The organism is Sphingomonas sp. Leaf10, from assembly GCF_001421245.1.
In the GTDB taxonomy this organism is placed as follows: domain Bacteria; phylum Pseudomonadota; class Alphaproteobacteria; order Sphingomonadales; family Sphingomonadaceae; genus Sphingomonas.
On sequence record NZ_LMKE01000001.1, the window covers coordinates 40,612 to 97,725 of the forward strand.

Annotated in this window: 54 protein-coding genes (1 of these 54 only partly in view); 25 read left to right on the forward strand and 29 right to left on the reverse strand. The window is 65.1% G+C overall.

Annotation, left to right across the window (positions count from 1 at the left end):
- The 8 genes from ASE59_RS00190 to gltX all read right to left on the reverse strand — a co-directional run.
- The coding region (locus tag ASE59_RS00190) for a methyl-accepting chemotaxis protein (protein WP_235515585.1) at positions 1-1,458 on the reverse strand (1,458 nt) is incomplete at its 3' end.
- Between the two features lie 21 nt (positions 1,459-1,479).
- Positions 1,480-1,995: a chemotaxis protein CheW gene (locus ASE59_RS00195; RefSeq protein WP_056450617.1), complete on the reverse strand. Its 516-nt coding sequence runs from the start codon at positions 1,993-1,995 to the stop codon at positions 1,480-1,482.
- On the reverse strand, positions 1,982-3,970 hold the full coding sequence (locus ASE59_RS00200; protein WP_056450620.1) for a chemotaxis protein CheA: 1,989 nt from the start codon (positions 3,968-3,970) through the stop codon (positions 1,982-1,984). Before ASE59_RS00200 ends, ASE59_RS00195 begins: the two co-directional genes overlap by 14 nt.
- On the reverse strand, positions 3,967-4,335 hold the full coding sequence (locus tag ASE59_RS00205; RefSeq protein WP_056450622.1) for a response regulator: 369 nt from the start codon (positions 4,333-4,335) through the stop codon (positions 3,967-3,969). Before ASE59_RS00205 ends, ASE59_RS00200 begins: the two co-directional genes overlap by 4 nt.
- Positions 4,332-4,604, reverse strand: a complete 273-nt coding sequence (locus ASE59_RS00210; RefSeq protein ID WP_056450625.1) for an STAS domain-containing protein — start codon at positions 4,602-4,604, stop codon at positions 4,332-4,334. The genes ASE59_RS00205 and ASE59_RS00210 overlap by 4 nt, the downstream gene beginning before the upstream one ends.
- A 293-nt stretch (positions 4,605-4,897) precedes the next feature.
- Positions 4,898-5,104, reverse strand: coding sequence for a hypothetical protein (locus ASE59_RS00215; protein WP_056450627.1), 207 nt, complete (start codon positions 5,102-5,104; stop codon positions 4,898-4,900).
- Position 5,105: 1 nt separating this feature from the next.
- On the reverse strand, positions 5,106-6,389 hold the full coding sequence (locus tag ASE59_RS00220) for a citrate synthase (protein WP_056450629.1): 1,284 nt from the start codon (positions 6,387-6,389) through the stop codon (positions 5,106-5,108).
- An 18-nt stretch (positions 6,390-6,407) separates the two neighbouring features.
- Positions 6,408-7,838, reverse strand: coding sequence for a glutamate--tRNA ligase (gltX, locus tag ASE59_RS00225; RefSeq protein ID WP_056450631.1), 1,431 nt, complete (start codon positions 7,836-7,838; stop codon positions 6,408-6,410).
- Positions 7,839-7,902: 64 nt separating this feature from the next.
- Here gltX and ASE59_RS00230 point away from each other — a divergent pair, with 64 nt between their 5' ends.
- On the forward strand, positions 7,903-10,176 hold the full coding sequence (locus ASE59_RS00230; protein WP_082457982.1) for a ComEC/Rec2 family competence protein: 2,274 nt from the start codon (positions 7,903-7,905) through the stop codon (positions 10,174-10,176).
- Positions 10,177-10,345: 169 nt separating this feature from the next.
- On the opposite strand, the gene dcd is transcribed toward ASE59_RS00230, so the two are convergent.
- Genes dcd through ASE59_RS00255 form a run of 4 tightly spaced genes read right to left on the reverse strand, consistent with a single transcriptional unit; the run spans position 10,346 to position 12,487 of the window.
- Positions 10,346-10,900: a dCTP deaminase gene (dcd, locus tag ASE59_RS00240; protein WP_056450640.1), complete on the reverse strand. Its 555-nt coding sequence runs from the start codon at positions 10,898-10,900 to the stop codon at positions 10,346-10,348.
- Positions 10,897-11,340, reverse strand: coding sequence for a cytidine deaminase (locus tag ASE59_RS00245; protein ID WP_056450643.1), 444 nt, complete (start codon positions 11,338-11,340; stop codon positions 10,897-10,899). Before ASE59_RS00245 ends, dcd begins: the two co-directional genes overlap by 4 nt.
- On the reverse strand, positions 11,337-12,005 hold the full coding sequence (locus ASE59_RS00250) for a GH25 family lysozyme (protein WP_056450648.1): 669 nt from the start codon (positions 12,003-12,005) through the stop codon (positions 11,337-11,339). The genes ASE59_RS00245 and ASE59_RS00250 overlap by 4 nt, the downstream gene beginning before the upstream one ends.
- Entirely contained in the window at positions 12,005-12,487 is a 483-nt protein-coding gene (locus ASE59_RS00255) for a UPF0262 family protein (protein ID WP_056452556.1), read from the reverse strand. Before ASE59_RS00255 ends, ASE59_RS00250 begins: the two co-directional genes overlap by 1 nt.
- Positions 12,488-12,578: 91 nt before the next feature.
- On the opposite strand from ASE59_RS00255, the gene ASE59_RS00260 reads away from it, so the two are divergent.
- Positions 12,579-14,090, forward strand: a complete 1,512-nt coding sequence (locus ASE59_RS00260; RefSeq protein ID WP_056450650.1) for a replicative DNA helicase — start codon at positions 12,579-12,581, stop codon at positions 14,088-14,090.
- A gap of 76 nt (positions 14,091-14,166) precedes the next feature.
- Here the strand turns inward: ASE59_RS00260 and ASE59_RS00265 are convergent, their stop codons facing one another.
- Complete coding sequence (locus ASE59_RS00265; RefSeq protein ID WP_056450660.1) at positions 14,167-17,601, reverse strand: TonB-dependent receptor; 3,435 nt, start codon at positions 17,599-17,601, stop codon at positions 14,167-14,169.
- Between the two features lie 361 nt (positions 17,602-17,962).
- Here ASE59_RS00265 and ASE59_RS00270 point away from each other — a divergent pair, with 361 nt between their 5' ends.
- Genes ASE59_RS00270 through ASE59_RS00285 form a run of 4 tightly spaced genes read left to right on the forward strand, consistent with a single transcriptional unit; the run spans position 17,963 to position 23,939 of the window.
- On the forward strand, positions 17,963-19,483 hold the full coding sequence (locus ASE59_RS00270; protein ID WP_056450663.1) for a tryptophan halogenase family protein: 1,521 nt from the start codon (positions 17,963-17,965) through the stop codon (positions 19,481-19,483).
- Positions 19,484-19,492: 9 nt separating this feature from the next.
- A complete protein-coding gene (locus tag ASE59_RS00275; protein ID WP_056450666.1) occupies positions 19,493-20,920 on the forward strand; it encodes a tryptophan 7-halogenase in 1,428 nt (475 codons plus the stop codon).
- On the forward strand, positions 20,917-22,431 hold the full coding sequence (locus ASE59_RS00280; protein WP_056450669.1) for a tryptophan halogenase family protein: 1,515 nt from the start codon (positions 20,917-20,919) through the stop codon (positions 22,429-22,431). Before ASE59_RS00275 ends, ASE59_RS00280 begins: the two co-directional genes overlap by 4 nt.
- Positions 22,428-23,939 carry a tryptophan halogenase family protein gene (locus ASE59_RS00285; protein WP_056450672.1) on the forward strand — a complete coding sequence of 504 codons (1,512 nt, stop codon included), beginning with the start codon at positions 22,428-22,430 and terminating at the stop codon, positions 23,937-23,939. Before ASE59_RS00280 ends, ASE59_RS00285 begins: the two co-directional genes overlap by 4 nt.
- 133 nt (positions 23,940-24,072) lie before the next feature.
- Here the strand turns inward: ASE59_RS00285 and ASE59_RS00290 are convergent, their stop codons facing one another.
- On the reverse strand, positions 24,073-25,089 hold the full coding sequence (locus tag ASE59_RS00290; protein WP_056450675.1) for a cupin-like domain-containing protein: 1,017 nt from the start codon (positions 25,087-25,089) through the stop codon (positions 24,073-24,075).
- 187 nt (positions 25,090-25,276) lie between these two features.
- Here ASE59_RS00290 and ASE59_RS00295 point away from each other — a divergent pair, with 187 nt between their 5' ends.
- The 10 genes from ASE59_RS00295 to ASE59_RS00340 all read left to right on the forward strand — a co-directional run bounded on the left by ASE59_RS00295 (position 25,277) and on the right by ASE59_RS00340 (position 34,375).
- On the forward strand, positions 25,277-26,500 hold the full coding sequence (locus tag ASE59_RS00295) for an MFS transporter (RefSeq protein ID WP_235515586.1): 1,224 nt from the start codon (positions 25,277-25,279) through the stop codon (positions 26,498-26,500).
- Positions 26,497-27,555, forward strand: coding sequence for a sugar phosphate isomerase/epimerase family protein (locus ASE59_RS00300; protein WP_056450681.1), 1,059 nt, complete (start codon positions 26,497-26,499; stop codon positions 27,553-27,555). The genes ASE59_RS00295 and ASE59_RS00300 overlap by 4 nt, the downstream gene beginning before the upstream one ends.
- Positions 27,552-28,694 carry a Gfo/Idh/MocA family protein gene (locus tag ASE59_RS00305; protein WP_056450684.1) on the forward strand — a complete coding sequence of 381 codons (1,143 nt, stop codon included), beginning with the start codon at positions 27,552-27,554 and terminating at the stop codon, positions 28,692-28,694. Before ASE59_RS00300 ends, ASE59_RS00305 begins: the two co-directional genes overlap by 4 nt.
- A 2-nt stretch (positions 28,695-28,696) precedes the next feature.
- Positions 28,697-29,074: a c-type cytochrome gene (locus tag ASE59_RS00310; protein WP_235515587.1), complete on the forward strand. Its 378-nt coding sequence runs from the start codon at positions 28,697-28,699 to the stop codon at positions 29,072-29,074.
- Positions 29,071-29,994, forward strand: coding sequence for a hydroxypyruvate isomerase family protein (locus tag ASE59_RS00315; RefSeq protein WP_056450687.1), 924 nt, complete (start codon positions 29,071-29,073; stop codon positions 29,992-29,994). The genes ASE59_RS00310 and ASE59_RS00315 overlap by 4 nt, the downstream gene beginning before the upstream one ends.
- Positions 29,995-30,004: 10 nt before the next feature.
- Complete coding sequence (locus ASE59_RS00320; protein WP_156359807.1) at positions 30,005-30,838, forward strand: DUF1080 domain-containing protein; 834 nt, start codon at positions 30,005-30,007, stop codon at positions 30,836-30,838.
- Complete coding sequence (locus ASE59_RS00325) at positions 30,835-31,404, forward strand: gluconate 2-dehydrogenase subunit 3 family protein (protein ID WP_056450690.1); 570 nt, start codon at positions 30,835-30,837, stop codon at positions 31,402-31,404. Before ASE59_RS00320 ends, ASE59_RS00325 begins: the two co-directional genes overlap by 4 nt.
- The gene (locus tag ASE59_RS00330) at positions 31,401-32,234 is read left to right on the forward strand and encodes a sugar phosphate isomerase/epimerase family protein (RefSeq protein WP_056450693.1); all 834 of its coding nucleotides are present in this window, start codon (positions 31,401-31,403) and stop codon (positions 32,232-32,234) included. The genes ASE59_RS00325 and ASE59_RS00330 overlap by 4 nt, the downstream gene beginning before the upstream one ends.
- A gap of 24 nt (positions 32,235-32,258) precedes the next feature.
- Complete coding sequence (locus tag ASE59_RS00335) at positions 32,259-33,935, forward strand: GMC family oxidoreductase (RefSeq protein WP_056450696.1); 1,677 nt, start codon at positions 32,259-32,261, stop codon at positions 33,933-33,935.
- An 89-nt stretch (positions 33,936-34,024) separates the two neighbouring features.
- The gene (locus ASE59_RS00340) at positions 34,025-34,375 is read left to right on the forward strand and encodes a hypothetical protein (protein ID WP_156359808.1); all 351 of its coding nucleotides are present in this window, start codon (positions 34,025-34,027) and stop codon (positions 34,373-34,375) included.
- Positions 34,376-34,391: 16 nt separating this feature from the next.
- Here ASE59_RS00340 and ASE59_RS00345 read toward each other — a convergent pair whose 3' ends face one another.
- From ASE59_RS00345 to ASE59_RS00385, 9 genes are all read right to left on the reverse strand, one after another.
- A complete protein-coding gene (locus tag ASE59_RS00345) occupies positions 34,392-34,844 on the reverse strand; it encodes a hypothetical protein (protein WP_056450702.1) in 453 nt (150 codons plus the stop codon).
- A gap of 43 nt (positions 34,845-34,887) precedes the next feature.
- A complete protein-coding gene (locus ASE59_RS00350; protein WP_056450705.1) occupies positions 34,888-35,673 on the reverse strand; it encodes a phosphoadenylyl-sulfate reductase in 786 nt (261 codons plus the stop codon).
- On the reverse strand, positions 35,666-36,091 hold the full coding sequence (locus tag ASE59_RS00355) for a DUF934 domain-containing protein (RefSeq protein WP_056450708.1): 426 nt from the start codon (positions 36,089-36,091) through the stop codon (positions 35,666-35,668). Before ASE59_RS00355 ends, ASE59_RS00350 begins: the two co-directional genes overlap by 8 nt.
- On the reverse strand, positions 36,088-36,495 hold the full coding sequence (locus ASE59_RS00360) for a Rid family hydrolase (RefSeq protein WP_056450709.1): 408 nt from the start codon (positions 36,493-36,495) through the stop codon (positions 36,088-36,090). The genes ASE59_RS00355 and ASE59_RS00360 overlap by 4 nt, the downstream gene beginning before the upstream one ends.
- Positions 36,488-38,122, reverse strand: a complete 1,635-nt coding sequence (locus ASE59_RS00365) for a nitrite/sulfite reductase (RefSeq protein WP_056450712.1) — start codon at positions 38,120-38,122, stop codon at positions 36,488-36,490. Before ASE59_RS00365 ends, ASE59_RS00360 begins: the two co-directional genes overlap by 8 nt.
- 141 nt (positions 38,123-38,263) lie before the next feature.
- Positions 38,264-38,560 carry a DUF2849 domain-containing protein gene (locus tag ASE59_RS00370; protein WP_056450714.1) on the reverse strand — a complete coding sequence of 99 codons (297 nt, stop codon included), beginning with the start codon at positions 38,558-38,560 and terminating at the stop codon, positions 38,264-38,266.
- Positions 38,557-39,345, reverse strand: a complete 789-nt coding sequence (gene cobA, locus ASE59_RS00375) for a uroporphyrinogen-III C-methyltransferase (protein WP_056450719.1) — start codon at positions 39,343-39,345, stop codon at positions 38,557-38,559. The genes ASE59_RS00370 and cobA overlap by 4 nt, the downstream gene beginning before the upstream one ends.
- A 77-nt stretch (positions 39,346-39,422) precedes the next feature.
- Positions 39,423-40,832: a succinylglutamate-semialdehyde dehydrogenase gene (gene astD, locus ASE59_RS00380; RefSeq protein ID WP_056450721.1), complete on the reverse strand. Its 1,410-nt coding sequence runs from the start codon at positions 40,830-40,832 to the stop codon at positions 39,423-39,425.
- 86 nt (positions 40,833-40,918) lie between these two features.
- On the reverse strand, positions 40,919-42,322 hold the full coding sequence (locus ASE59_RS00385) for a protein adenylyltransferase SelO family protein (RefSeq protein ID WP_056450723.1): 1,404 nt from the start codon (positions 42,320-42,322) through the stop codon (positions 40,919-40,921).
- Positions 42,323-42,340: 18 nt separating this feature from the next.
- On the opposite strand from ASE59_RS00385, the gene ASE59_RS00390 reads away from it, so the two are divergent.
- Positions 42,341-43,219, forward strand: a complete 879-nt coding sequence (locus ASE59_RS00390; RefSeq protein WP_056450725.1) for an alpha/beta fold hydrolase — start codon at positions 42,341-42,343, stop codon at positions 43,217-43,219.
- A complete protein-coding gene (locus ASE59_RS00395; protein ID WP_056450731.1) occupies positions 43,216-44,361 on the forward strand; it encodes a glycosyltransferase in 1,146 nt (381 codons plus the stop codon). The genes ASE59_RS00390 and ASE59_RS00395 overlap by 4 nt, the downstream gene beginning before the upstream one ends.
- On the opposite strand, the gene ASE59_RS00400 is transcribed toward ASE59_RS00395, so the two are convergent.
- Positions 44,349-44,735, reverse strand: coding sequence for an STAS/SEC14 domain-containing protein (locus tag ASE59_RS00400; protein ID WP_056450734.1), 387 nt, complete (start codon positions 44,733-44,735; stop codon positions 44,349-44,351). The two genes, ASE59_RS00395 and ASE59_RS00400, sit on opposite strands and share 13 nt — an antisense overlap.
- A 187-nt stretch (positions 44,736-44,922) precedes the next feature.
- Between ASE59_RS00400 and ASE59_RS00405 the strand changes: the two genes are divergently transcribed.
- On the forward strand, positions 44,923-46,326 hold the full coding sequence (locus ASE59_RS00405; protein WP_056452564.1) for an NAD(P)H-dependent flavin oxidoreductase: 1,404 nt from the start codon (positions 44,923-44,925) through the stop codon (positions 46,324-46,326).
- A 100-nt stretch (positions 46,327-46,426) separates the two neighbouring features.
- Here ASE59_RS00405 and ASE59_RS00410 read toward each other — a convergent pair whose 3' ends face one another.
- Positions 46,427-46,615: a hypothetical protein gene (locus ASE59_RS00410; protein ID WP_056450737.1), complete on the reverse strand. Its 189-nt coding sequence runs from the start codon at positions 46,613-46,615 to the stop codon at positions 46,427-46,429.
- Positions 46,616-46,743: 128 nt separating this feature from the next.
- Here ASE59_RS00410 and ASE59_RS00415 point away from each other — a divergent pair, with 128 nt between their 5' ends.
- Entirely contained in the window at positions 46,744-47,424 is a 681-nt protein-coding gene (locus tag ASE59_RS00415; RefSeq protein ID WP_056450740.1) for a glutamine amidotransferase-related protein, read from the forward strand.
- Positions 47,425-47,570: 146 nt separating this feature from the next.
- Here the strand turns inward: ASE59_RS00415 and ASE59_RS00420 are convergent, their stop codons facing one another.
- Both ASE59_RS00420 and ASE59_RS00425 read right to left on the reverse strand, forming a co-directional pair.
- Positions 47,571-48,068 carry a hypothetical protein gene (locus ASE59_RS00420; protein WP_156359809.1) on the reverse strand — a complete coding sequence of 166 codons (498 nt, stop codon included), beginning with the start codon at positions 48,066-48,068 and terminating at the stop codon, positions 47,571-47,573.
- 136 nt (positions 48,069-48,204) lie between these two features.
- Positions 48,205-49,206 carry a 2-hydroxyacid dehydrogenase gene (locus tag ASE59_RS00425; protein ID WP_056450746.1) on the reverse strand — a complete coding sequence of 334 codons (1,002 nt, stop codon included), beginning with the start codon at positions 49,204-49,206 and terminating at the stop codon, positions 48,205-48,207.
- A gap of 97 nt (positions 49,207-49,303) precedes the next feature.
- On the opposite strand from ASE59_RS00425, the gene ASE59_RS00430 reads away from it, so the two are divergent.
- From ASE59_RS00430 to ASE59_RS20950, 5 genes are all read left to right on the forward strand, one after another.
- The gene (locus ASE59_RS00430; RefSeq protein WP_056450750.1) at positions 49,304-49,786 is read left to right on the forward strand and encodes an SH3 domain-containing protein; all 483 of its coding nucleotides are present in this window, start codon (positions 49,304-49,306) and stop codon (positions 49,784-49,786) included.
- A gap of 293 nt (positions 49,787-50,079) precedes the next feature.
- Positions 50,080-52,275 (forward strand): DPP IV N-terminal domain-containing protein, encoded by a 2,196-nt coding sequence (locus tag ASE59_RS00435; RefSeq protein ID WP_056452566.1) that lies wholly within the window; start codon positions 50,080-50,082, stop codon positions 52,273-52,275.
- A gap of 74 nt (positions 52,276-52,349) precedes the next feature.
- Positions 52,350-53,711 (forward strand): DUF418 domain-containing protein, encoded by a 1,362-nt coding sequence (locus tag ASE59_RS00440; RefSeq protein ID WP_056450753.1) that lies wholly within the window; start codon positions 52,350-52,352, stop codon positions 53,709-53,711.
- A gap of 59 nt (positions 53,712-53,770) precedes the next feature.
- A complete protein-coding gene (locus tag ASE59_RS00445) occupies positions 53,771-54,796 on the forward strand; it encodes an aspartate-semialdehyde dehydrogenase (RefSeq protein WP_056450755.1) in 1,026 nt (341 codons plus the stop codon).
- Positions 54,797-54,878: 82 nt separating this feature from the next.
- On the forward strand, positions 54,879-55,577 hold the full coding sequence (locus ASE59_RS20950; protein ID WP_056450758.1) for a methyl-accepting chemotaxis protein: 699 nt from the start codon (positions 54,879-54,881) through the stop codon (positions 55,575-55,577).
- Positions 55,578-55,580: 3 nt separating this feature from the next.
- On the opposite strand, the gene ASE59_RS00455 is transcribed toward ASE59_RS20950, so the two are convergent.
- Positions 55,581-56,120, reverse strand: a complete 540-nt coding sequence (locus ASE59_RS00455; RefSeq protein WP_082458070.1) for a YitT family protein — start codon at positions 56,118-56,120, stop codon at positions 55,581-55,583.
- A 167-nt stretch (positions 56,121-56,287) separates the two neighbouring features.
- Positions 56,288-57,114, reverse strand: partial view of a hypothetical protein gene (locus ASE59_RS00460; RefSeq protein WP_156359810.1) — the 3' portion only. It continues 37 nt past the right edge of the window; only the last 827 of its 864 coding nucleotides appear in the window; the start codon falls outside the window, past its right edge — the gene reads right to left on this strand; its stop codon occupies positions 56,288-56,290.

Here is a 57,114-nt window from a genome sequence, read left to right on the forward strand (position 1 = left end):
ACCGATATCCTGTTCGCGGCACGCGGCGCTGATTTCGGACACCAGTTCGGCGGTCCGACGGATGTCGGGCACCAGCTTCGTCAGCATCTCGCCGGCCTGCGCGGCGGCCTGCACCGTGTCGCCCGACACTGCGCTGATCTCGGCGGCTGCGGTCTGGCTGCGTTCGGCCAGCTTGCGCACTTCCGAAGCCACGACTGCGAAGCCGCGACCATGTTCGCCGGCGCGTGCTGCCTCCACCGCGGCGTTCAACGCCAGGAGATCGGTCTGCCGAGCAATTTCCTGAACGATTCCGATCTTCTCGGCGATCGTCCGCATCGCACCTACGGCGCGATCGACAGCGACACCGCTGGCTTCGGCTTCCTTCGCCGAATGGCGGGCGATCTTTTCGGTCTGGGCGGCATTGTCGGCGTTCTGCTTGATATTGGCGGCCATCTGTTCCATCGAAGCCGAGGCTTCCTCGGCTGCAGCGGCCTGCTCGGTAGCACCCTGGCTCACCTGTTCCGACGAGGCGGAGAGTTCCTGGCTGCCGGCAGCGACATTGTCCGCCGCGCCCGACGCATCGCCCACGACGCTGCGCAGCCGCTCGACCATCGACACCAAAGCGTGACCCAGCTTGTCCTTGTCCGACAACGGGGTGTGATCGACGGTCAGGTCGCCCTGCGCAATCTTGTCGGCCAGCGCCGCCGATTGGCGCAGCGCGAGCGTCATGCGGTTGACGGTATCGACGAGGTCCTTGATCTCGTCGTTGGTCGTGACCTTCACCTCCTGGTCCAGGTCGCCGACTGCGACTGCGTCGATCGCAACCGCGACGCGCTTGAGGCCACTGGAAACCAGACGCGAGATGTAGACGGCTCCTGCGATGGCGATCAGCAGTGCGCAGGCTGCCGCAATCAGCAACGTGTTTCGAGCGGACGCGTACAGTGCGGAAGTGTCGGCATCGGCCTCTCGCATCCGCAAGCGCTGCAGTTCGACGAGTTTGGTGATTTGTTCGGACATGCCCATGACGACGGTCCGAGCTTCGCCCATCGACAGTTTCATTGCCTCGTCGTTCCGGTTGGCGAGGGCCAGCAGGCGGATCCGTTCGTTGATCGCCTTGTACGCGGTCCAGCGCGGGAGGATTTCGGCCCAGATCGGCTTGCCCCGTTCGGTGGCCCTTGACACGCCCAGCGCGATCTTCTGATCGACGCTGTTGCGCATCTCGATCATGCGATCGTCGAATTTCTTCTTTTCGACGGGATCGGTGGTGGCTGCCATGTTCTTTTCGTTGCGGACGACGCGTCCGGAGTCGGCATCGATCGACAAAGCAAGGTCGAGTTGCGCAGCCTGAACGCCGATCACTGCGCGAGTCGCGTCGCTCAATGCGCTCGAGCGGCTGATGCCGACCCCTACGACAGCGATCAGCAGCCCGATGAGAAGGGCAAAGGTCACGCCCAGTTTCAGCTTGATAGTAGGACGCATTCGTAAACCTCCCAAAAGATTTTAATGGATAGCTGCGCCAGCTGTCTTGCCCTGCGCGATGAACAGGAAAACTGCTTCGAGATCGGGCAGCACCACGATGTCGTCGCCATGCCGGACGAGCGCGCGGACATGGTCGCGGCGCCAGCGCATGCCGACGACGGGCGCGGCTTCGCTGGAGGCCGCGTCGAAGGTCGCGACCTCGTGCACCTTGTCGGTACGCAGGCCGATCATGGTCGGCTGACCGTCCAGATCGATCTCGATCACGACGATGCGGCTGTCGGGCGTCATCGCGGCGACCTCCATGCCGAAGGCGAGGTGGAGATTGGCCAGCGGGATGATCCGCCCCCGGAAATTGACGACATGGCTGACCAGCGGCGGTGCGCCGGGCACGCGCGTTTCGGGCATCATGTCGAGGATTTCGCGGACCAGCACCGCTTCCAGCGCGAAGCTCTGTCCGCCCAGGTCGAAGACGAGGACTTCGAGCCGATCGTCCTGGTTCCATGCGACGGTGGTCGGTTGCACGTTATCCGGCTGCACGCAGCGTCTCCTCATGCGGTTGGCCCAGCGCGATCAACTGGGCGATGTCGAGGATCAGCGCGACCTCGCCATCGCCGAGGATCGTCGCACCGGCAAAGGTCGTGGCACCCTGATGCAGCGCCGACATCGGCTTGATGACGGTCTGATGGTTGCCGATGATCTGGTCGACGACCAGCCCGACGCGCCCCTGCGGCGTGGCGACGACCACGATCTTTTGGAACGGATCGGGCCGGGTGTCCGTCGCGAACAGTTCGCGCAGCCGGAGGAACGGGACCAGCTTTTCGCGCAGCGTGATGAGGCTGCGGCCGCGATGCCGCATATCGTCCTCGAGCGAGAGTTCGATACATTCCTCGACCGCGGTCAGCGGAATGACGTAGCGGCCGGTCCCGACGCGCACGAGCAGACCGTCGATGATCGCCAGCGTCAGCGGAATGCGCAGCGCGATCAGCGATCCCTCGCCCTCGGTAGACTGGACATCGATCGATCCGCGCAGGCCCTCGATCGTGCGCTTCACCACGTCCATGCCGACACCGCGGCCCGACAGGTTGGTGACAGTCGCGGCGGTCGAGAAACCGGGCGCGAAGATCATCTGGAGCAGTTCGGAATCGGTAAGCGCCTGGTCGGGCTGGATCAGGCCGTTCGCCTCCGCCTTCGCGCGGACCCTGGCACGGTTGATGCCGCGGCCGTCGTCGCGGATGGTGATGACGACCTCGCCCCCCGCCTGATGCGCGGCGAGCTTGACCGAACCGGCGGCGGGCTTGCCGGCGGCGATGCGGTCCTCGGGCGTTTCGAGGCCGTGGTCGCAGCTGTTGCGGATCAGGTGGACCATCGGGTCGAACAGGCGTTCGATGACGGTCTTGTCGACCTCGGTCGCTTCACCGGCGGTTTCGAACTCGATCGTCTTGCCGGTGTCGCGCGACAGGTCGTGGATCAGGCGGCGGAAGCGCGCGAACAGCGAGCCGACCGGGACCATGCGCATCACCATCATCGTGTCGCGCAGTTCGCCGGCCAGCCGCTCGATCTCTTCCGACACCGAACGCAGCACCAGATCGTTGCCGCGATGCGCGCATTGCGACAGGCGGCTTTGGGCGATGACCAGTTCGCCGACGCGGTCCATCAGCGCGTCGAGCCGCCCGGCGGGAACGCGCACGCTCTCCTCGGCCTTGGCGGTCGAGCGGGCGGCGGGGCTGTCGGCGGTCGATGCGGTCGCGACCGGGGCGGCGGCGACGGTCTCTTCGGCACTCGGGGCTTCGTCGGCCACGATGTCGTCGACGGCGGCGTCCGCATCGTCGAGGCCGAGTGGCTCGATCGACAATTCCATGTCGTCCATCACGAAGATGAAGACATCCTCGATATCGTCGCGCTTGATGTCGCCGACCAGCGTCACGTCCCAGCCGATATGGCATTCGGTCGGAACCAGATCGGCGAGCGGCGGCACCATGTCGGTCCGCGCGACGACGGTGCAGTCGCCCAGCTCGCGCAGCTCGTCGAGCAGCATCAGCGGGTTGGTGCCGTTGGCCATCGCATCGGCCGGCAGGCGGAAGGCGATCTGCCAGCCGCTGCGGGCTGGCGCCTTCGCGTTGGCGGCGGCGGGGGCGGGGCCCGATGCTTCGTCGATCGCCTGTTGCAGACGCGCGAGGATGGCGTCGCCATCGGCGGCCGGGGCATCCCCCTCGACCAGCGCGCGCATATGATCCTGCGCCGACAGAATGACCGAGACCAGGCCGGCGGTGGCCGGCACCTGACCCTTGCGCACGCGGTCGAACGCCGATTCGCAGTGATGGGTGAAGCCGGCCAGCGCGTCGAAGCCGAACATCGCGCCCGAGCCCTTCAGCGTGTGCAGGCCACGGAAGACCGCGTTGACGAGATCGGCATCGTCCAGCCGGTGTCCGAGGTCGAGCAGCGCCTGCTCGACCTGATCGAGTACCTCGCCCGCCTCCACGCGGAAGGCGGCGATCGGATCGTCGGCCATCACCGGCCGAGTACCTTGCGCGCGACCTTCACCAGCTGATCCGGGACGAACGGCTTGACCAGCCAGCCGGTGGCGCCGGCGGCCTTCGCCTGGTTCTTCATCTCCGGATCGGATTCGGTGGTCAGGAAGATGATCGGGACACCCGCCTGCGCCGGCTGCTTGCGCAGTTCGCGGATCATCGACAGCCCGTCCATGTTGGGCATGTTCAGGTCGGTGACGATCATGTCGAACTTGGTCGCGGTCGCCTTCGACAGCCCTTCGACGCCGTCACCGGCTTCGGTCACGGTATAGCCGGCACCGGTGAGCGCGATGCGGATCGCCATGCGCAGGCTGGCGGAATCGTCGACGGCGAGGATGGAAGCGGTCATTGCAGGGGTACTCCGTGGAACCAGAAATCATGGTCGTCGGCCGGCATCGCGTCGGCAAAGCCGGCACGGCGCAGCAGGGCGGCGAGGGTGTCGTTGGCGGGTGCGGCGAGGCGGACGGTGCCGCCATGCATCCGGGCCTGCGCGCGCAGGCTTTCGATCAGTTGCAGGACGCTAAGGTCCGGGGTGGCCAGATCGGCAACGTCGAGGACGAGGTCCCCGTCGGGCGGAACAACGCGCAATTCGTCGACGACGGCGCCAATATTGGCCATCGACAAGTTGGCAGGTACACAAAAAGCGGAATTCATTCGATCTTGCCCCCAATAGAGCTGCCGACTTCTCTGGCAGAGGGGGATTAAGATCGATTTAAGTACGGAGCCGTTCCGGATGTTTCGGCGTTAATCAATCGGTAACGTCCGGATCGATGCGAAAGCCGGAAAGATAGCGTTGCCCGTAACTTGCCGCATGGCGGCAATGCGGGTGCGTTCGCGGGAAAACGTCGTCCGCGCAAATTTTTATGCCGGCGATCGATCCGACAAAAAGGCGCTGTGGAGTCGCGGGCGACTCAGCGTCGCGGCAGGCGCCGTGCAATCAGGACCAGCAACAGGCCGAGCGCGGCGGTCACCGATCCGGTCACGACCCAGAGATACTGGTCGATCATGAACGAACTGGCGGGCCAGCGGATGATGCCCATCCCCTGACCCAGCCAGAATAGTCCGACGAACGCGAGGATCGCACCGACGATCGTCAGCACCCGCCGGACGACGCGCATCTCAGCGCTGACCCACCGGCACGTAATCGCGCTGGGCGGGGCCGGTATAGAGCTGGCGCGGACGGCCGATCTTCTGTTCGGGGTCCGAGATCATCTCGTTCCACTGCGCGACCCAGCCGACGGTGCGGGCGAGCGCGAACAGCGCGGTGAACATGGTGGTCGGGAAGCCGATCGCCGACAGGATGACGCCAGAATAGAAGTCGACGTTCGGGAACAGCTTCTTTTCGATGAAGTAATCGTCCGACAGCGCCAGTTCTTCCAGCCGCAGCGCGGTTTCGAAGACCGGATCGTTAACGCCGAGCGATTCGAACACTTCGCGCACCGTCTTCTGCATCACGGTCGCGCGCGGGTCGTAATTCTTGTACACGCGGTGGCCGAAGCCCATCAGGCGGAACGGATCGTCCTTGTTCTTGGCACGGGCGATATATTCCGGGATGCGCTCGGGCGTGCCGATTTCGCGCAGCATGTTGAGCGCGGCTTCGTTGGCGCCGCCATGCGCCGGACCCCACAGGCAGGCGATGCCGGCGGCCATGCACGCGAACGGGTTCGCGCCCGACGAACCGGCAAGACGCACGGTCGAGGTCGATGCGTTCTGTTCGTGGTCGGCATGGAGGATGAAGATACGGTCCAGCGCCTTTTCGACGACCGGGTTCACTTCATACTTCTCGGCCGGCACGCCGAACGTCATCTTCAGGAAGTTGCCGGTATAGCTGAGCGAATTGTCGGGATACTGGAACGGCTGCCCGACGCTGTACTTGTACGCCATCGCCGCGATCGTCGGCATCTTGGCAATCAGCCGGTGCGACGCGATCGTCCGCTGCGTCGGATCGGTAATGTCGGTCGAATCGTGGTAGAAGGCCGACAGCGCGCCGACGACGCCGCACATGATCGCCATCGGGTGCGCGTCGCGACGGAAGCCGCGATAGAAGGTCGCGAGCTGTTCGTGCAGCATCGTGTGGCGGGTGATGGTGTTGGTGAAGTTGCCGAGGTCGTCGCCCGACGGCAGTTCGCCGTTCAGCAGCAGATAGGCGACCTCCATGAACGACGACTGTTCGGCGAGCTGCCCGATCGGATAGCCGCGATGCAGCAGCACGCCTTCGTCACCGTCGATATAGGTCAGCGCCGAATCGCAGCTGGCGGTCGACGTGAAGCCGGGATCGTAGGTGAAGGCGCCGGTCTGCGCATACAGTTTGCGGATGTCGACGACGTCCGGGCCGATCGTGCCCGAACGAACCGGAAATTCGACGTCCTTGCCCGCGACCTGCAGTTTAGCGTTATCGGCCATCTGGCGTCTCCTGTTAGGTTATGCGGCCGGTTTGGCCATCTGATCTTCGATGCGGCCAAGGCTTTCGTCGCGACCCAGCAGGGCAAGCACGTCGAAAATCCCCGGTGAGGTGCGCGAACCCGTCAGCGCGGCGCGAAGCGGTTGCGCGGCGGCACCCAGCTTCAACGCCGCTGCCTCCGCCACTTCGCGTACCGCAGCTTCGATCGTCTCCGTATCCCATGCTGCGAGTGCGTCAAGCTTGGCGTGCAACTGCGACAAAATCGCACGAGCTTCGGGCGTCAGCAACGTGGTGGCGCCGTCGTCCATCGCCAAGGGGCGCGACTTGAAGAAGAAGGCGGCGTTGGCGGCCAGTTCGTTGATGTCGGCGGCGCGGACCTTCAGCACCGGCATGGCGCGCTGCAACAGATCGCGGTCGATCCCGTCCGGCAGCCGTTCGGCGACCAGTGCGGTCAGGCGCGTGTCGTCGGACTCGCGGATATAGTGGCCGTTGAGGTTCAGCAGCTTCTTCGTATCAAAACGGGACGGCGAACGGCCGACGCCGCCCAGGTCAAACACTTCGGTCGCCCGTTCGCGGCTGATGATTTCCTCATCGCCATGGCCCCAGCCGAGCCGCAACAGATAGTTGTTGAGCGCTTCGGGCAACACGCCCAGTTCGTCGCGATAGGCCTCTACGCCGAGTGCACCATGCCGCTTCGACAGCTTGGCACCGTCCGCGCCGTGGATCAGCGGGACATGGGCATAGACCGGATCGGGCCAGCCACCCTCGACCGTGTCCATTGCGCGGACCAGCGCCAATTGGCGGAAGGCGTTGTTCAAATGATCGTCGCCGCGAATGACGTGCGTCACGCCCATGTCGTGATCGTCGACGACGACCGCGAGCATATAGGTCGGCGTACCGTCCGAACGCAGCAGCACGAAATCGTCGAGTTCGGCATTGGCGACGGTGACGTCGCCCTGCACCTGATCGGGGATGGTGACCGACCCTTCCTTCGGTGCCTTCAGCCGGACGACGAACGGCGCGCCTTCCGGCGCGTCCCCGGGCGCGCGGTCGCGCCAGCGGCCGTCATAGCGGATCGGCTTTCCGGCGGCGCGTTGTTCCTCGCGCAGCGCGGTCAGTTCCTCCGGCGTCGCATAGCAGCGATAGGCATGGCCGGCGTCGAGCAATTGATTGGCAACCGCCGCATGGCGATCGGCGCGGGCGAACTGGAACACCGCATCGCCGTCCCAATCGAGGCCGAGCCAGCGCATGCCTTCGAGGATCGCATCGATCGCCGGCTGGGTCGAGCGCACGCGATCGGTATCCTCGATCCGCAACAGGAAACGACCGCCATGGCGACGGGCATAGAGCCAGTTGAACAACGCAGTGCGCGCACCGCCGATGTGGAGAAAGCCGGTCGGCGACGGCGCGAAACGGGTGACGACAGGCGTCGCGGAAGTAGTTGCGCCCAAGCGCGGATGCTCCCAGAAATCGGGTGGAACAGATATGGCCAGCTCAGCCGCGACCGCCCCTAGCATGGCACCCCGCACGCTTCAAACCACGCGCGCCCCGGCTCGGTTCCTTGCCGCGCTGGAACGTCGGGCGGAGGCGGAGCGGGGGCAATTGCCGCTGTGGATGCCCGTCGCGCTGGGGGCGGGGATCGCGGCATGGTTCATGTTGCCGGGGCCGGCGGCATGGGGCGCGGTGCTGTTCGCGGGGCTGGCAATGGCGCTGGGCGGGACGGTGCTGCCATGGGGTACCCGGACGGCGCGGGCGATCACGATCGCCGGACTGCTGGCGATGCTCGGCTGTGCGCTGATCTGGTGGCGGGCGGAGCGGATTGCGGCACCGGTGCTTGCCCGACCGGTGGTGGCGGCGTTCGCGGCGCGGGTGGAGCGGGTCGAGCCGTTGCCGGCACGGGAACTGGTACGGCTGACGTTAGCGCCGATCGCAACAACTCCCCTCCCTGACAGGAAGGGGTTGGGGGTGGGTCGGGTTCCGCTTGGCGCAGCGTCCCGGTCTCTCGCGGGTCAATCCACCCCCAACCCCTCCCTTCCAAGGAGGGGAGGATTGCCGCCGCGTATCCGCGTGAACGTCGCCCAAGGAGACTTTCCGACCGATCTCTCCCCCGGCGCGACCATCGCCCTGCGCGCGCGTCTGATGCCGCCGCCCTCCGCCGCGTTGCCGGGGGCGTATGACTTTGCGCGTACCGCATGGTTTCAGGGGATCGGCGCCACCGGGCGCGGCTTTGCGCCGGTGCGGGTGATCGCACCCGGCGATCCGGGCAATGCCGGACTGCGCGCGGCGCTGACCGCGCATATCGTCGGGCGGGTACGCGGCAGCGAAGGCGGGATCGCCGCCGCATTCGTGACCGGCGACCGGGGAGCGATCGCCGAAGCCGATGCCGAGGCGATGCGGCGATCGGGACTGGCGCATCTGTTGTCGATCAGCGGCTTGCACGTCACGGCGGTCGTCGTCGGGACGATGACGCTGGTGCTGAAGCTGCTCGCGCTGTTCCCGCCGCTCGCACTCAGGGTTCGGCTGCCGGTCGTGGCAGCGGGGGCAGGGGCGATGACGGCGGTCGCCTATACATGGCTGTCGGGGGCAGACGTACCGACGGTGCGGTCATGTATCGCCGCGCTGCTGGTGCTGGCGGCGCTGTCGCTGGGGCGCGAGGCGGTTACGCTGCGGCTGATCGCGACGGGCGCGCTGCTGGTCCTGCTGGTGCTGCCGGAGTCGCTGGCGGGGCCAAGCTTCCAGTTGAGTTTCGCCGCCGTTACCGCGATCGTCGCGCTGCACGAACATCCCCGCGTCCGGCGCTGGTTCCTGAAACGCGACGAGGCGCACTGGCAAAGGTTCGCGCGCGGGTTGGCGTCGCTGCTGCTGACCGGGGTGGTGGTCGAGGCGGCGTTGATGCCGATCGGCCTGTATCATTTTCACAAGGCCGGACTGTACGGCGCGCTCGCCAACATCGTCGCCATTCCGCTGACGACCTTCGTCACGATGCCGTTGGAGGCACTGGCACTGGCGCTCGATCCGGTCGGGCTGGGCGCGCCGGCATGGTGGGCGGTCGAGCGGTCGCTGGCATTGCTGTTATGGATCGCGCGGACGGTCGCGTCGGCGCCGGGATCGGTCGCGGCATTGCGGGCGATGCCCGACGGAGCGTTCGCGCTGATGGTCGTCGGCGGGCTGTGGATCGCGCTGTGGCGGACATCAATGCGGCGTTGGGGGATGGTGCCGCTGGCGATCGGCGCGCTGTGGGCATTGGCGACACCTGCGCCCGACCTGCTGGTGACGGGCGACGGGCGGCATATGGCGTTGGCGACGCCCGATGGCGGCATGGCGATCCTGCGCGACCGGGCGGGCGATTATGTCCGCTCGACCCTAGGCGAAGGCGGCGGGGTCGAGGACGACCTGCCGCCGCTGTCCGAACAGCCGGGGGTGAAATGCAGCGCCGACCTGTGCATCGCTACCCGACAGGCGGGCGATCGACGCTGGACGATCGTCGCGACGCGCAGCGGCTATGCGGTGCCGTGGGCCGAACTGGTCGCCGCGTGTCGTCGCGCCGACATCGTCGTCAGCGACCGCCGCCTGCCGCCCGCGTGCACACCGCGCTGGCTGAAACTGGACCGGACGACGCTCACCCGTACCGGCGGCATCGCGATATCGCTGGCAAGCGGGCGGGTGACGACGGTCCGACAGGGTGGACGCCATCCATGGGAGCAGCCGGAGAAGGTCGCTCCGCCGCGTCCGCCCTATCGCGACCGCCGCGCGGGGCGGAACGGAGCGATTTCCGACGCCGCCCGGTGATCGTTGATCGCAACCCGCGCGCAGACAAACGCCATCCAGAGGATCAGCGCGCCGCCGATACCGAAAGCGAATGGCAGCGGGAGCTTCGGGGCGAACAGCGCCAGAATCGGCAGGAGCGCCGACATGCGCACCACCGCGCTGCGCCGGGTCCAGTTGCGTCCGATCATCGTCACAGCCGCGGCAGGGTAACGCCGCGCTGGCCCATATATTTGCCGGCGCGGTCGGCATAGCTGGTGCCGCAGGGCTGATCGCCCTTCAGGAACAGGAACTGGCAGGCGCCTTCATTGGCGTAGATCTTGGCGGGCAGCGGCGTCGTGTTCGAAAATTCCAGCGTGACATGCCCCTCCCATTCGGGCTCCAGCGGCGTCACGTTGACGATGATGCCGCAGCGCGCATAGGTCGATTTGCCGAGGCAGATCACCAGCACGTCGCGCGGCACCCGGAAATATTCGACCGTGCGCGCCAGCGCGAAGCTGTTGGGCGGGATGATGCACACGTCGGTCTTGCGGTCGACGAAGCTGTTCTGCGCGAAATCCTTCGGATCGACGACGGCGGAGTCGACGTTGGTGAAGATCTTGAATTCGTCCGACACCCGCGCGTCATAGCCATAGGACGACAGGCCGTAGCTGATGCACCCCTCGCGCCGCTGCGATTCGACGAAGGGTTCGATCATCCCCGTCGCCAGCGCCTGTTCGCGAATCCAGTGGTCCGACAGGATCGTCATTGCTTTCCCCCAATGCCCAGATTGCCCGGGCCAAATGCATGCGGCAACAGGTCCGACAGCCGATGCGTCTCTATGTCGCCTCCGCCGAGGCCCGAACAATGGACCGCCAGATCCCGCCCGCCCATCTGCGCCGCTTCGTTCAGCACCTGCCGACACCGGCCGCACGGGCGGATCGGATCGGTGTCCGCTTCGCCCATCCGCCCGCCGACGATGCCGACCGCGACGATCTGTTCGAGCTTGCCTGCCCCGCTGGCGGTCGCGGTGGCGACGGTTTCGGCGCAGAGCGACAGACCATAGCTGGCGTTTTCGAAGTTGGTGCCGGTGACGATCGAACCGTCTTCCATCAACAGCGCCGCGCCGACCGCAAAGCGCGAATAGGGTGCGTGGGCATGGGCGGCGGCGGCGCGTGCGGCGTCGATCAGGGTGGCGGGATCGGTCATTGGGCGGCTACACTCCACGCGACGGGACGGGCGACGCCATCGATGCGCCGCGCCGGGTTCGCCTGCCACATCCGCCACGGCCGCGCCAGATAATCGGGTTCGAAGAAGCGCCGCTGTGCCCAGAGCGGCCGGACGATCGCGGCGCTGACCCGATATTCCTGCTCGAACGCGGGCGAGATGCGCAGTATCATCGGCCGGCCGTCATGATATTCGGCCGGTCCCAGGAACCCGCGGATGGCGCTCATCACCTGCGCGCGCGTCGGACGGGCGGTGCAGTCGGGCGAAAAATCGAGCGCCAGCGTGGCGGGCAGGGCATCGGTCGCGCGCGGTACGGTGGTCAGATAGGCCGTGACCTGATCGGCGGTCGGCTCGCACAGCGAAAAGGCGTGGAGCGCACCGTGTCGCAGCCCGATGACATGCGCTCCGTTCCAGTTCGTCTCGAACGCCGCATCGCGTCTGGTCCCCTGCGATGCCGTGACATAGGCGAAGTCGGCGCCGCGGGCGCGGATGGTCAGCCAGTCGATCGGACCGTCGTCGGCCGATACCGTCAGGCCCTGCACCGGAAACCGGGCGCGTTCAGGCGTCCAGCCGAACGACCATTGCCACACGAACAACGACGCGAGCGCCAGCACCGCCAGCGCGACGAGAATCAACTTGAACCGCATCACGCCTTGATATGCAGCACGCAGATCAGGGTGAAGAGGCGGCGTGCGGTGTCGAAGTCGATCTCGACCTTGCCGTCCAGCCGCTCGCGCAGCGCTTCGGCCGCTTCGTTGTGGATACCGCGTCGCGCCATGTCGATCGTCTCGATCTCGTGCGGGGTCGCCTGCCGGATGGCTTTGTAATAGCTGTCGCAGATCGCGAAATAGTCGCGGATCGGGCGGCGCAGGCGGGCCATGCCGAGCACCAGCGTTTCGATCAGGCTGCCGTCCTCGCGCGCGATGTCGATGGCGAGTCGCCCCTCGGGCACCGACAATGCGATGCGGTACGGACCGGCATAGTTGTCGGCGGTGACGCGAGCGGGGGCGAAGTGATTCGCCTCCAGCAAGTCGTAGATCGCGATCCGCCGTTCCTGCTCGATATCGGCGCTGCGCCACAAAATGGTGCGCTCGTCGAGGGTCACGTCGATGATCCGGGGATCGGCCATGGCCTCCTGTCGCCGCTTCATCTGCCGGCGTCCACCGCAAAATGCGCTGTCAAGCGGTTGAGCGTAAGGCCGAGGTCTGGGACAAGGGGCGATGGCTACTGTTCACAGCATCGGCGGGGGCACCCCCCCGCAACCACCGCGCGTGCCCCACAATGTCGATGCGGAGGCGGCGCTGTTGGGCGCGATGCTGATCGACAACGGGCTGGCCGACGACATGGTCGAACGGCTGGATATCGAACATTTCTACGATCCCGCCCATGCGCGCATCTTCGAACGGATTCGCGATGTCCGCCGCACAGGCATGATCGCCAGTCCGGTGACGCTGCGGCCGATGTTCGACAATGACGAATTGCTGGCGGCGCGGGGCGGCACGCAATATCTGGTCGAGATCACCGGCAGCAATGCCAGCCTGATCGGTGCGCGGCAGTTCGCGCAGCAGATCTACGACCTTGCCCAGTTGCGCGCGCTGATCACCGTGGGCCGCACGCTGGTCGAAAACGCTACCGATACCTCGACCGAAGTCGATCCCAAGAAGCAGATCGAGGCGGCCGAGGAAGCGCTGTTCAAGGTCGCGGCGGAAGGGAACACGACCAACGCGGTCAAGTCGTTCGCGCAGGCGACGACGATGGCGGTGCGCATGGCCGAACGCGCGATGAATTCGGGCGGCGGGCTGTCGGGCGTCACCACCGGCCTCGCGTCGGTCAACGGCCGGATCGGCGGCATGCATCACAGCGATCTCATCATCCTCGCCGGACGTCCGGGCATGGGGAAGACGTCGCTCGCCACCAACATCGCCTTCAACGCCGCGCAACGTTATATGGACGACCAGCGCGCGGGGATGGAAAAGGGCAAGTCGGTCGGCGCGAAGGTCGCGTTCTTCAGCCTTGAAATGTCCGCCGATCAGCTGGCGACGCGCATCATGGCCGAGCAGGCGGAAATCAGTTCCGAAGCGCTGCGCATGGGTAAGATCCGCAAGGAAGATTTCACCCGCCTCGCCAACGCCGCCGCCGATCTGGAGCAGTTGCCGCTCTATATCGACGACACCGCCGGCCTGACGATTTCCGGCCTGCACACCCGCGTCCGGCGTCTGCAACGCAAGCTGGACGGCGAACTGGGGCTGGTCGTGGTTGACTATCTCCAGCTCTTGCAAGGCTCGGGCAAGGGCAGCGACAACCGCGTGCAGGAAATCTCGGAGATTTCGCGCGGATTGAAGACGCTGGCCAAGGATATCGGTGTCCCGGTGATGGCGCTGTCGCAGCTGTCGCGTGCCGTCGAACAGCGCGAAGACAAGCGCCCGCAGCTGTCCGATCTTCGCGAATCGGGATCGATCGAGCAGGACGCCGACATGGTGTGGTTCGTGTACCGCGAAGACTATTATGTCGCGGCCAAGGAGCCGAAACGCCCGCGCGACGGCGACGATGCGAAGGTGTTCGAGGACCATGCGAAATGGGCGATGGATATGGAACGTGTCTATGGTCTGGCCGAGCTGATCATCGCCAAGCAGCGTCATGGTGCCACGGGCAAGGTGACGCTGAAGTTCGAGCCGCAGATCACCAAGTTCAGCGACTATGCCGGCGGTGGGTTCAGCGGGCTGGACGAATAACCGGTCGATCTTCGGAAGACAAAAAAGGGGGGAGGTGCCGGCGGCACCTCCCCCGATTTGTTTCCAACGTTTCGCGTCAGATGCGGAACAGTGCGCCGATCACGATGCGGCGATCGTTGAGGAAGCTGAACCGGTCGTACCGCTGGCCATCGGCGTCGATGATGCCGTACGCCTTGCTCTTCGTATCTAGAATGTTGGCGATCGATCCGCGCAGCTGCAGGTTGCCGATGTTGAACTTCAGCGACGCGTCGAGGAAGCCGGCGTCCTCGGCATAGATCGGATTGCCCGTCACATAGTCGCGATAGGTCAGCAGGTAGGACGAGCGCCAGTTATAGGCGAGTCGCGCTTCGACCACCTTGTCCTGATAGATCGCGACCGCGTTGGCGATATGCTTGGACTGGCCCAGCAGATCGCTGACGCCCCAACGGAACACGGCGGTCAGATCGTCCGGGTTGCCATCGCCATCGGCGTCGACCGCGTTGCCCGGCGGCGTTGTGGTCGCGTCGATGAAGGTATAGTTGGCCTGTATGCCGAAATGCTTGAGCGGTCCGGGCAGGAAGTCGAAGAATTGCTGATAGCCGACCTCGACACCCTTCACCGTGGCTTTGGCTTGGTTGACCGCGCCGTTGTAAATGATGTTGAGCGTCCGTCCGTCCAACGTCACCGTTCCCTGCAACTGATCGCCGGGGGCCAGTGTACCCAAGGGCTGATCGCCGTTGGTGATGATGTTCGACAGCTTCTTGTAGAACCCCGCGATCGACAGATAACCGCCCTTGAAATACCATTCATAGGACAGATCGAAGTTGTCGGCAGTGGTCGGCTTCAGGAACGGATTGCCGCGGCTGACCCGGACTTCGCTCGCCGAAATCTCCTGCGCACCGCGGTCTACGCCGAACAGCGGATCGTTCCGATCGGTAATTTGCTGGAACGAGGTGCGTTGGGTGGTGACGACGAATTCCTGCGAAGCGCGCAGATCCTGCACACTCGGCCGGGTCAGCCCCTTGCTGTAGCCGAAGCGGAACAGCATTTCCCGGTTCAGGTTGAACTTCATGTTGAACGACGGCAGCCACCGCTCGTCGACCAGACTGTAGGAGGTCGGGATCGGGGCTTGCGATGCATAGGCGGCGGCCTGCGGCGCAAAGTCGCGAATGTCGTCGCGGCTCTCGGCATCGTCGGTGCGAAGACGACGGCCGGTCGTCGGGTCGAACGTATATTGGCAGCCGGTCTGGTTCGGGCCGCCGGTCGGGCTACACGACGGCAGGTCGGGATTGAACGGGCGGAATGCCTGGAAACCGGACGATTGCAGTTCGGTCCGAACATAACGAACGCCGACGTTACCGTCTATCGACATGCCACCGTCGAAATCATGTTTGAAATCGACGCGGACATAGGCGTTCTTGGTCCGCTCGGTAATGTCCGACGTGTCTTCGGGACGATAGATTGCCTGCCCGAAGCGCGATCCGTCATTGGTGCCGCGCGGAACCCAGCTGCCCAATGTCGCCAACTGCGGTTCGCTCGAGATATAGTTACGGAATGCACCGTAGTTGTTGAGCAAGTTGCCATTGACGAACACGAAGTCGGTGTTGCTGCCCTGAACGACGCCGTCGCCGCGGAAGAAGTTCTTGAAGCTGACCGCTTCGAAGCCCTGATTGGGGTTCTGGAACGTGCCGGCAATGCCATAGCCGCCAGCCCATGCCGGTGCGATCGCGCCCCAGTTCAGCGCCATTTCCGAATTGACCTGGCTGCGCTCGGCAAAGCGGGCGCCGAACTTCACGCTGTCGAACCAGCCGGCCAGACCGTCACCACCCGACACGTCGTAGCTAAGGTCGCTGCGTAGCGCGTACAGGTCGCCGGTACCGTTCTGGAACTGATCCGCCGCGAACTGGAAGTTGGCGCCGTTGAAGTCGCCCGAACTGGTCGGCGTCGGAATGTACACGCCGGGCGAAGTCACAACACCGGCGGCGTTGGTGACCGGATCGCGGTCGCCGGTGAAACGGGTGTTGCTCGGGTTGAAGCGATGCGTGGGATCAATGAAGAATTCGACACGCGGATGGTCGAGATCCTGCTTGATCGAATAGTTGAAGTAGCTGTTCATGCCACCCCAAATCTGACGCTGGCGAGCGTCAGCCTTGGTGTATTGTCCATCGAGTACGATGAACAGCCGATCGGTGGCGTTCCACTTCACGTTGAGGCTGAAATCTTCGGTCGTCGCTTCTTCGATCTTGCCGATGCCGAGCATGCCGATGTCACGACCACGCGCACCGGTCCACGAATCCTGGTTGCTGGTGACGAGGCCCGATTCCATCAGACCGCCCCGCGTCGGATACAGGGTTTCGCAATCGCCGGGAGCGACCGGACGACCGCCGGGGCCGCTGCACATCGGCAGGCCATTAGAACCCCAGTTGTTGTTCCGCGCGATATTGCTGACGCCGATGTTCACGCCACCATTATGATCGGGGAACCATTCGAGCGTGCGCTCGGTGCTGTTGATCTTGTTTTCCGCGCGAATGTATTTGAACGTCGCCTGCAGGCTGTCGGTCCGCCACTGCAGCGCCCCGTAATAGCTGATGCGTTCGCGATCGACGTCGTTGGTGCGGAGCTGGAAACCCGGTGTGATGCCGATGATGCGCGACGGATCGACGCCGATGAATTCGTTCGGACGCGGATCGTCATTCAGGTTGCTGATTTCCGGGACGTTGCCGTTCGCATCCAGCACGCGAGGGATTGGCTGGCTCTGCTGCCAGCCATTGATCCGCGAGTCGAGGCGCGAGCGCGAATAGGACCCGAGAATGCCGAATTCGCCGATGCCGGTATTGAAGCGCTTGCCGGCCGTAATGCTGCCCTGTGGCGACCAGTTCTTGCGAAGATCGGAATAGGTCGTGTCGACCGAGATGACGAACAGATCTTTCTTGCTGTCGAACGGTTCGAGCGTGCGCAAGTTGATGAGGCCGCCGATGCCGCCTTCGATCAGGTCGGCGCTCTGGTTCTTGTAGACGTCGACGCCGCCGACGAGTTCGGGCGGGATGCTGGAAAAGTCGAGCGCGCGGCCGCCATTGGCCGAGAAGGCGTCGCGACCGTTGAATTCCGAACGGACGAAACCGAGGCCACGGACCAGGTTGCCGCGCCCTTCGGGTGAGGGGAAGTCGGGGCTGGCGCCGCCGGTCGGGAAGCGCGAGATGGTGACGCCCGGAATACGGCCGATCGCTTCGGCGACCGACAGATCGGGAAGCGTCGCGATGTCCGATGCCGTGATCGAGTCGACGAAGGTCGACGACCGGCGCTTGATTTCCTTGGCCGATTCGAGCGCGGCGCGAATGCCGGTAACGACGATTTCACCCTCCGGCGTCGCATCCTGCGCGTTGGCGAGCGGCGTCGGCACTTTCTCGTCCGGGGGAGTGATCGCGGTCTGAGCACTGGCGAGCGCGGGCGTCATTGCCAAGGTCAGTGCCGAAGTGGCCATGAGCAACCGCTTGGCCGAGCGCGACGGATACGCGAGTACCTGCATCTTCATCAATCTATCCCCTCCCTGTAGCGGCATGTCGTGCATGCCGCCCGGTGTCCCCTGTGCTCGATCCTTACTGCTCGTTTTTCGTTTATCGATACGATACGGCTAGCAATGGTGCGGCAACGAAGAGGGGCATAACTGATCCGATTTAGCCCGACAAGATAGCGGTAACATATTTAGCCGACATCGTTGACAATTGTCCGGGCGCGGCGCTTTGACTGGTAACGCAAGTAACATTACGTATGTAATTATTGCTGCATTGCAACGTGTTAGGAATATGGTCGTCGCTGTTCTTGTGCAGTGCGAACCAAATGGTCGGAGAGGGCGGTTCCGTGACGAAATGCGCTGGTAATGGGCCGGATATCGCATGACTGTTGCATCGGATATCGAACGGGTTTGCATCGTCGGCGGCGGTACCGCCGGATGGATGACCGCCGCTGCGCTTGCGAACAGGTTGCACGGTTTGGGCGTCCGGGTGCAGCTGATCGAATCGGACGAAATCGGGACGGTCGGGGTCGGCGAAGCGACGTTGCCGCATATCAGGGCGTTCAACGCGACGCTGGGAATCGCCGAATCGGACCTGATGCGGGCGACCGAGGCGACCTACAAGCTGGGCATCGAGTTTTGCGACTGGGGCCGAATCGGCGACCGTTATATCCACCCGTTCGGCAATTACGGCCCGACCGACGACGGCATCCCCTTTTATCACCAGTGGCTGCGGCTGCGTGAGCAGGGTGATACGACCCGGCTCGACGAATATTCCTTTCCGGTGATCGCCGCCGAGAACAACCGCTTCCGCCATCCGGGCAGCGACGTGCGGCAGGTCGAATCAAGCTTCGGCTATGCCTATCAGTTCGATGCCTCACTCTATGCCCGCTTCCTGCGCCGCTATGCCGAGGCGCGGGGCGTCGAGCGGGTCGAGGGCAAGGTGGTCGACGTCGCACTGGATGGCGAGCGCGGGCATGTCCGCGACGTGACGCTGGCGGACGGGCGGGTGCTGGACGCGGACCTGTTCGTCGACTGTTCGGGCTTTCGCGGGCTGTTGATCGAAGGGGCGCTACGGTCCGGCTATGACGACTGGAGCAACTGGCTGCCGTGCAACCGCGCAGTGGCCGTGCCGACCGACAGTCGTGGCCCGCTCGGCCCCTATACCCGCGCGACGGCGCGGACGGCGGGCTGGCAGTGGCGGATCCCGTTGCAGCACCGTGTCGGCAACGGTCATGTCTATTGCAGCAGCTTCATCTCCGACGACGATGCGCAGGCGCAGTTGCTCGCCAATCTCGACGCGCCGATGCAGGCCGAGCCGCGACGGTTGCGCTTCACGACCGGGCGGCGGCGCGACTTCTGGAAACGCAACGTCGTCGCGATCGGGCTGGCCAGCGGATTCCTCGAACCGCTCGAATCGACGTCGATCCACCTGATCCAGGACGGCATTACCGAGTTGCTGGCGCTGTTTCCGACGCGAGCGTTCGACCCGGCCGATATCGATGAATATAACCGGCGGATGGCCCTGCATTTCGAACGGGTGCGCGACTTCCTGTTGCTGCACTATGTCGCGACCGAGCGCGAGGACAGCGAGATGTGGCGGCATTTCCGCGCGTTGACCCTGCCCGACAGTTTGCAGGCGAAGATCGATGCGTGGCTGACGCGTGGCTATGTCGTACCCTATCAGTTCGGATTGTTCCTGCCGCCCAGTTGGGTGGCGGTGATGCTGGGGCAGAGGCTGATGCCGAAGGGATATGACCCGCGCGTGCTGGCGCAGGACGATGCGACGATCGCCGCGCGCGCGGCGGCGTTGCGCGGGGCGGTGGCCCAAGCGGTGCAGGCGACGCCCGACCATGCCGACTATATCCGCCGATCGCCGGCCGCGGCCGGTCTGGCGGCCTGAAGGACGGTGATGCAGGGTTTGGAATCGGCCGGACGGGTCGGACGCATATTGGTGTGCGGCAGCGGGCTGGCCGCCGAGATGACGGTCGCGGCGCTGGCGGCGCAATTGCCGGCGCACGTCGCGATCGTGCGTGTCAATGCCGGCAACCAGCGTGCCAGCGACCTGTTCTATGGCAGCGTTACCGCGCCATCGGCCTATGCCTTCAACCTGTCCGCCGGGGTCGATGAGCGACGGCTGATCCTCGACAGCGATACGAGCTTCTCGTGGGGGACGCGCTATGCCGATTGGGGCGGGCGCGGCTGGATGCAGGGGTTCGCGCTGCCGTTTCCGGTGGTCGATGGCGTGCAGATGCACCAGTATCTGACGCTGGTCGGCGCGGACGGCATCACGCCCTATGTCGCGGGGGTACAGGCGGCGCGGCGGGGTGTTTTCGTCCATCCGCCGCGTGAGGGCGATGGGCAGCATCCGTTGGCGCGCGCGGAATATGGCTATCAGTTCGATCCGGCCGACTATGCCGCCCTGTTCGCGGCGGCGGTTCCGGCGGGCCGGGTCGAGCGGCTTGCCGGGTCGGTCGTCGGCGTCGAGGTCGTGGATGGCGCGATCGTCAGCGTAGGGCTGGATGATGGCCGGGCGGTAGGGGCCGACTGGTATGTCGATTGCAGCGGCCCGGCGGCGATGCTGCTGTCGGCGCTCGTACCCGATTGGGAGGGCGATCGCCGGATCGCCATCGAGGTCGAGGAGCGCGCAAGTGCCGACGAAGCGCCGCTGCGAACGGTGCGCGTGTCGCCCGAGGGGTGGCAAAGCGAGACGCCGCTAAAAGGGCGCGTCCGCCGGATGCGGGTGTCTGCGTCGGGAGGCGCCGGGGTCGTGCTCGGCCGACGGTCGCGAGGCTGGGTCGGCAATTGCGTCGGGATCGGACAGGCGGCGGCGGTGGTCGAACCACTGACGCCGACACCGATGATGCTGCTGGAACGCGATATCGAACGGTTGCTGGCGCTGATCCCGACGGGGTCGGACATGGGCGTAGAGGCGCGCGAATATGACCGGCGCTTCGCCGACGATCACGACCATGCCGAGCTGTTCCAGCGCGCGTTCTTTACGGCGGACGAACTGCCGGACGGTTCCTATTGGCAGGCGGCGAAGGCACAGGCGGTGCCGGAGAAGCTGGCGCGCAAGCTGACCATGTTCGCCGATCGCGGGGTGCTGGTCGCCTATGACCTCGAACCCTTCCATCCGGAGGACTGGACGATCCTGCATCTGGGTATGGGGTTGCAGCCGACGCGCCATGATCGGCTGGCCGATCGCGCCGATCCGGCGCGGGTGCGGCAGTTCCTGTCGAAGATGGCAGGCGATATCGAAGCGGCGGTGACGAAGCTGCCGCCGGCGCGTGTGTATCGGGCGCAGCTCGAACAATATCTGAAGCGGGGAATGATATGAGCGCGCCGCTGTTGCGCCGGATCGTGATCGTCGGCGGCGGGTCGGCGGGGTGGATGACCGCCGCCGCGCTGTCGAGCCTGCTGGATCCCAAGGATGTTGCGATCAGGCTGGTCGAATCGGATGCGATCGGCACGGTCGGGGTGGGCGAGGCGACGATCCCCGACATCCTCGCCTTCAACCAGATGCTGGGCGTGAACGAGGCCGAGTTCATGGCCGCGACGCAGGCGACGTTCAAACTGGGTATCGAGTTCGTCGATTGGGGCGCGAAGGGCGACCGCTATGTCCACCCGTTCGGCCAGCATGGCGTCGACATGCAGGGGATCGATTTCCACCAATATTGGCTGCGCGCCCGCGAGCATGGCGCGCCGCAACCGATCGAGGAGTACAGCCTGTGTGCAGTGGCGGCACGGGCTGGCAGGTTTGCGCTGCCCGATCCCAATCCGCGAGCGGTGTTGTCGCACATCCGCTATGCCTATCATTTCGACGCGACACTCTACGCCCGCTTCCTGCGCCGCTATGCCGAGAAGCGCGGTGTGGTGCGCGTGGAGGGGATCGTCGGCGCGGTCGGGCAGGGTGCGGACGGCGCGATTACCGGACTGACGCTGAGCGATGGACGGGTGGTCGAAGGCGATTTCTTCTTCGATTGCACCGGGTTCCGTGCGTTGCTGGCGGGGGAGACGCTGGGCAGCGGTTTCGTCGACTGGAGTCACTGGCTGCCGTGCGACACCGCGCTGGCGGTGCCGAGCGAACATGCCGGGCCGCCGACCCCCTATACCCGCGCGACCGCGCGCGATGCCGGCTGGCAATGGCGCATCCCGACCCAGCGGCGGGTCGGCAACGGCCATATCTTTTCGAGCGCGTTCACGACCGAGGAAGCGGCGAGCGCGACGTTGCTCGCCAATCTCGACGCGCCCGCGCTCGCCGATCCGCGCCGCATCCGGTTCAGGGCGGGGTGCCGTGAAACCTTCTGGTCGGGCAACTGCATCGCGATCGGGTTGGCGGCGGGGTTTCTCGAACCGCTCGAATCGACGTCGATCTATCTGATTCAGGAGGGGATCAGCCGGTTCATCTCGCTATTCCCGCGCGGCGACATTCCGGACATCCTGCGCACCGAATATAACCGCCATATGCGCACCGAATTCGAACAGGTGCGCGACTTCATCATCCTGCATTACGCCGCGACCACGCGCGACGACACGCCGTTCTGGAACCATTGCCGGACCATGACCCTGCCCGATACGCTGCTCCACAAGATCGACCTGTTCCGCGAGACGGGGCGGGTGTTCCGCTACAATGACGAACTGTTCACCCGGCCGAGCTGGGTCGCGGTGATGCTGGGGCAGGGGATCGTGCCGAATTCGTCCGATCCGATCGTCGCGACGCTCCCCGAGGCAGATGTTACGCGCAGCTTGGCGTCGATGCGTGATGCGATGGCGGCGGCGGTCGCGCGGATGCCGACCCATGGCGACTTCCTCGCCCGCTATTGCCCGGCACAGGCGATGGCGGCATGAGCGAGGCGAACATCCGCAGCATCGTCATCGTCGGCGGCGGCACGGCGGGATGGATGGCGGCGGCGGCGCTGTCGCACATGCTGGCCGGCAGCGGCATGACGATCCGCGTCGTCGAATCCGAAGCGATCGGCACGGTTGGCGTCGGCGAAGCGACGATCCCGCATATCCAGTATTTCAACCGGCTGCTCGGCATCGATGAGGACGACTTCGTCCGCCGGACCTGCGCGACGTTCAAGCTGGGCATCGAATTCGTCGATTGGGGGCAGGTCGGCGAGCGCTATATCCACCCCTTCGGCACCTATGGACAGGAGATGGAAGGCATCCATTTCCACCATTTCTGGTACCGCCATGCCCAGGCAGGGCGCGCGCTGCCGCTCGATCGCTACAGCATCGGCGTCGGCGCGGCGCGGGCGGGCAAGTTCATGCGGCCCGATCCGTCGCGGCGCGGATCGCCGCTGGCCGGTATCAGCTATGCGTTCCAGTTCGATGCTGCGCTCTATGCCAAATATCTGCGCGAGCGTGCCGAGGCGGCGGGCGTGGTCCGGACCGAGGGGCGGATCGTCGACGTCGCGCTGAACGGTGGCAACGGCCATGTCGACCATGTCGTGCTCGACGATGGCAGCAACGTCGCGGGCGACCTGTTCATCGACTGCTCGGGGTTTCGCGGGCTGTTGATCGAAGGCGCGTTGAAGGCGGGCTATGACGACTGGCGCGAATGGTTGCCCTGCGACCGGGCGGTGGCGCGGCCCTGCGCCCGCGTCGGCGATCCGACGCCCTATACGCGCGCGACCGCGACCAGTGTCGGGTGGCGCTGGCGCATTCCGCTCCAGTCGCGCACCGGCAACGGCCATGTCTATTGTTCGGACTATGTCGATGACGACACCGCGCTCGCCATGCTCGATGAAGGGCTGGACGGTGCGCCGCTGGCCGGACCGAACTTCCTGCGCTTTACGGCAGGGGTGCGGCGCAAGGCGTGGGACCGGAATGTCGTGGCGCTGGGACTCGCGGCGGGGTTTCTCGAACCGCTCGAATCGACCTCGATACACCTGATCCAGACCGGCATCGCCCGGCTGCTGACCAACTTCCCCGACCGTTCGTTCAACCAGCCCGATATCGATTATTACAACCGGCGGACGCGGCAGGAATATGAACAGGTCCGCGACTTTCTGATCCTGCATTACAAGACGACGGCGCGCGACGACAGCCCGTTCTGGCGCCGCTGTCGCGACATGGCGATCCCGGCGTCGCTGGAGGAACGCATCGCGATCTTCCGGGAGAATGCGCGGCTCTATCGCCACGACAATGAATTGTTCAGCGAGACGAGCTGGCTGGCGGTGCTGCACGGGCAGAATATCCACCCGAAGCGGCATCACCCGATCGCCGACATTCTGACGGAAGAGGAGCTCGACCGGCGCATGACCCATATCGCCGGGGCGATGGATGCAGGGGTGCGGGCGATGCCCGGCCATATGGCGTTCATCGACCGGTTTTGTCGCAGTCCGTCCTAGCGTCTGATTCAGCCAAGCGGAAACGTCGCCCCAGCGAAGGCTGGGGCCTCGTGCGGCTCTTGTCCCGCGCGATCACCGGAAGATCCTAGCCCGCGCTGGGATGACGCGCGTTGCAGTCCGGGCGTGCCGGCATTTACCGACGCAAGTCGTCGATCAGATAATGTTTCACCCGCTGCGCCATGTCGGGCGTCATCTCGCCCAGTGCCCCGCGACCGGCGCGGGGCAGGTGGGTGACGGCGTCATGGCCGGCGCCGAAGACATAATGGTCGAACCACGTCCGCCATACGTCGCGCTCGCGCTCGGGCAGGTCGCGGATGCTCATCACCGCATGCATCAGCGTGCGGAACGGGGAACCTTGCCAATGGCGCGGCGAAAGATCCCACCAATAGTTGGTGAGCACGTTGACCGGCGACAGTCCCTCGACCTGGTGCCACCACATATAGGGGATGTAGATCGCGTCGCCGGGTTCCAGTTCGGCCTCGAGCGCGGTTTCCAGCGCCTCGGCATAGCGGGGATAGCGGTCGAGATCGGGGTTGCGCAGGTCGACCATGCTGACCGGCGGCCCGGCAAAGGTGAAGTCGAATGGCCCGACATAGAGGTTGCGGACCTGTTCGGGCGGGAACAGCGTGAAGCGCCGCCGCCCGCCGACGACTACCGCGACATTCTCCGACATGTCGAAATGGGTCGACACGGTAACGCGGTTGCCGATCCACAGACGCGCGACCGCCCCCGGTCCGGCAATGCCGAGCACATTGTCGCGTCCGAAATCGGGACAATTCTCGGCAATCGGCACCGCGCCGGCATAGAAAGCGGGCGGCTGTTCCTCGTCACGGACGCTCATCAACACGCGCAGCAATTCGGCGATCGGCGCAATGCGTTGCTGATAGTTCAGCCCGCGCAGGTCGTTGCTGTACCAGAATCGCCCGTTGATCTGCGGCGGTCCCAGAAAGGCGGGGACCGGTTTGCCGAGGTCGGTCGCTTCGATATAGTCGCGCAGCGCCTCGTCCGACTGTCGCGCGGCTTGCACCGCCGGCCACGATGCGGCGATCCCGCGCAGGACCGCCGGCTGGCGTAGCGGCACGATATCCGCCTCGAACCGATCGCGATCGACGCCGTGCCATTCACGGATTGGCTGAAAACTGCGCGTCATATGGAAATGCCTGCCAAAACCCTCCGGCATCCACGCGCCGGATGTAACAACCTGTAAATGGCCAGTTTGCGGAAGTCGATGACATCACGTCTTTACACCGCGCGCGGACCTACCTAGCCTTGCAAACGAATTAGCAGACAATACTGCGGAGGGGTGGCTGATGGCCATAGCGGAGGGTGTCGGGCCCGTGACCGAAAATTCGGTCGGCGGAAGTCTGACCGCGCGGCTAAGCGCGTTGATGTTCATGCAGTTCTTCATCTGGGGGGCGTGGCAGGTCACGCTCGGCCTGGTGATGCAGACGGTCGGGATCGGCAACCTGATCGGCAACGCGTTTTCGATGGGGCCGATCGCGTCGATCGTCGGCTCGTTGCTGCTCGGCATGGTCGCGGTGCGCTATGTCGCGCCGCGCATGCTGATGGTGATCCTGCATCTGGTCGGCGGCGTGCTGCTGTACCTGCTGCCGACGCTGCTGACGCCCGAAAACGGCGGCACGTTCGTGTGGCTGCTACTCGGCTACATGATCCTGTATATGCCGACCGTGGGTCTTGCGAACACGATCGCGCTGAAGAGCTTCGGTGAGCGGACCGACAATTTCCCGTTCGTTCGCGCCTTTGGCACAATCGGATGGATCGCCGCCGGCCTCATCATCGGCTGGGCGGGACTGTCGGCCAGCCCGAAGATCTTCTGGGTCGCGGCGGTCGTCTCGGTCGCGCTCGGCATCTACAGCTTCACCCTGCCGGCGGTCGAGGCCGACAAGCCGCAGGGCGGCAGCGTGCTCGCGCAGGTGTTCTGCGTCGAGGCGTTCGGCTTGATGCGGCAGAAGTCGTTCCTGATCTTCATCGTCTGCGCGACGCTGATCTCGGTGCCGCTGGCGATGTATTATGCCTATGCCTCGCCCTATGTCGGCGCGGCGGGGATCGAGAATGTCAGCGGGACGCTGGCGATCGGCCAGATGTCCGAACTTGTCTTCATGTTCTCGATGCCGTGGCTTTACCGCCGCTTCGGCGTAAAACCCCTGCTGCTGGTCGGCATGGCCGCCTGGGCGTTGCGCTATGCGCTGTTCGCGATCGGTGACGGCGGATCGGGGCTGTGGGCGATCTATCTGGGCGTCGCGCTGCACGGCGTGTGCTACGACTTCTTCTTCGTCGCCGGGGCCATCTATGTCGGCACCATCGCCACGCCGAAGGGCGTCAATGCGCAGGCACAGGGCATGTTGACACTGTTCACCTATGGCGTCGGCATGTTGCTCGGCTCGCAGATCGGCGCGCTGATCTATGCACAGTTGCCGAGCGCGCCGACGATCGCCGACTGGCAGGGCATGTGGGTCTATCCGGCGGTCGCCGCCGCCGCGATCGCGCTGCTGTTTCAATTCACCTTCCGCGACGATCGTCGCAAGGAGACGCTGGCATGACGGGAATGAAGGGGCCGGGCATTTTCCTGGCACAGTTCATGGGCGACAAGGCGCCGTTCGACACGCTGGAGAATATGGCCGAATGGGCCGCGGGCCTCGGCTATGTCGGCGTGCAGATCCCGTGCGACACACGCCTGATCGACCTGAAGACCGCGTCGGAGAGCAAGGATTATTGCGACGACCTGCGCGGCAAGCTCGCGGTGCACGGTATCGAAGTAACCGAGCTGTCGACTCATTTGCAGGGGCAGCTGGTCGCGGTGCATCCTGCCTATGACACGCTGTTCGACGGCTTCGCGCCGCCGGAAGTGCATGGCAAGCCGGCCGAGCGGCAGGTCTGGGCGGTCGAGCAGGTCAAGATGGCGGCGAAGGCCAGCGCCCATCTGGGGCTGAAGGCGCATGCGACCTTTTCCGGCGCGCTGGCATGGCCCTATGTCTATCCATGGCCGCAGCGGCCGGCCGGGTTGGTCGAGGAGGCGTTCGCCGAACTGGCGCGGCGCTGGACCCCGATCCTCGACGTGTTCGAAGAAAACGGCGTGCACTGCGCGTTCGAGGTCCATGCCGGCGAAGACCTGCACGACGGCGCGACGTGGGAACGCTTCCTCGAAGCGGTAAAGGGGCATAATGCCGCGCGGCTGCTATTCGATCCGTCGCATTACGTGCTGCAACAGCTCGACTATCTCGACTTCATCGATCGCTATCACGACCGCATCTCGTGCTTCCACGTCAAGGATGCCGAATATAATCCGACCGGGCGCTCGGGCGTCTATGGCGGCTATCAGGACTGGGTCGATCGCCCGGGCCGGTTCCGCTCGCTGGGCGACGGACAGGTCGATTTCTCGGGCGTGTTCAGCCGCATGGCGCAATATGGCTATGACGGCTGGGCGGTGCTCGAATGGGAGTGTGCGCTCAAGAATTCGGATGATGGAGCGCGCGAAGGCGCTCCGTTCATCGAGGCACATATGATCAAGCTGACCGACCATGCTTTTGACGATTTCGCGAAAAGCGGCGTCGACCGCGCGGCGATCCGCCAGCTGATGGGATTGTCGGCGGAATGAGCGGGAAGGCGTTGAAGCTGGGCATGGCCGGCGGTGGCGAGGGCGCGTTCATCGGCGCGATCCACCGCAAGGCGGCGGCGCTGGATGGTGACTGGCAGCTGGTGGCCGGCGCGTTCAGCAGCGATGCTGCCCGCAACGAGCGCAGCGGGGCCGCGCTCGGGCTAGATACGCAGCGCGTCTATGGCGACCTGAACGCGCTGATCGCCGCCGAAACGGCCTTGCCGGCGGGCGAGCGGATCGACGCGCTGGCGATCGTCACGCCCAATCACCTGCACGCGCCGATGGCAATCGCGGCGCTGGACGCGGGCATCCACGTCTTCTGCGAAAAGCCGATGGCGATGAGCAGCGACGAAGCCCGCGCGATCGCGATGGCGGCGCGCAAGAGCGGCGCGAAGTTCGCACTGGCGTTCACCTATAGCGGCTATCCGCTGGTCGAAGAGGCGCGGACGCGTGTCGCGCGCGGCGATCTAGGCAAGATCCGGCTCGTTCAGGTTGAGTATCTGCAAGGTTGGCTAAGCCTCCCCATCGATGGCGAAGGAAACAAGCAGGCGGAGTGGCGCACCGATCCGACCAAGGCTGGCTTGGGCGGCTGTCTGGGCGATATCGGCACCCATGCCTTTCACCTTGCCGAGCATGTCTCGGGTGTACGGGTGAGCGAGGTGTCGGCCGATCTGACCGCGCATGTCGCCGGGCGGCGGCTCGACGACGATGTCAGCGCGCTGCTGCGCTTCGATGGTGGCGCGCGCGGTACGCTCAAGGCGACACAGGTTGCGGCGGGCGAGGAGAACGGGTTGAAACTGCGCGTGTCGGGCGAACATGGCACGCTCGAATGGGCGCAGATGGAACCGAACACGCTGACGCTGCGCTGGCTCGACCGGCCGGCGGAAGTGGTGCGCGCGGGCGGACCGGGACTGGCAGCTTCGACGCAGGCGCTGCTGCGTACGCCGTCGGGCCATCCCGAGGGCTATATCGAGGCATTCGCCAATCTGTATCAGGGATTTGCTGCAGCGATTTGCGGGTCGGAGGACCGCTTCGTTCCCGGGCTGACCGATGGTCTGCGGACGATGAACTTTATCGAGGCGGTGATCGCGAACGCGGCATCCGACCGGAAATGGACCCCAGTGGAAGCGGGAGAGTAAAGATGAAACTGCTGACGGGTATGGCAATCGTGGTCGCGGCCGGTGCGACCGCGTTGCTGGCGACCGCGACGCCGACCACCGCCCAGACCGCGGCACCGCCCGCATTCAATGCGTGCAAGGCGTGCCACACGGTCAACAAGGGCGGCCGCAACGGCATCGGCCCCAATCTGTTCGGCGTCGTCGGACGGCCGGCGGCATCGGTGCCGGGCTTCAACTATTCCCCGGCGATGAAGGCGTCGAAGCTGCGCTGGGATGCGAAGACGCTCGACGAATATCTGGCGGCACCGGCCAAGAAGGTGCCGGGAACGCGCATGCCGATCGCCACGCCCGATCCGGCCAAGCGCGCGGCGATCATCGCTTACCTGACGTCGGCGAAATGAGCGGGGTGTCGCGGCGCACGGTAATGGCGGGGGCCGCCGCCACGACACTGGCCGCCGGAGTAGGCGCGTCGCAACGTCGCGAGGGGGGCGGCAGCAATGCCGCGCGCTTCTCGCTGAAGTTCGCGCCGCACGAGGGCAGCTTCGCCAGCTGCGGTGGCCGGATCGAACAGATCGCCTATGCCGCCGATCAGGGCTTCACCGCGTGGGAAGATAATGAGGCGGCCGGTCGCAGCATCGCCGAACAGACGGCGATGGCGAAGGCGCTGCAACAGCGCGGCATGACGATGGGCGTGTTCGTCGCCAGCATGCCGAAATGGTCGCAGTCGCGACCGTTGCTGGGTGCGAATGACGGGGCGGAGCGCGAGGGCTTCCTGGACGACATCCGCGCCTCGATCGATGTCGCCAAGCGGCTGTCGGCGACGCGGATGACGGTGGTTACCGGGTTCATGGACCCGAAGGTGCCATTGGACATCCAGACCGCACGGGTGATCGACGTCATGCGGCGCGCGGGTGATATCGTTGCTCCGCACAACATAGCGATGGTGATGGAACCGCTGAACACGCGAACCAATCATCCCGGCGTCTATATGCAGACGGTGGCGCAGGGCTATACCGTCGCACGTGGCGCGAACAGCCCGGGGGTAAAGATCCTTGCCGATCTGTACCATGAGCAGATCCAGTCGGGAAATCTGATCCCGACGCTCGATACCTGTTGGGACGAGATCGGCTATATCCAGTTCGGCGATAATCCGGGCCGCAACGAGCCGGGAACCGGCGAAATCAATTATGCCAACATCGTCAAATGGCTGCGGGGCAAGCGCTATGCCGGTGTGATCGGCATGGAACATGGCAATTCGATCAAGGGTCGAGCCGGGGAGGACGCGCTGGTCGCGGCCTATCGCCGGATCGATCAGGCGTGAAGGGGAGGGGATGATGAGGCTCCGTGAGATAGCGGCGCTCGGTTCCGTGCTGACAGCGCTGGCGGGTTCCGCCGGTGCGCAGGACAAGCCGGGGTTCAAGGATACGCCGGTGCTGCCCGGCGGCCAGTGGCGGGTGCACGATGCCGACCGGCCGACGCCGAGCGTGGTGACGCCGACGGCACAGCCCGGTGGTGCGCCGTCCGATGCGATCGTGCTGTTCGACGGCCGGTCGGCCGATGCGTGGACGCCGAAGGGTACGCCATGGTCGGTCGAGGACGACGTGCTGACCGTGCCGACGCGCGGACCGGACGGAAAGGGCGGCGGCGATCTGGTGTCGAAGCAGAGTTTCGGCGACGTGCAGTTGCACCTCGAATTCCGCAGCCCCAATCCGCCGACCAAGACGTCGCAGGATCGCGGCAATAGCGGCATCTGGTTCATGCAGCGCTACGAGGTGCAGATTCTCGATGGCTATCAGAACCCGACCTATGCCGATGGCACGGTCGGTGCGGTCTATGGCTTCAAGCCGCCGCTGGTGAATGCATCGCGCAAACCCGGCGAATGGCAGACCTACGACATCGTGTTCGAACGGCCGCGCTTCGCCGCCGACGGGTCGCTGGTGCGTCCGGCCTATGTCACCGCGTTCCTGAACGGGGTGGTGGTGCAGAATCATCAGGCGATGCTGGGCACGACGATCTGGCGGCAGATCGCGAAATATGAGGCGCATGGCGATGCCGCGCCGATCCAGTTGCAGGATCATGATTCGCCGGTGTCGTTCCGCAACATCTGGGTACGGCCGTTGCCCGAAAGCGCGATCGCGCAGGATCTGAAGGAGAACAGCAAATGATCGATCGCAGGACGGCGCTTGCCGGTGTCGCGGCGATGTTCGGTACGGCCTTATATGCGCCGCTCGCGCGCGCTGTGGGTGCCGAAGGTCCGGTCGGCGTACCGACGATCAGCGATGGCCCGCCGAGCGCCGCCGTGTTCACTGCGCCGCAACGCGCGCTGATGACGGCGCTGAGCGAACGGGTGATCCCGACCACCGACACGCCCGGCGCGATCGCCGCGGGTGTGCCGGCTTATATCGAAAAGCTGCTGGCCGACTGGTCCTACCCTGCCGAGCGGGTGCCGATCGTCGCCGGGCTCGATGCGATCGAGAAGCGCAGCATGACCGATTACAAGGTTGCGGGTGCCAAGGCGACGCCGGCACAGCAGGACGCATTGCTGACGCTGGCGATGAACGACCAGATTCCGGGCGGCAAGACGTTCTTCGAAGCGTTTCGTCAGCTGGTCATCGCCGGCTATTACACGTCGGAAATCGGCATGACGCAGGAACGCGAATATCTGCCGGTGCCGGGCGAATATAACGGCGCCTTTCCCTATTCGCAGGTCAACAAGGTGTATAGCGCATGATCGTCAATCGCAGGCACGTCCTGGCCGGTGCAGGCGGCATCGCCGCGCTCGGCGTCACTGGCATCGCGCAGGCGGCGCAGATCAAGGCCGTCGGCATCCAGCTCTACACCGTGCGCCACCTGTTCCAGAAAGACCCGGTCAAGACGCTCGGCGACATCGCCCGCATCGGCTACAAGGAAGTCGAATATGGCGGTGGCGGCTATGATGCCATGGACCATAAGATGCTGCGGCGGACCACCGATCGGCTGGGCCTTCGCGCGCCGTCGATCCATGTGCCGTACGAGGCGTTGCTCGGCGCGTTCGACAAGCAGGTCGAAATGGCCAAGACGCTGGGCGCGGATACGATAGTTTTGCCGTACATGGTCGACAAATATCGCACCGAAGCCGGCTGGACTGAGGCGCTGCCGAATATCAACCGCTTCGCTACTGATCTGCGCAAGGCGGGGCTGGGCTTCGCCTATCATAACCATGATTTCGAATTCACGGTGAAGCCGGGTGGCGTCAGCCTGTACGAGCGGTTGCTGAAGGCGACCGATCCTGGCCTGGTGAAGGTCGAGCTCGATCTCTACTGGGTCGGCCATGCCGGCGAGGACGTCGGCGCGTGGATCGACCGGCTGGGGCCGCGCCTCTACGCCTATCACGTCAAGGACGCGCGCGCCGATGGCAGCATGACTGCGGTCGGTGCCGGCAAGACCGATTTCGCCGCGCTGTTCCGTCGCCGCGGCAGCGCCGGCGTCCGCCACTTCTACGTCGAAAACGATGAGGCGCCCGCGCCGTATCTTCCGGATATCACCACGAGTTTCCGGACGCTCAAGGCGCTGCGTTACTAAAACAGATACCCTTGGAGGGGAATTATGGCAGTCACCAACAGGTTTGACGCGATCGTCATCGGATCGGGCGTCAGCGGCGGCTTCGCCGCAAAGGAATTGACCGAAAAGGGCCTGCGCGTCCTGATGCTCGACCGTGGCCGCATGGTCGAGCATGTCGAGGGTTATCCGTATGACGGCAAGCCTGCGTACGAGGTCCCGGCGCGCAACCAGATGCCCAAGCCGCTGATGGACAGCGATTATTTCATCGCGAAATATGGCTATGTGTCGCCAAGCAACCGGTCCTTTTACAATGACGACCGGCTCAACCCCTATGCCTTTGACGAGGGGGAGAAATTCTACTGGATCCGCCCGGGCGCGGTCGGCGGCAAGTCGCTGATCTGGGGCCGCTGGTCGTTCCGGTGGAGCGCCGACGATTTCGAGGCGAACAAGCGCGAAGGCATCGATGGTGCGTGGCCGATCGGCTATGACGACGTCGCGCCGTGGTACAGCTATGTCGAGAAATATATCGGCGTATCGGGTTCGCGCGAGAACCTGCCCTATCTGCCCGACAGCGAATTCCAGCCGCCGATGCCGATGAACGTCGCGGAAAAGTGGCTGAAGCAGCAGTTGGAAACCAAGTTTCCGGGCCGCAAGCTGATCAACACCCGCCTGTCGAACATGACGGAGGACAAGCCGGACCAGAACCGCACCAAGTGCCAGTTCCGCAACCAGTGCGGCAATGGCTGTTCGTTCGGTGCCTATTTCTCGACGCAGGCGGTCACGTTGCCGGCGGCACGCGCGACCGGGCGGCTGACGCTCCGGTCGGACGCGGTCGTCACCAACCTCGAATATGATGCCAAGCGCAAGAAGGTGACCGGCGTCCGCTTCATCGATGCGAAGACGGGCCAGGCGGAAACGGTGCAGGCGAACCTCGTCTTCCTGTGCGCGTCGGCGATGGCATCTACGCAGATCCTGATGAATTCGCGGATGGGCGGCGGCGGTCGCAGCCATTTCGACACCAGCGGGACGCTGGGGCGTTATGTCATGGACCATATCTTCCGCGTCGGGGCCGAGGGCGATATCCCCGGCATGACCGACCTGATCGAATATGGTCGGCGGCCGGGCGGGGTCTATGTCCCGCGCTTCCGCAACCTGAAGGGTGAGGAAGGCGTCGGCTTCCGTCGCGGCTATGGCTATCAGGGCAGCGCGCGTCGCGAACCGATGGCGCCGGTCGGTTTCGGCAAGGACATGAAGCATGGCATGCGGCAATATGGGCCGTGGAAGTTCGGGATGGGCGCGTTCGGCGAATGCCTGCCCTATGCCGACAACCATGTGTCGCTGCATGCGAACAAGGTCGATCGGTTCGGCGTGCCGCTGATGAAGTTCGACGTGAAGTTCCGCGACAACGAACTGAAGATGATGGCCGACGCCCGGATCGAGGGCGAGAAGATGCTGAAGGCGGCGGGCCTGACCAATGTCCGCAGCTATGAAGGTGCACACGTCCCGGGCGACGCGATCCACGAAATGGGTGGCGCACGCATGGGTGCCGATCCGCGCAAGTCGGTTCTGAACGGCTGGAGCCAAGCGCACGACGCGTCGAACCTCTACGTCACCGACGGCGCGCAAATGGCGTCGGTGTCGTGCGTCAATCCGTCGCTAACCTTCATGGCACTGACCGCCCGCGCGGCGGACCATGCCGTGCGGACCAAGCCCTGGGCCTGATGTCAAGAGGCGCGGGCGGTTCGCCCGCGCCGCCACCATTCATTTACCACGTCGGGTTAAGCCGGTCCGGTGGTAACGGGAGGCGCGGCGTGACCGAACGGTGGATGGAGGAGCTGCGCAACAAAGTTCCCACGCCTCCATCTGACATGGACGCCGATGCGTTCGCCGATCACCTTCGGCAACGCGCGGAGGCCGCCAAGAAGTTGGAACATGGGCTGCTGACCGAGGTGCCCATGCTGTACGGCTCGCCGGGCAGGCATGAGCCGGAGGGCGATCCCGGTATCGTCATCGCTCGCCTTCACCGCGACGAGTTGCTGCGGCGGAGCGGCGCTTTGCCTTTCCAGCGTAGCGAGAAGACTCCGGCGCGGCTACCTTATGAGCGGTTTCTGATCGCGATCGGGCTGGTCTTGGAAGCGCTCTACTTCTTCGGCCGCGATTGAGTTTGATGGTAGCCCGTCAACCGGTCGTCGCGGGTCGCAGTCCAAGCAGCGTCAACAGCGTTCCCGCGACGGCATCCAGATCGTCGGTCGACAACGGAGCCGCTTCGCCGTCGCGCGCTTCGAAGCCGTTGTTCGCGCCGAGATTGTCGGAGGGCGTAAGCATGACTGTGTCGCCAGTCCGGTCGATATCGACCCGCCGAGCCTCGCGCATAAAGGCCTTGAAGTTCTTGACGGCTGCCGCGTCCTGGAAGGGGATGAACTGACGCTTCCATTGGTCGGGGGTCGGATCGGCTACGTCGCCGCGCGATGCTGCCAGTGCCGCACCGATCGCCTGCGCGACCACTGCCTTCTTGGCCGACTTGCCGAACCATTGGGGATCGGTCGCGATCGTGTCGGCGGATACGGTGCGCGACACCGGCGCGATAATGATCCGGCCGTTGGTGAAGTAGGCGACTGCCGATTGCTGCATCGCCGCCCTTTGCGCCCGAAACCCGGGCGGGGCAAGTATGGGGTCAGAAGCTCGGCAGGTTCGGGTCGCCGTCGAGCAGCGGCTTGTGGATGCCGCATTCGACCTTTTCCCAGCCGGTCCAGCGACCCGAGCGCGGGTCTTCGCCTGGCTTCACTCTGTTGGTGCAGGGTTGGCATCCAATCGATGGGAAACCCTGTTCGACCAGCGGGTGGCGGGGCAGGTCGTGTTCGGCGAAATAGGCGTCGATGTCGGCCGGGGTCCAGGTGATGAGCGGATTGACCTTCAACCGGCCGACCGCGTCCGACGTGTCGAGTTCGAAGCGCGGCAGGGCGGTGCGGGTCGCCGACTGGAACGCCTTGCGCCCGGTGAAGCTGGCGTCGAAGCCCAGCAGGCCGCGCGCGAGCGGTTCTACCTTGCGCAGGTCGCAGCAGCCATCGGGATCGTAGGACCAGCGCAAGCCAGTCGCGTCCTTTGCCGCCAGCAGATCGCCATCGGGCGTGAGGTTGCGGAAGTCGGTCAGGCCCAGCCGTTCGACAAGGAGATCGCGATAGGCGAGCGTTTCGGGGAAATGCTTGCCCGTTTCGAGAAACAGCACGGGGACCGAGCGGTCGACCGACGCGATCAGGTGCAGCAATACCGCTGACTCCGCGCCGAAGGACGATACGGCGGCTACATTACCGAGCAGCCCGTCGCGCAGGGCTATGGTCAGCATCTCTTGCGTCGAGGCGTCGCGGAAGCGATCGTTTAACGCCTGCGCATCGGCGGCGGTGAAACGCGGGCCGATGTCCAGCCGGTCGCGCGCGCGAATGTCGGGATCGGCATCAGCCATGACGCAGCTTCCACACCGGCACCTGCGCGTCGGCCGCCGCCTGATAGACGTGGTCGTAGCGTTCCAGCGCGCGTTCGAGCGCGGCGGGATCGACCGGGGCGGTTGGCGCAAAGCTGTCGAAGCCGCAGCGGCGCATCAGCGGGATCTGATCGATCAGCACGTCGCCTTCGGCGCGCAACTCGCCGGTATAACCCGCCTCGCGCAAGATACGCCCGGCGGAATAGCCGCGGCCGTCGCGGAATTTGGGAAAGCTGACTTCGATCAGTGCCAGCCGGTCGAGATGCGGGAGCAGCAGGCGGGCATCGTCACCCGCCTCGATCCGCACGGCGGTCGCGTTCGACTGGCCGAGAAAAGCGTCCAACGTGACAGCGGGTTCGTCATGCGCTACATCGTCGCGCAGGCGCAGCGGTTCGTTCATGCCGTCTCTCCATTGTCGGGCAGGCGCGCGACGACTTTCAGTTCGAAGCGGAAACCGGCGAGCCAGGTCACGCCGGTCGCGGTCAGCGCGGGCAGGGGCGCATCGCCCCAATAGGCCGGATGGTGCGCGAACAGCAGCGGCAGGACCGCTTCGGGATCGGTCGTGAAGATCTGCACGTCGACGACGTCGGCCGAGGTGCAACCTGCGCCGGCCAACACGTCGGTCAGGTTGGCGAAGGCGAGCGCAACTTCGTCGGCAAGGTCGGGTTCGGGCGTTCCGTCGCTGCGGGCGCCGACCTGCCCCGATACGAACAGCAACCCATTGGCACGGATCGCCGGCGAATAGCCATGTTCGGCATAGAGCGCGTGCGGTGCGGCCGGGAAAGCGGCGGATCGCTTACCCATAAATAGCCTCCTTGAACGGTTCCATGCCGATCCGGCGGTAGGTGTCGACGAAGCGTTCCCCGTCAGTGCGTTCGGCGAGATAGCGGTCGGTGACTCGCTCGATCGCGTCGACCACGCCGTCCTCGGAAAAGCCGGGACCGGTGATCTTGCCAAGCGATACGTCCTCCGCACCCGATCCGCCCAGCAGCAGCTGGAAATTCTCGGTCCCCTTCCGGTCGACGCCAAGGATGCCGATGTGGCCGGCATGGTGGTGGCCGCAGGCGTTGATGCAGCCGCTGATCTTCAGCTTCAGTTCGCCCAGATCACGTTGGCGCACCGGATCGGCGAAGCGGGTCGCGATCTTTTGTGCGAGCGGGATCGAGCGGGCGTTGGCAAGGCTGCAATAATCTAGGCCGGGGCAGGCGATGATATCGGTGATGAGGTCCAGATTTGCCTCGGCCAGCCCGATCGCGACCAGCCGGTCATAGACCGCGCGCAGATCGGACGAGCGGACGTGCGGCAGGACGATGTTCTGCGCATGGGTGACGCGCAGTTCGGCGAAGCTGTAGGCTTCGGCAAGATCGGCCATCGCGTCGATCTGATCGGCGGAGGCGTCGCCGGGAATGCCGCCAGCGGGCTTTAGGCTGATGGTAACGATCGTATAGCCGGCGCGCTTATGGGCATGGGTGTTCTGGTCGAGCCATGCCGCGAAGCCCGCATCGCTGCGATCGACCGGGGCATCGGTCAAGGTGTCGGCAAAGGCAGGGTCGGCGAAGAAGGCGGCGATACGGTCGAATTCAGCCTGGGGTGGGTCGATGCCCAGCGTCTTGATATGCGCGAATTCTTCGGCAACCTCGGCGCGGTATTTATCGACGCCAATCTCGTGGATCAGGATCTTGATCCGCGCCTTGTACATATTGTCGCGGCGGCCATAGCGATTGTAGACGCGCAGGCACGCCTCAAGATAGCTCATCAGGTCCGACAACGGCACGAAGTCGTTGACCAGCGGTGCGACCATCGGGGTGCGGCCCATGCCGCCGCCGACATAGACCTGCGCGCCGGCAACGCCGTCCTGCTCGACGATGCGCAGGCCGATATCGTGGAGGCGCATCGCGGCGCGGTCTTCATCGGCGGCGATGACGGCAATCTTGAACTTGCGCGGCAGGTAGCTGAATTCGGGGTGGAAGGTGCTCCACTGGCGCAGCAGCTCGGCCCACGGGCGAGGGTCGGTCAGCTCGTCAGCGGCGGCACCGGCGAACTGGTCCGAACTGATGTTGCGGATGCAGTTGCCGCTGGTCTGGATGGCGTGCATCTCGACCTTCGCCAGTTTTTCCAGAATGTCGGGCGTGTCGGCCAGCTTGATCCAGTTGAACTGGAGGTTCTGGCGCGTGGTGAAATGGCCATAGCCGCGATCATAGGTGCGGGCGATATCGGCCAGCAGGCGCATCTGCGTCGACGACAGCGTGCCATAGGGGATGGCGACGCGCAGCATGTACGCGTGGAGTTGGAGATAGAGGCCGTTCATCAGCCGCAGCGGCTTGAACTGATCCTCGGTCAAATGACCCGACAGGCGGCGTTCGACCTGATCGCGGAACTCCGCGACGCGGGCGTCGACGATCGACTGGTCGTAGGTGTCGTACTGGTACATTCAAAATCCTCCCCGGCACGGGGAGGGGGACCGTCGCGTCAGCGATGGTGGAGGGGGTTCTCTACCGGCGCTGCGCTTGGGGACATCCCCCTCCACCAGCCTGCGGCTGGTCCCCCTCCCCGCGAACGGGGAGGAGCTTGATTAGATGACCCACGCTCCGGCGTCCGGATCGGCGGGCTTTAGCGTCAGGTCGGTTCGCACCGTCGGGCCGAGGGCGCGGATGCGGTCCTTGATGTGCGCCGGGCGGGGGCCTTCGGGCGTTGCCACTGCGTCGATCACGTACGGCACATTGACGCGGCGAGCGGCTTCCTCGACCTGTGCGATGCCTTCGCCGTCCTCACCGACGTCGGTCGCATCCTCGACATGGCGCGACCAGTCGCTGCCGGTCCACCACGTCACGTCGCCGCTGGCGAGGTCGTTTCCGGTCAGCAGCTTCATGCCAGTGCCGCCGCCGCACGTGCCCAGTTGCCGAGCTTATCCTCGGCATCGGCCAGTTGCACCACTTCGCCGACGACGATCACCGCCGGGCTCTGCACATCCTCGCGTGCGACCATCGGGCCGAGGTCGGCGAGCAGGGTGCGGAGCGCACGGGCATCGGCATAGGTGCCGCGTTCCAGCACCGCGACCGGCATGTCGGGCGCGACGCCGTCGGCCATTAGCTTGTCGGCGATCGCCTCGGCGGTGGCGACGCCCATATAGATCACCAGCGTGCGACCCTGTCCGGCAAGGCCCGACCAGTCCTGTTCGGAGAGGCCCTTGCACTGGCCGGCGACGAAGCTGACCGCCGACGACCAGTCGCGGTGGGTGAGCGGCAGCATCGCGCCCGCCGCACAGCCAAGCGCCGCCGAGACGCCGGGGATCACCTCTACGGTCAGGCCGGCGGCGCGCACCGCTTCGACCTCTTCGCCGCCGCGACCGAAGATGAACGGGTCGCCGCCCTTCAGCCGGATGACGATCGCACCGGTCTTCACATGCGCGACGATCAGCGCGTTGATCGATTCCTGCGGCAGCGTGTGGCGCGCGCGCTGCTTGGCGACCGAGATGCGCTGTGCGGTCGCCGGTGCCAGATCGAGTACGCGCGGGTCGATCAACCCGTCATGGACGACGACGTCGGCAGATTTCAGCGCCTCGACGGCGCGCACGGTCAACAGGCCGGGATCGCCCGGACCTGCCCCGACGAGGATGACGCGCCCGCGCGCAGTCGGATCGAGTAACGTTGCCATGCTGGCGTAGATGCGGTCGCCCCGCCCCGCAGGCAACCGACGCTTGCTTGGGGGGCGGGAAGGGATTGTTTAGCGACCTATTGGTTGCGCAGGCCGATGCCGATCGAGGCGCGGGCCTGCTCCGCTTCGGCCGAGACGACCGGATAGGCGCAATAGTCGGCGGCGTAATAGGCGGAGGGGCGGTGATTGCCCGACCAGCCGATACCGCCAAAGGGGGCTGCCGACGATGCGCCGTTGGTCGGTCGGTTCCAGTTGACGATGCCGGCGCGGATATTGGCCCAGAAGCCGTCATACAGTTGCGGATCGGAAGAAATCAGCGATGCCGACAGCCCGTAGCGCGTGTTGTTCGCCTCTGCGATCGCGTCTTCGAAACTGTCGACGCGGAACACCTGCAGGAGCGGTCCGAACAGTTCGACATCGCTGCGCTCGGCGGTGTCGGACATGTCGATGATGCCGGGGGTCAGGAACGGACGCCCATCGATCATTCGTTGCATGAAGCGGAGCGGACGCCCGCCGCGCGAGGTCAGCGACAGGAAGCTTTCGGTCAGTTGGTCGGCGGCTTCGTTGTCGATGACGGGGCCCATGAAGGGCGCGGGATCGGCATGGGGTTCGGCAATAATCAGCCGCTCGCACAGCCGGTTGATTTCGGCCAGCAGCGGTTCGGCCAGCCGCCGTTCGACGATCAGCCGGCGCGCGGCGGTGCAGCGCTGTCCGGCGGAGGTGAAGGCCGACTGTACGACCAGCACCGCCGCCGCGTAGAGATCGGGGGCGCTCCACACGATGATCGGGTTGTTGCCGCCCATTTCGAGCGCGAGGATCTTTTCGGGCGTTTCGGCGAACTGGCGGTTGAGCGCGATGCCGGTACGGGCCGATCCGGTGAACAGCAAGCCGTCGATGTCGGGATGGCTGGCAAGTGCGCGGCCCTGTTCGGGACCGCCGATCAGCAGCCGCACGCAATCCTCGGGCACACCGCCGGCGCGGTAGCAGTCGACGAGGAACGCGCCGCTGGCCGGGGTCTTTTCGGACGGTTTGAACACGACCGCGTTGCCCGCGATCAACGCCGGAATGATATGGCCGTTGGGCAGATGCGCCGGAAAGTTATAGGGGCCGAGTACCGCGAGCACGCCGTGCGGCTTGTGACGCAGTGCCATGCGCGACCCGGCCTGTGCCTCCAGCCGCCGCTGGCTGGTACGTTCGCCATATGCGGTGATCGAGATTTCGACCTTGGCGATAACGGTCTCGACCTCGGTCCGCGCTTCCCAGAGCGGCTTGCCGGTTTCGCGCGCGATCACATCGGCAAAGGCTTCGGCGCGGCTGCGCACGACATTGGCGAAGCGGCGCATCGCTTCGATCCGGTAGGCGAGCGAGCGCGACGCCCAGCCGGCCCAGCCGGCACGGGCGGCGGCGACTTCGGTATCGGCATCGCCGACAGGGGCACGCCACAGGGTCGCGCCGGTTGCGGGTTCGGTCGAGACGAGTTCGGCCATGCGTAGTTGTATCCGCCTCCTGATTATTGCGCATCCTTGGACCAGAACGCGCGGCGATGCCAGTTGTCTGCTACGATCGGTCGATGTCAGGCAAGCGCCTGTCCCATGCGGCGGATGGCGGCGACCTTGGCATCGAACGGCGTCCAGTCGTCGCGCTCGGCAATGGCGGCCCAGATTTGCTCGACTTCGCCGATCAGCATCGAACAGGGGGCGGCATCGGACCAATAGGGGTGGCTGCGGTCGCTGCGCGGGCGATAGTCGGACAGCAGCGCCCGGACGGCCTCGAACGCGGCCCAGTCGTCGCCTTCGGGTAGCCAGCCGCCAAATGCCTCGAAGAAGAAGTGGTCGATCAGCATGTGCGAGGTTGCAATCGCGGTGGTGACCGCATCGGCTAGCGCGCGGTCGCTGGCCTGGTCGCGCGGGGTAACGCCCAGACGCCACAGCATCGCATCGGCCGCCGCCGTCGCATAGCGATCGGGGAAGGTTTCCAGCACCTCGATCAATGGTGGCGCCTCGACGACCGTGCGTAGCGCCACCGCCAGTTGCATGACGTTCCAGTGCATCGCGTCGGGCTGACGACCGAAGGCGTATAGCCCCTGATGGTCGAAATAGGCGGCGGTGAAGCCGGCGTCCCAGATCGGGGCGAACCGCCACGGGCCGTAGTCGAAACTCTCGCCGGTGACGTTGATATTGTCGGTGTTGAGCACGCCGTGGACGAACCCGGCCGCCATGAACCGCGCGGCGAGCGTGGCGACGCGGCCGACGACCTCGTCGAACATCTCGATTGCGGGGGCGCTGCCCGGCGTGCGGCCGTGCAGGCGGACCAGCACATAGTCGACCAGCCGGTGCATGGCGTCGGCGTTGCGTTCATAGGCGAGCCGCTGAAAGGTGCCGATGCGGACATGGCTGTGGTTTAGCCGGACCAGCACCGCCGAGCGCGTCGGCGAGGGTTCGTCGCCGCGTACCAGTTCCTCGCCAGTCTCGATCAGCGAGAAGCTGCGCGACGTGGGGACGTTCAGCGCCTCCAGCATCTCGGTCGCCAGCACCTCGCGTACGCCGCCCTTCAGCGTCAGCCGGCCGTCGCCGAAGCGGCTGTAGGGGGTCTGTCCCGACCCCTTGGTACCGAGGTCGAGCAGCCGGTCGCGATGGTCGGTCGCCTGCGCGTACAGGAAGCCGCGCCCGTCGCCGATATCGGGGTTGTACGACTGGAACTGGTGCCCGTGATAGCGCAGCGCCAGCGGTTGCGGGATGCTGCCGGGCAGCGGGGTGAAGCAGGCGAAATGATCGACCCACGCGTCGTCGGCAAGGCGCAGGGCGTCCGCCGTCGCGTCCGCGTTGACGATCCCGATCTGCGCCGCCGCGCGATCGTTGCGGAAGCGCAGGATATGTTCGGGAAAGGCCGCCGGCGCCACGGCATCGTAGAACGGTTCGCCCAGCGACAGGATATCGGTGCGGGGGCGATAGCGAGCGGGTTGCGGGTTTTCGGCCATGCGGCGATATGGGGGGCGATGGCGCTATCCGACAAGCAACGCTTCACTGATGCATATTGGTGGTCGAACGACGGCCTGCGGTTGCATTATCGCGACTATGCCGGGCGGGCCGACCGGCCGGCGATCCTGTGCCTGCACGGGTTGACGCGCAATGTGCGCGACTGGGAGGATGTTGCCGACCGGCTTGCTGGCGAATGGCGGCTGATCGTGCCCGAGATGCGCGGACGCGGCGAAAGCGGCTATGCCCGCGATCCGATGACCTATGTGCCGCTGGTCTATCTGCAGGATGTCGAAGCCCTGCTGAACCAGTTGGAACTGCCGCAGGTCGTCGCGTTTGGGACGTCGCTGGGCGGGATTCTGACGATGTTACTGGCGGCGACCGATCGCGACCGGATCGCGGCGGCGTTGCTCAACGATGTCGGGCCGGAACTCGATCCGGTCGGGCTGGGGCGGATTCGCGGCTATGTCGGCAGGCAGGTCAGCCACCCGACCTGGATGCATGCGGCGCGCGCAGTCGCCGAGAACAACGGCGACGTCTATCCGGGCTATGAGGTGCAGGACTGGCTGCACATGGCCAAGCGGGTGCACCGGCTCAATTCGGCGGGGCGCATCATCCTCGATTACGACATGAAGATCGCCGAGCCGTTTCGCGTGCCTGGCAATGAAGCGGGTCCGGACATGTGGCGCGCCTATGAAGCGCTTGCGGGCAAGCCGGTGTCGATCGTTCGCGGCGAACTGTCGGATATCCTGCCGGCGCAGGTCGGGGCGGCGATGGCGGAGCGGATCGGTACCGCCGAACTGACGACGATCGCCGGGGTCGGCCATGCCCCGACACTGACCGAACCGGCGTCGATGGCGGCGATCGACCGGTTGCTGGCGCGGGTCGCGGGGGCGTGAGCGCGCCGGTCCGCATCCTGCACCTCCACTCTTCCTTCGCTTACGGGGGCAAGGAGGCGCGGGCGATCCGGCTAATGCACGCATGGGGATCGAACGCTGTCCATACGATCGTGTCGGGCGTGCCCGAGCGGACCGAGGCGCAGGCGGCGATCGGCAGCCATATCCGATACGAGATCGCGCAGAACCCGCCGGCGCTGACCGGCAAGGCATCGGTCGCGCGGTTCGAGGCGATCGCGAAATACATGCGGCGGTTCGATCTGGTGCTGACCTATAATTGGGGCGCGATCGACGGGGTGATGGCAAGGCGGGTGTTCGCAAAAGGCGCGCCGCCGGTGATTCATCACGAGGACGGCTTCAACGAGGATGAGGCGACCCGGCTGAACCCGGTGCGCAACCTGTATCGCCGGTTCGCGCTGGGCGCGGCGGATGCGCTGGTCGTGCCGTCGGAGCGGTTGCTCGACGTCGCGCGGACGGTGTGGAAACAGCCCGAGGGGCGGCTGCACCTGATCGGCAACGGCGTACCCGTCGCGCGGTTCGCGCAAGGGTGCGCGCCCGACGCGATCCCCGGTTTCCGCCGCAAGCCGGGTGAGATCGTCATCGGCTGCGTCGCCGGTTTGCGCGAGGTGAAGGACCTGCCGCTGCTGGTGCGGTCGGTCGGCGGGATTGCGGTCAAGGTGCGGCTGGTGATCGTCGGCGAAGGGCCGGAGCGGCAGAATATTCTCGATGCCGCCGAGGCGATGGGGATCGACGACCGCGTCCACTTGCCCGGGTTCCTGCCCGAAGCGTGGCGCTATATGGGCTTGTTCGATATCTTCGCACTGTCGTCGAAGAGCGAGCAGCAGCCGATTTCGGTGATGGAAGCGATGGCCGCCGGCCTGCCGGTCGTGGCGCCGTCGCTGGGCGATATCGGTAAGATGGTGTCGGAGTCGAACCAGCCGTACATGGGCATCGACCGGATGGAAGTGCACCTGCGCGACCGGTTGCAGATGCTGGCGGTCGATCCGGCGGCGCGGCACTATGTCGGCGAGAGCAATCGGGCCAAGGCCTTTGCCGAGTTCGACGAGGCGACGATGATCACCAGTTACAAGGCGCTGTACGAACGCGCGATCGGGCGGCCGGGGGCGCTGGGTCAGCCGGTCTGAACGTCCGCTTCGGCCAGCCAGGCGCGGGCCGGTTCGATCACGTCGAACACCGCCGTTTCGCGGGCGGCGGTGATGCGGCGAGCCTGTATCGCGTCGAGCGCCGAGGCCGATACGATCGCGATCCGCTCCATCTCACCGATCTGGTTCCGGCGGAATTCGACCAGCGTCTCGACCACGCCGCGGACGTGCAGGGCGCAGTCGCGAATGTCGAACAGCAGGTTCCGCGGCATCAACCGGGCGGGCGTGGCACGCATGTCGGCGGTGACCGCGGCGATATAGGCTTTGGCGGTTGCGACCGTCCATTGCCCGTGAAGGGTGACGATGACGGTCCGCAGCGCATGGTCGTGCACGATGGCCAAAGACGGTTCGGTCATATGCCAGGCTATGCTTCACCCAGGAGAAAAATGCACCTGGGCCAATCCGGACCAAAGCGATGGTGCTGGTCCGGCAGCGTGCGGTCCACGCAATTTGCTCGCGTTCGGCGTCTGCTGCGATTAATGACGCTTCGATGCGATCGTCGGCTCTGCCCGGTTCGCGCCGAAGTTCCCGTTGGAGGTCACGTTGTTCAAAGGTCTGTCGCCCATCGTTTATAACGGCCGCGAAGTCTGGCCGCTGATCGAAGGGGGCAAGGGCGTTGCCGCGACCAACCACGCTTCGGCCGGTGCCTGGGCGGCGGCGGGGGGGATCGGCACCGTCTCGGCGGTCAATGCCGACAGCTACGATGCCGAGGGCAAGATCGTGCCCCAGGTGTACAAGGCGCTGACCCGCCGCGAACGCCATGAGGAACTGATCGAATATGCGATCGAGGGCGCGGTGCAGCAGGTGCGGCGCGCATGGGAGATCGCCGGCGGCAAGGGCGCGATCAACATCAACGTCCTGTGGGAAATGGGCGGGGCGCAGCGCATCCTGCACGGCGTGCTGGAGCGGACGCGCGGGCTGGTATCGGGTGTGACCTGTGGTGCCGGCATGCCATATAAGCTGTCCGAGATCACCGCTTCCTACGGCGTCAGCTATCTGCCGATCGTGTCGTCGGGCCGTGCCTTCCGTGCGCTGTGGAAGCGCGCCTATTCGAAGGCGTCGGAATGGCTGGCGGCGGTGGTGTACGAGGATCCGTGGCTGGCGGGTGGGCATAACGGCCTGTCCAATGCCGAGGATCCGCTGGCCCCGCAGGACCCGTATCCGCGCGTCCGCGACCTGCGCGCGACGATGCGCGAAGGCGGCATTTCCGACGACGTGCCGATCGTGATGGCCGGTGGCGTCTGGTATCTGCGCGACTGGAACGACTGGATCGACAACCCCGAACTCGGCAAGATCGCGTTCCAGTTCGGCACCCGCCCGCTGCTGACGCAGGAAAGCCCGATCCCACCCGAGTGGAAGGCGAAGCTGATGGAGATCGAGGAGGGTGAGGTGCTGTTGCACCGGTTCAGCCCGACCGGTTTCTATTCGTCGGCGGTCCGCAACCCGTTCCTGCGCCAGCTAGAGGCACGGTCGGAGCGGCAGATCGCCTTCTCGACCCAGGAAGCGGGCGATCATGTCTTCCAGCTCGACGTGGGGGTGAAGGGCAAGAATTTCTGGGTGACGCAAGGCGACTTGCTGCGCGCCCGCGAATGGTTCGGCCTCGGCTTCACCGACGCGCTGAAGACCCCGGACAATACGCTGGTGTTCGTCAGCCCCGAGGAGAAGGGCATCATCCGCAAGGATCAGGCGGATTGCATGGGCTGCCTGTCGCAGTGCAGCTTTTCGAGCTGGGCCGATAGCGAGACCAACTCGACTGGACGGCTGGCCGATCCGCGCAGCTTCTGCATCCAGAAGACGTTGCAGGATATCGCCCATGGCGGGCCGACCGACCAGAACCTAATGTTCGCGGGGCATGCAGCGTACAACTTCAAGCGCGATCCCTTCTATTCGAACGGGTTCGTGCCGAACGTGAAGCAGCTGGTCGATCGCATCCTGACTGGGGATTGAGGACGTCATCCCGGCCCTGAACCGGGGTTCCGCTGTCCCTTTAATCGAGAGAGCAGCGAAATCCCGGTTCAGGGCCGAATTGACTCGGGAATGCGTCCGATCAGTCGTCGGCGACGGTGCCGACCACCGCACCGCCGACACCGCCCACGGCCGCGCCCTTTTCGACATCGCCGCCGGTCGCCGCCGCGATGCCAGCACCGCCCGCCGCGCCGATCGCGCCGCCGCGCAGTGTCGAACAGGCGGCCAGCGAGCTGCCGACGGCGAGGACGATAGTCGCGATCTTTTTCATGGGGTTACTCCTGTGATACACTGTGCCCCGCCAATGGTTTTGCGGGGCAGGGGTTCCAAACCCGTCCCATTGCAACACAAAGAAACATTACAGGTGCCATTAACCTGCGGCGCGATAGACTGGCGCGCATGAAGTCCGCGTTGATCGTTCGCCACGTTCCCTATGAAGGCTGTGCCGGATACCGCGCGCCGGTCGAGGCGGCGGGATATGCGATCGATCGGATCGACGTGACCGATCCGGCCTTCGCCACTGCCGACCTGACCGCGCCCGACCTGCTGATCGTGATGGGTGGGCCGATGGGGGTGTATGACGTCGCCGAGAACCCATGGATACCGGGCGAGATCGCGTCGCTGTCGCGGCGGCTGGCGGCGGATCGGCCGACGCTCGGCATCTGTCTCGGCGCGCAGATGATGGCGGCGGCGCTGGGCGCGGACGTCTACAAGGGCAGCGGCGGGTGCGAGATCGGGTTTGCGCCGATCGAGCTTGCCGATGAGCACTCGCCGCTGCGGCATGTCGCGGGGGTGCCGGTGCTGCATTGGCATGGTGACACGTTCGACCTGCCCGGAGGGACCGAGTTGCTGGCGACGACCGAGCGATACCGACAGGGGTTTCGGCGGGGTGCCAACCTGCTGGCGCTGCAATTCCATGCCGAAATGGGCGAGGATGCACGGTTCGAGGCGTGGCTCGATTATCTCGACTGCCCGAACCATCGCGGCGAACTGACCAAGGCGTATCGGACGCTGGGGCCGGCGGCGGTGCGCGCGGGGCAGGCGATGATTGCCGAGTGGCTAAGTGGCTTGAAGGCTTAGGGTTTTCGGCCAAAGTTCACTAAGTTCACACTTGCGCTGTGTTTGCGCATTGCGCGAGCGGCGGTGTCAAACAGCGGTGGTAATAAAGATCCGTCCGCAGATTGGCAGGGTGTGTCGATTTAAGGAAACAGATATCACAGGTTCGATCACACGCTCAATTCCTCGGATACCAAGCGCCTGCGTTCGATCCTGAATATTCTCCGCAGCGTTATCACAAAGCCAAGCGCGCATGCCGGGCAGTAGATCAGGATAAGTAAATAATAGAGCAATTTTTCCAAATTTGGGTCGATCGTCAAGGCCACGAGAATTGTTGGTAATGCAATGCTGTATAGAACGATGGGCAATGCAGTCCAAGCCGGGTGACGGGCTATCACGTTCCGAAGCGGATACACCGCCGGTATTCCTATCAGAATCGATCCAGGTATCGTTCCTAACAGGCTAACCACAAAAATGATCGGATAAAACAACGCGATATTTAGCGCTGCGTCCGTGCGAGACGATGCCGCCTCATAAACTATGATGCCCAAAACGAATATGGCCGTTCTCAATGTGCTGCCAATTATCGGCGCGATAATCCCGGAAACTGCGACGTCCTTGAAGGATATTATTGGCATCGATCGGCTTGCGTCGAAAATCCCGGACATTGTAATACGTAATCTCGATATTTAGTAGGATTAGCTGACTGAATAAGCGCCGAATATGTTCGGCAATTTTTTTATTTTGGACGCGAGAAAAGCTAAATGAATGAGTAGTCCGGAATATGCGCCTTCAATAGATGAATTACCGCAACCCTTCCAACACCTGATCCGGCGGCCGATGCCCATCCGCCCAGACGCGAATGTTGGTAATCACCTTTTCCCCCATCGCAACGCGTCCCTCCAGCGTCGCAGAGCCCATATGCGGGGTCATCACGACATTGGGCAGCGCCAGCAGGCGCGGGTTGATCGCCGGTTCGTGCGCCCAGACGTCGAGGCCGGCGCCGGCGAGACGACCGCCCTCCAGCGCGTCGACCAGCGCCTCTTCGTCGACGATGCCGCCGCGCGAGGCGTTGATGAGATAGACGTGGCGGCGCAGGCGGGCGATGCGGCGGGCGTCGAGCAGGTTCTCGCTGTCGGCGTTGCGCGGGGTGTGGATGGTCAGCAGGTCGATCTGTCCGAGCATCTGGTCGAGGTCGGCGTGCCATGTCGCGCCGAGTTCGGCCTCGACCACGTCGGGCAGGCGGTGGCGGTTGTGGTAGTGGATCGACAGGCCGAAGGCGCGGGCGCGGCGGGCGACGGCCTGGCCGATACGGCCCATGCCGATGATGCCGAGCGCCTTGCCGCCGATGCGGTGGCCGAGCATCCCGCCGGGGCTCCACCCCTTCCATTCGCCCGAGCGGACCAGCTTTTCCCCTTCGGCCAGTCGGCGCGGCACGGCGAGGATCAGTGCCATGACCATGTCGGCGGTATCCTCGGTCAGCACGCCCGGCGTATTGGTGACGATGATCCGGCGGGCGCGCGCGGCCTTTAGATCGATATGGTTCACGCCCGCGCCGTAATTGGCGATCAGGCGCAGGCGGTCGGGCGCGGCGTCGATCAGCGTGGCGTCGATCACGTCGGTGACGGCGGGGACGAAGACGTCGCAATCGGCCATGGCGGCGGCGAGTTCGTCGCGGGTGAAGGCATGGTCATCGGCGCTGAACACCGTATCGAACAGCGTGGCCATCCGCCCCTCGGTCGCTGCCGGCAGACGCCGCGTCACCTGGACTCGCGGATGGCGGGGCGGGGGCGCGGTACCGATCATGGTTACCGGATTGGCGGCTGGTTGAACCTGCGTCAACGGCTTGCGGGCATGGTGTCGTTACCGATAGAGGCGGGGTTCAAATAAAGGGGACGATAACATGCGCTTCGCAAGGCGATCGATCGCGGTCGCGTCGATGCTGGTGGTGCTGGCGACCGGATCGGCGGAGGCGCAGCGCCGCAAGCCGCCTTATTATGCGTCGATCGCCGCGGGCGAGGCACGGATGCGCAGCGGTCCGGGCAAGAATTACCCGACGCAATGGGTGTATCGCCGCGCCGATTTGCCGATCAAGGTCGTCGATATCTATCAGGACTGGCGCCGGGTCGAGGATCCCGACGGCACGCGTGGATGGTTGCAGGTCGGGTTGCTGAGCGATCGCCGTACCGCGTTCGTCGGGCGCGAGGTGGTCGAACTGCGCGCGTCGCCGCAATCGGGCGCGGCGGTGGTGTGGCGTGCAGCACCGGGCGTGGTCGGGCGGCTGTCGCGGTGCAATGGCGCGTGGTGCTTCTTCGACGTGCGTGGGCGCGGGGGCTATGTCGAGCAGGCGCGACTGTGGGGCGTCGATCCGGGGGAGGCGATGTAGTTTTTGAAGTAGATTTCTGGCGCTCGTCATTCCCGCGGAGGCGGGAATCCATTCACGCTGACGCCGGGGCAGGAGGCGCGACCTCGGTGTCTATAGGCTCCCGCCTTCGCGGGAGCGACGAAGGGGGCGGCAGGTCCCACTCCGTATCGCATCGCCAAACTCCCCCATTTACCTCCGCCCCCGGCCAAGCGATAACCGCTGATACGATCGGCGCGGTTTCACCGCAGGATATACGGGGCGATATGGTCAAATGGTTGATGGGTGCGGCGTTGCTGGCATTGGGTCAGGCCGGGATGGCGAGTGAACCGGCAGCGCCGGTGGCGGCGAGCGAGGCGGCGAAGCCGGGCGACCTGACGCTCGAACGCGTCTTTGCCAACCCCGATCTGAACGGGGCCGCGCCGCAGAATCTGCGGCTGTCGCCCGACGGCAAATATGTGACGGTGCTGCGCAACCGTCCCGACGAGCGCGAGCGGTTCGACCTGTGGGCGATGGACACGACCAGCCGCGAATGGCGGATGCTGGTCGATTCGAAGAAGGTCGGCACCGGTGCCGCGCTGTCCGAGGCGGAAAAGATGCAGCGCGAGCGCGACCGGTCGCTGACCGGCAAGCGCGGTATCCTCGCCTATGACTGGGCACCCGATGGCAGGTCGATCCTCGTGCCGCTGGACGGTGACCTCTATCTCGCATCGATCGACGGCAATGTCCGGCGGTTGACCAACAGCGAGAGCGGCGAGCTGAACCCAGTGGTCAGCCCCGAGGGGCGCTATGTCAGCTTCGTCCGCGACCAGAATCTGGTGACGCTCGACCTGAAGACCGGTCAGGAGACGGCGGTCACGACCGAGGGCAAGGACACGGTCCATTTCGGCGAGGCGGAGTTCGTCGCGCAGGAGGAAATGGACCGGCGCACCGGTTACTGGTGGTCGCCCGACGACCGGCTGATCGCGGTCGAGCGCTTCGACGAAGCACCGGTTGGCATCGTCACCCGATCGGCGATCGGTGCCGAGGGGACGAGCATCTATCAACAGCGCTATCCGAAGGCAGGCACGCCCAACGTGCTGGTCGAACTGTACGTCATGAAGCCCGACGGGTCGGGCAGGGTGAAGGTCGATCTCGGCCCCGATCCCGACATCTATCTGGCGCGGGTCGACTGGACGCCGGATGGCAAGGCGCTGCTGGTCCAGCGGCAGAACCGGACGCAGACGAAGCTCGACATGCTGCGCGTCGATCCGGCGACGGGGGCGGCAACCGTGTTGTTCAGCGAGGAGAGCGGGCCCAAGAGCTGGATCAACCTGTCCAACGCCTATCACGCGATGAAGGACGGCAGCCTCATCTGGTCGTCGGAACGCGACGGATACGCGCATCTCTATCGCTGGAAGGGCGGCAAATGGACGCAGCTGACCAGCGGCAAGTGGATGGTGTCGGATCTGGCGGGCGTCGACGAGGCGAAGGGCCGCATCTATTTCCTCGGCAACAAGGACGATGTGCTCGAGCGGCAGCTGTACCGCGTCGACCTGAACCGGCCGGACGTCATCACCCGGCTGACCGAGCGCGGCTGGTCCTATGGCGCGTCGATGGATGGGAAGGCGTCGCGGCTGATCGTGTCGCGTTCCAACCCCGACCAGCCGGCGCAGACCTATCTGGCCGATACCGCCGCCAAGCGGATCGCGTGGATCAACGAGAATGCGCTGACCGGCGACCACCCCTACGCGCCCTATGTCGCCAGCCACCGCCCGACCGAGTTCGGGACGATCAAGGCTGCCGATGGTTCGACGCTGTACTGGAACATGATTACGCCGAAGCTGGAGCCGGGCAAGCGCTACCCCGTGTTCTTCTCGCATTACGGTGGCCCCGGTAGCCAGGTGGTGAAGCGTGCGTGGGGCGGTGCGCTCCGGCAATATCTGGTGACACGCGGCTGGATCTGGTTCGAGATCGACAATCGCGGATCGCCCGAACGCGGCAAGGCGTTCGAGGACCAGATCCATCAGGCGATGGGGACGGTCGAGGTCGACGACCAGATCGCGGGTGCGAACTATCTGAAGACGCTGCCGTTCGTCGCGCCCGACAAGATCGCGACCTATGGCTGGTCGTACGGCGGATACATGACGCTCAAGATGCTGGAGAAGGCGCTAGGCGTGTTCGCCGCGGGCGTATCGGGCGCGCCGGTGTCGCGCTGGGAGCTATACGACACCCATTATACCGAACGCTATATGGGCGATCCGCGCGTGGTCCGGGATGCCTATACCGCGTCGGCGGCGGTGCCCGATGCGGCGAAGATCAAGGATCCGCTGCTGCTGATCCACGGCATGGCCGACGATAACGTCGTGCTCGAACATTCGACGGCGATGATGGCGGCGATGCAGAAGAGCGCGACGCCGTTCGAACTGATGCTGTATCCGGGACAGACGCATCGTGTCGGCGGACAAGGTGTCAGCGAACATCTGTGGAAGACGATCCTGAACTTCCTCGATCGCCAAGTCGTGGAGAAGTGACCCCCGAATGAAGTATTGACGTCCGACTTTCCCCACATCTAGCCTTGCGGCGAAGGACTTGGGGGAGTCGGGCGATGGGGGAAGTTGCCGGCGGGATCGCACCGATCACAGGGCGCGCGCGAATCGAGGTGCTGGACGTCCTGCGCGGCCTCGCCATCCTCGCCATCTATTACATGAACGTAGCGATGCAGGCGTCGCCGGTCACGGTGTTGATGGCCGACTTCCGCTGGATCGGGTGGACGCCGATCGACCGTGTGGCGTGGGCCTTCGTCATGGTCTTCCTGGAAGGCACGCAGCGCGGGGTGCTCGAGCTGCTGTTCGGCGCAGGGTTCATGGTGCTGACCGCGCGGGCGATGCGGCCGGACGGGCCGGTGGCGATTGCCGACCTGTTCTATCGCCGGACGCTGTGGCTGTTGTTCTTCGGGCTGGTCAACGTGTTCGTCGTGCTGTGGGTGGGGGATATCCTGACCATTTATGCGCTGGCGTCGCTGTTCCTGTTTCCGTTCCGCCTGTTGGGGCCGAAGGCGCTGGTGGCGCTGGGCAGCCTGCTGATGCTGTTCAATGTGGCGATGGGCGGCATGGAATATGTCGAGCGGGTCGGCATGCAGACCAAGGTCGAACGCGCGCAGGCAGCGCAGGCGGCGGGCAAGCCGGTCGCCAAGGACGACGCGAAAGCGCTGGCCGAATGGAACAAGAAGATCGAACGCCGCCAGTCCAACGAGAAGATGGCCAAGGAGCTGGTCAAGGAACGCAAGGCGCATTCCGGCGGCTGGATGCCCTATGCAACCTGTTATTGGGAGGGCTGGACGAAGTTCATGGTCGGCAAGGGGCTGATCGGCATGGCGGTGATCGAGGCATTCTGCGTGATGCTGATCGGCGTGGCACTTTGGAAATGGCGGATCATTCAGGGCGAGCGGACGGCGCGTTTCTATCTGGGGCTGATGCTCGCCACCTATGGTTTCGGGCTGACAGCACGCGCGATCGGCGTGGTCGAGATGATGCCGCTGCTGCCGACGGCCAAGACGATCTGGTTCACGCAGGAGGCGGCGCGGATCGCGGTCAGCATCGGCCATGTCGCGGCGGTCAATCTGGCGATGAAGACGGTCGGCGGCACGCGGTTGCTGCATCCGTTCCGCGCGGTCGGGCGGATGGCGTTCTCGGTCTATTTCCTCGAGCAGATCATCGGGCTGCACATCCTGTTCGCGCCCTATGGGTTCAACCTGTGGGCGAAATACGGCCATGCCGGACAGTTCGCGATCGCGACGGGGGTGATCGTGGTGAGCGCCATCGCTGCCAATCTATGGGCGCGCTGGTTCGCGATCGGGCCGCTCGAATGGGCGTGGCGCAGCCTGTCCTATTGGCAGCGTCAGCCGTTCCGGCGGCGGCCCGATCAGGTTCCGGAGGTGCTGCCCGGCCCAACGCTGGTCCCCGCGTGACTTTACAAAAGGTGCAGAACCGGTATGCCGCGCGCAAGATTTGATCGCGGAGAAGTCGAGTGGGTTATCGGGTAGTCGTCGCCGGAGCGACCGGCAATGTCGGTCGCGAGATGCTGAACATCCTGGCGGAGCGCGAATTTCCGATCGACGATCTGGCGGTGCTGGCATCGTCGCGCTCGGCGGGCGAGATGGCCGATTTCGGCGAGACCGGTAAGCAGTACAAGATCCAGAATATCGAGCATTTCGATCCGACCGGATGGGACATGGCGCTGTTCGCGATCGGCAGCGACGCGACCAAGGTCTATGCGCCGAAGTTCGCCGCCGCCGGCTGCACCGTGATCGACAATTCGTCGCTGTACCGTATGGACCCCGACGTGCCGCTGATCGTGCCGGAGGTGAACCCGGAGGCGATCGACGGGTATAAGGCGCGCAACATCATCGCCAACCCCAATTGCTCGACCGCGCAGATGGTCGTCGCGCTGAAGCCGATCCACGATGCCGCCAAGATCACGCGCGTCGTCGTCGCCACCTATCAATCGGTGTCGGGCGCGGGCAAGGCGGGCATGGACGAGCTGTTCGAACAGAGCCGCAACATCTTCGTCGGCGACAGCGCCGATCCAAAGAAGTTCACCAAGCAGATCGCGTTCAACGTGATCCCCCACATCGACAGCTTCCTCGACGACGGGTCGACCAAGGAAGAATGGAAGATGGTGGTCGAGACCAAGAAGATCCTCGATCCCAAGATCAAGGTCGTCGCGACCTGTGTCCGCGTGCCGGTGTTCGTTGGCCACAGCGAAGCCATCAATATAGAGATGGAGAACGAGCTGTCGGCCGAGGATGCGCAGAAGATCCTGCGCGAGGCGCCCGGCATCATGCTGGTCGACAAGCGCGAGGACGGCGGATACGCGACCCCGATCGAATGCGTCGGCGACTTCGCGACCTATGTCAGCCGCGTGCGCGAGGATTCGACCGTCGAGAACGGGCTGGCCCTGTGGTGCGTGTCCGACAATCTGCGCAAGGGTGCGGCGCTGAACGCGGTGCAGATCGCCGAATTGCTCGGCCGCCGGCACCTGAAAAAGGACTGAGGGTCCGTAGCCGGACACAGTTTGTTGCAAACCGCGCGTATGTCCTAAACGGTCGTTAACCTATCTGCGGTAGGTTTTTCAGATGGATAAGGGACCTGTCCGCGACGATGCCGTGTACCGCGGCGCCTGGGAAGCGATCTGTCGCTCGCAGGCAGTCATCGAGTTTGCGCTCGACGGGACGGTCCTGTGGGCGAACGACGCGTTCCTCGGCACGATGGGCTATTCCCTGGCCGAGGTGAGCGGACGGCATCATCGCCTCTTCTGTTCGGCGGCCGAGGGTGTTTCCCCGGCCTATGCCGCGTTCTGGCGCAAGCTTGCCGGGGGCGCGTTCGAAGGCGGGTTGTATCGTCGCGTCGATCGACAGGGCCGGGATGTGTGGTTGCAGGCGACCTACAACCCGGTGCTCGATGCGCAGGGGCACCCGTCGAAAATCGTCAAGATCGCCACGGACATGACCCGGCAGATCGTGCTGGAGCACGAGGTGCAGGCACGGCTGGACGAGGGCAACCGCTTCCGCATCGCGTTGGAGGGGCAGAAGGAAGCGCTGCAATCGGCGATGACGCAATTGTCCGGGATCGTCGCGTCGATCGGCGACATCACCGCGCAGACCCGGTTGGTCGCGCTGAATGCCGCGATCGAGGCGGCGCGGGCGGGGGAGGCGGGCACCGGCTTTGCAGTAGTCGCACGCGAGGTGAAATCGCTGGCCGACGATATTCGCGCCGCGACCGAACGCGCCGCGGCGATGCTGCGCGATCATGGCGGAGCGGTGCTGGCCGCCTGAGCGTCAATAACCGGTATAGCGTCCCGGCCGGTGCCACGCGATCAGGATGCCGCTGATCGCCGCGGCGCTGAATGCCGACCATGCGACCTGCACCGGCGCCACTACCGCGAACGATGCCGCAAGAATGCCGAGATCGATCGCGATCTGGGTACGGCCGGCATTCCAGCCCCGCGTGCGTTGCAGCCACAAAGTCACCACGCCGGTCCCGCCGACCCCCGCATCGTGGCGGGCAAGCGCGAGGATGCCCATGCCGATCACCGTGCCACCGGCAATCGCGGCAAAGGCCGGATGCACCTCGACGATGCGAAAGCCGTATCGCGCCATCGTCGAGAACAGCGCGATGCCGGCATTGACCGCGATCGTGCGCAGCATGAACCGCGTGCCCATCGCCCGTTTGGCGAACAGGAAGAAGGGGATGTTGATCAGCGTGAACAACACGCCGGTCGGCAGCGGGATGAGATAGGATACCAGCAGCGCAACTCCGGCGATGCCACCGGTGACCAGCCCCGCGGCACGCAGCAACGCCAGACCGAGCGCGATCATCACACATCCGACGACGATGGCATAGACGTCCTCGGACCGGCTGTGTGGCACAACTTCATGGGGCAGGGCGGGGGCGATGGCGTCAGTCTCCGGTCAGGCCGGCATCCTCCCCCGTTGTTCTTTTGTTGCGCGCTGCACTATCGCGGATCGGGTGAGAGGTGAAGCGGCTAATTCGACCGCGTCTTCGCACGCGATCGCCGCAGTTCGGCGACCTGGCTTGCCACCGGTTCGCTATCGCAAATCGTGCGATCGGCGGCGGTCAGCGCATCGGCATCGATACAGGCGAGCGGTTGCTGCATGTCGCCGAGCAGCGCGATCGGTTCGATTCGGGTGTCGCGCGCGGCGATGACCGGGGCGAGTTCGGTCAGGAAGCGCTTCCAGCCGCTGGTTTCAGCGGGGCCTTCCCCCGACGCTGGTGGCAGGGCGGCGGCGGTACGGCGCATCGCTTCGGCTTCGTCGAACCGGCCGAGTTGGCGGAGCGCATTGGCTCCGCGCGCTGACAGTGCACGTCGCTCTGCCGGATCGGTCGTGGCGGGAAGGGTAGCGACGCGGGCGGCGAATTCGGTCTGATACCGCTTGGACAGTGCGGCATCGCCCTGCGTCATCGCGTCGGGCGTTACCGTCCAGATCGCGCGCAGCAGCAGCCATAGCGACTGGGTCTCCGGCCGACCGAGCCGGTTCGCCAGCCATGCTGCACGGTAATAGGGTACGTCGCCTGCGACTAGGGAGCGATAGTCGGGCGTGGCGATCAGCGTCGTCAGCTTGGCGACGTCCGCCGGGGTGAAGTCGTCGAACACCACCAGCCGGTTCGACGGGCATTCGGGGAGCGGAAAAGGGAAGGGCATGTAGCTGTACGGCTTCCCGTCGGGGCGCGAGCCATAGGTGCTGTAGGTGCCCGATCGCCATGCCTCGAACGTCTCACCGCCGACGGGGCAGGTCATCGCCGCCATGCCGCCGTGATGGCCAAGCGGCATGACCGGCGGTGCGGGCGGCG

Bases quoted from the DNA above. Each gene is read 5' to 3' on its own strand.
- ASE59_RS00430 (WP_056450750.1), top strand. From the start codon at position 49,304: ATGCGCTTCGCAAGGCGATCGATCGCGGTCGCGTCGATGCTGGTGGTG.
- ASE59_RS00210 (WP_056450625.1), bottom strand. From the start codon at position 4,604: ATGGCCAATATTGGCGCCGTCGTCGACGAATTGCGCGTTGTTCCGCCC.
- ASE59_RS00350 (WP_056450705.1), bottom strand. From the start codon at position 35,673: ATGGCTGATGCCGATCCCGACATTCGCGCGCGCGACCGGCTGGACATC.
- ASE59_RS00310 (WP_235515587.1), top strand. From the start codon at position 28,697: ATGAAACTGCTGACGGGTATGGCAATCGTGGTCGCGGCCGGTGCGACC.
- ASE59_RS00455 (WP_082458070.1), bottom strand. From the start codon at position 56,120: ATGATCGCGCTCGGTCTGGCGTTGCTGCGTGCCGCGGGGCTGGTCACC.
- ASE59_RS00390 (WP_056450725.1), top strand. From the start codon at position 42,341: ATGGCGCTATCCGACAAGCAACGCTTCACTGATGCATATTGGTGGTCG.
- ASE59_RS00300 (WP_056450681.1), top strand. From the start codon at position 26,497: ATGACGGGAATGAAGGGGCCGGGCATTTTCCTGGCACAGTTCATGGGC.
- ASE59_RS00220 (WP_056450629.1), bottom strand. From the start codon at position 6,389: ATGGCCGATAACGCTAAACTGCAGGTCGCGGGCAAGGACGTCGAATTT.
- ASE59_RS00385 (WP_056450723.1), bottom strand. From the start codon at position 42,322: ATGGCCGAAAACCCGCAACCCGCTCGCTATCGCCCCCGCACCGATATC.
- ASE59_RS00260 (WP_056450650.1), top strand. From the start codon at position 12,579: ATGGCTACTGTTCACAGCATCGGCGGGGGCACCCCCCCGCAACCACCG.
- ASE59_RS00400 (WP_056450734.1), bottom strand. From the start codon at position 44,735: ATGACCGAACCGTCTTTGGCCATCGTGCACGACCATGCGCTGCGGACC.
- ASE59_RS00250 (WP_056450648.1), bottom strand. From the start codon at position 12,005: ATGCGGTTCAAGTTGATTCTCGTCGCGCTGGCGGTGCTGGCGCTCGCG.
- ASE59_RS00315 (WP_056450687.1), top strand. From the start codon at position 29,071: ATGAGCGGGGTGTCGCGGCGCACGGTAATGGCGGGGGCCGCCGCCACG.
- ASE59_RS00370 (WP_056450714.1), bottom strand. From the start codon at position 38,560: ATGAAGCTGCTGACCGGAAACGACCTCGCCAGCGGCGACGTGACGTGG.
- ASE59_RS00270 (WP_056450663.1), top strand. From the start codon at position 17,963: ATGACTGTTGCATCGGATATCGAACGGGTTTGCATCGTCGGCGGCGGT.
- ASE59_RS00345 (WP_056450702.1), bottom strand. From the start codon at position 34,844: ATGCAGCAATCGGCAGTCGCCTACTTCACCAACGGCCGGATCATTATC.
- ASE59_RS00420 (WP_156359809.1), bottom strand. From the start codon at position 48,068: ATGTCCGGGATTTTCGACGCAAGCCGATCGATGCCAATAATATCCTTC.
- ASE59_RS00245 (WP_056450643.1), bottom strand. From the start codon at position 11,340: ATGACCGATCCCGCCACCCTGATCGACGCCGCACGCGCCGCCGCCGCC.
- ASE59_RS00325 (WP_056450690.1), top strand. From the start codon at position 30,835: ATGATCGATCGCAGGACGGCGCTTGCCGGTGTCGCGGCGATGTTCGGT.
- dcd (WP_056450640.1), bottom strand. From the start codon at position 10,900: ATGACGATCCTGTCGGACCACTGGATTCGCGAACAGGCGCTGGCGACG.
- ASE59_RS00205 (WP_056450622.1), bottom strand. From the start codon at position 4,335: ATGACCGCTTCCATCCTCGCCGTCGACGATTCCGCCAGCCTGCGCATG.
- ASE59_RS00425 (WP_056450746.1), bottom strand. From the start codon at position 49,206: ATGATCGGTACCGCGCCCCCGCCCCGCCATCCGCGAGTCCAGGTGACG.
- ASE59_RS00415 (WP_056450740.1), top strand. From the start codon at position 46,744: ATGAAGTCCGCGTTGATCGTTCGCCACGTTCCCTATGAAGGCTGTGCC.
- ASE59_RS00365 (WP_056450712.1), bottom strand. From the start codon at position 38,122: ATGTACCAGTACGACACCTACGACCAGTCGATCGTCGACGCCCGCGTC.
- astD (WP_056450721.1), bottom strand. From the start codon at position 40,832: ATGGCCGAACTCGTCTCGACCGAACCCGCAACCGGCGCGACCCTGTGG.
- ASE59_RS00360 (WP_056450709.1), bottom strand. From the start codon at position 36,495: ATGGGTAAGCGATCCGCCGCTTTCCCGGCCGCACCGCACGCGCTCTAT.
- ASE59_RS00285 (WP_056450672.1), top strand. From the start codon at position 22,428: ATGAGCGAGGCGAACATCCGCAGCATCGTCATCGTCGGCGGCGGCACG.
- ASE59_RS00280 (WP_056450669.1), top strand. From the start codon at position 20,917: ATGAGCGCGCCGCTGTTGCGCCGGATCGTGATCGTCGGCGGCGGGTCG.
- ASE59_RS00265 (WP_056450660.1), bottom strand. From the start codon at position 17,601: ATGAAGATGCAGGTACTCGCGTATCCGTCGCGCTCGGCCAAGCGGTTG.
- ASE59_RS00320 (WP_156359807.1), top strand. From the start codon at position 30,005: ATGATGAGGCTCCGTGAGATAGCGGCGCTCGGTTCCGTGCTGACAGCG.
- ASE59_RS00330 (WP_056450693.1), top strand. From the start codon at position 31,401: ATGATCGTCAATCGCAGGCACGTCCTGGCCGGTGCAGGCGGCATCGCC.
- ASE59_RS00275 (WP_056450666.1), top strand. From the start codon at position 19,493: ATGCAGGGTTTGGAATCGGCCGGACGGGTCGGACGCATATTGGTGTGC.
- ASE59_RS00290 (WP_056450675.1), bottom strand. From the start codon at position 25,089: ATGACGCGCAGTTTTCAGCCAATCCGTGAATGGCACGGCGTCGATCGC.
- ASE59_RS20950 (WP_056450758.1), top strand. From the start codon at position 54,879: ATGGATAAGGGACCTGTCCGCGACGATGCCGTGTACCGCGGCGCCTGG.
- ASE59_RS00355 (WP_056450708.1), bottom strand. From the start codon at position 36,091: ATGAACGAACCGCTGCGCCTGCGCGACGATGTAGCGCATGACGAACCC.
- ASE59_RS00230 (WP_082457982.1), top strand. From the start codon at position 7,903: ATGGCACCCCGCACGCTTCAAACCACGCGCGCCCCGGCTCGGTTCCTT.
- ASE59_RS00435 (WP_056452566.1), top strand. From the start codon at position 50,080: ATGGCGAGTGAACCGGCAGCGCCGGTGGCGGCGAGCGAGGCGGCGAAG.
- ASE59_RS00305 (WP_056450684.1), top strand. From the start codon at position 27,552: ATGAGCGGGAAGGCGTTGAAGCTGGGCATGGCCGGCGGTGGCGAGGGC.
- ASE59_RS00255 (WP_056452556.1), bottom strand. From the start codon at position 12,487: ATGGCCGATCCCCGGATCATCGACGTGACCCTCGACGAGCGCACCATT.
- ASE59_RS00335 (WP_056450696.1), top strand. From the start codon at position 32,259: ATGGCAGTCACCAACAGGTTTGACGCGATCGTCATCGGATCGGGCGTC.
- ASE59_RS00410 (WP_056450737.1), bottom strand. From the start codon at position 46,615: ATGAAAAAGATCGCGACTATCGTCCTCGCCGTCGGCAGCTCGCTGGCC.
- ASE59_RS00215 (WP_056450627.1), bottom strand. From the start codon at position 5,104: ATGCGCGTCGTCCGGCGGGTGCTGACGATCGTCGGTGCGATCCTCGCG.
- cobA (WP_056450719.1), bottom strand. From the start codon at position 39,345: ATGGCAACGTTACTCGATCCGACTGCGCGCGGGCGCGTCATCCTCGTC.
- ASE59_RS00440 (WP_056450753.1), top strand. From the start codon at position 52,350: ATGGGGGAAGTTGCCGGCGGGATCGCACCGATCACAGGGCGCGCGCGA.